At 60.7% G+C, this 49,516-nt stretch carries 41 protein-coding genes and 3 tRNA genes; 18 read left to right on the top strand and 26 right to left on the bottom strand.

The features are described from left to right. Positions 1-115: 115 nt before the first annotated feature. The 4 genes from ACODTO_RS22870 (at position 116) to ACODTO_RS22885 (ending at position 5,076) form a co-directional block, all read left to right on the top strand. Entirely contained in the window at positions 116-1,471 is a 1,356-nt protein-coding gene (locus tag ACODTO_RS22870; RefSeq protein WP_489107088.1) for an FAD/NAD(P)-dependent oxidoreductase, read from the top strand. Then, positions 1,468-2,583 (top strand): NAD(P)/FAD-dependent oxidoreductase, encoded by a 1,116-nt coding sequence (locus ACODTO_RS22875; RefSeq protein WP_489107089.1) that lies wholly within the window; start codon positions 1,468-1,470, stop codon positions 2,581-2,583. Before ACODTO_RS22870 ends, ACODTO_RS22875 begins: the two co-directional genes overlap by 4 nt. Before the next feature lie 17 nt (positions 2,584-2,600). Beyond that, positions 2,601-3,647: an ABC transporter substrate-binding protein gene (locus tag ACODTO_RS22880; protein ID WP_139641727.1), complete on the top strand. Its 1,047-nt coding sequence runs from the start codon at positions 2,601-2,603 to the stop codon at positions 3,645-3,647. Between the two features lie 103 nt (positions 3,648-3,750). Continuing rightward, positions 3,751-5,076 carry a leucine-rich repeat-containing protein kinase family protein gene (locus ACODTO_RS22885; protein ID WP_489107090.1) on the top strand — a complete coding sequence of 442 codons (1,326 nt, stop codon included), beginning with the start codon at positions 3,751-3,753 and terminating at the stop codon, positions 5,074-5,076. Positions 5,077-5,151: 75 nt separating this feature from the next. On the opposite strand, the gene ACODTO_RS22890 is transcribed toward ACODTO_RS22885, so the two are convergent. Next, positions 5,152-5,856 carry a YebC/PmpR family DNA-binding transcriptional regulator gene (locus ACODTO_RS22890; RefSeq protein ID WP_047703746.1) on the bottom strand — a complete coding sequence of 235 codons (705 nt, stop codon included), beginning with the start codon at positions 5,854-5,856 and terminating at the stop codon, positions 5,152-5,154. Between the two features lie 218 nt (positions 5,857-6,074). On the opposite strand from ACODTO_RS22890, the gene ACODTO_RS22895 reads away from it, so the two are divergent. Together ACODTO_RS22895 and ACODTO_RS22900 are read left to right on the top strand one after the other, a co-directional pair. Beyond that, positions 6,075-7,481, top strand: a complete 1,407-nt coding sequence (locus ACODTO_RS22895; RefSeq protein ID WP_175361251.1) for a type VI secretion system Vgr family protein — start codon at positions 6,075-6,077, stop codon at positions 7,479-7,481. A 160-nt stretch (positions 7,482-7,641) separates the two neighbouring features. Continuing rightward, the gene (locus ACODTO_RS22900; RefSeq protein WP_139641721.1) at positions 7,642-8,190 is read left to right on the top strand and encodes a cytochrome b; all 549 of its coding nucleotides are present in this window, start codon (positions 7,642-7,644) and stop codon (positions 8,188-8,190) included. A gap of 6 nt (positions 8,191-8,196) precedes the next feature. On the opposite strand, the gene ACODTO_RS22905 is transcribed toward ACODTO_RS22900, so the two are convergent. Then, complete coding sequence (locus tag ACODTO_RS22905) at positions 8,197-9,105, bottom strand: 1-aminocyclopropane-1-carboxylate deaminase/D-cysteine desulfhydrase (protein WP_489107091.1); 909 nt, start codon at positions 9,103-9,105, stop codon at positions 8,197-8,199. A 188-nt stretch (positions 9,106-9,293) separates the two neighbouring features. After that, positions 9,294-11,333: an oxidoreductase gene (locus ACODTO_RS22910; RefSeq protein ID WP_489107092.1), complete on the bottom strand. Its 2,040-nt coding sequence runs from the start codon at positions 11,331-11,333 to the stop codon at positions 9,294-9,296. Positions 11,334-11,586: 253 nt separating this feature from the next. Between ACODTO_RS22910 and ACODTO_RS22915 the strand changes: the two genes are divergently transcribed. From ACODTO_RS22915 to ACODTO_RS22925, 3 genes are all read left to right on the top strand, one after another. Further along, positions 11,587-12,804, top strand: a complete 1,218-nt coding sequence (locus ACODTO_RS22915) for a DUF3422 domain-containing protein (RefSeq protein ID WP_489107093.1) — start codon at positions 11,587-11,589, stop codon at positions 12,802-12,804. Between the two features lie 194 nt (positions 12,805-12,998). Continuing rightward, positions 12,999-14,129, top strand: coding sequence for a carbon-nitrogen hydrolase family protein (locus ACODTO_RS22920; protein WP_139641713.1), 1,131 nt, complete (start codon positions 12,999-13,001; stop codon positions 14,127-14,129). An 11-nt stretch (positions 14,130-14,140) separates the two neighbouring features. Beyond that, positions 14,141-15,169 (top strand): AraC family transcriptional regulator, encoded by a 1,029-nt coding sequence (locus ACODTO_RS22925; protein ID WP_217505288.1) that lies wholly within the window; start codon positions 14,141-14,143, stop codon positions 15,167-15,169. A gap of 291 nt (positions 15,170-15,460) precedes the next feature. Here ACODTO_RS22925 and ACODTO_RS22930 read toward each other — a convergent pair whose 3' ends face one another. From ACODTO_RS22930 to ACODTO_RS22975, 10 genes are all read right to left on the bottom strand, one after another. Then, positions 15,461-16,294, bottom strand: coding sequence for a DUF2242 domain-containing protein (locus ACODTO_RS22930; RefSeq protein ID WP_139641709.1), 834 nt, complete (start codon positions 16,292-16,294; stop codon positions 15,461-15,463). Positions 16,295-16,519: 225 nt separating this feature from the next. Further along, complete coding sequence (locus ACODTO_RS22935) at positions 16,520-18,391, bottom strand: SurA N-terminal domain-containing protein (protein WP_489107094.1); 1,872 nt, start codon at positions 18,389-18,391, stop codon at positions 16,520-16,522. A 222-nt stretch (positions 18,392-18,613) separates the two neighbouring features. Then, positions 18,614-18,886 (bottom strand): HU family DNA-binding protein, encoded by a 273-nt coding sequence (locus ACODTO_RS22940; protein WP_047703756.1) that lies wholly within the window; start codon positions 18,884-18,886, stop codon positions 18,614-18,616. A gap of 148 nt (positions 18,887-19,034) precedes the next feature. After that, on the bottom strand, positions 19,035-21,431 hold the full coding sequence (lon, locus tag ACODTO_RS22945) for an endopeptidase La (protein ID WP_139641705.1): 2,397 nt from the start codon (positions 21,429-21,431) through the stop codon (positions 19,035-19,037). A gap of 220 nt (positions 21,432-21,651) precedes the next feature. Continuing rightward, positions 21,652-22,935, bottom strand: a complete 1,284-nt coding sequence (gene clpX, locus ACODTO_RS22950) for an ATP-dependent Clp protease ATP-binding subunit ClpX (RefSeq protein WP_024778305.1) — start codon at positions 22,933-22,935, stop codon at positions 21,652-21,654. A gap of 107 nt (positions 22,936-23,042) precedes the next feature. Further along, on the bottom strand, positions 23,043-23,684 hold the full coding sequence (gene clpP / locus ACODTO_RS22955) for an ATP-dependent Clp endopeptidase proteolytic subunit ClpP (RefSeq protein ID WP_003183177.1): 642 nt from the start codon (positions 23,682-23,684) through the stop codon (positions 23,043-23,045). Positions 23,685-23,776: 92 nt separating this feature from the next. Then, positions 23,777-25,087, bottom strand: coding sequence for a trigger factor (gene tig, locus ACODTO_RS22960; RefSeq protein ID WP_175361248.1), 1,311 nt, complete (start codon positions 25,085-25,087; stop codon positions 23,777-23,779). Positions 25,088-25,510: 423 nt separating this feature from the next. Then, positions 25,511-25,595, bottom strand: a tRNA-Leu gene (locus ACODTO_RS22965). Between the two features lie 58 nt (positions 25,596-25,653). Next, positions 25,654-25,729 (bottom strand) — tRNA-His (locus ACODTO_RS22970). 40 nt (positions 25,730-25,769) lie between these two features. After that, positions 25,770-25,846, bottom strand: a tRNA-Arg gene (locus tag ACODTO_RS22975). Positions 25,847-26,127: 281 nt separating this feature from the next. Between ACODTO_RS22975 and folD the strand changes: the two genes are divergently transcribed. Together folD and pbpG are read left to right on the top strand one after the other, a co-directional pair. Continuing rightward, complete coding sequence (gene folD, locus ACODTO_RS22980) at positions 26,128-26,982, top strand: bifunctional methylenetetrahydrofolate dehydrogenase/methenyltetrahydrofolate cyclohydrolase FolD (RefSeq protein WP_139641702.1); 855 nt, start codon at positions 26,128-26,130, stop codon at positions 26,980-26,982. Positions 26,983-27,245: 263 nt separating this feature from the next. Beyond that, on the top strand, positions 27,246-28,184 hold the full coding sequence (gene pbpG / locus ACODTO_RS22985) for a D-alanyl-D-alanine endopeptidase (protein ID WP_139641700.1): 939 nt from the start codon (positions 27,246-27,248) through the stop codon (positions 28,182-28,184). Between the two features lie 103 nt (positions 28,185-28,287). On the opposite strand, the gene ACODTO_RS22990 is transcribed toward pbpG, so the two are convergent. Together ACODTO_RS22990 and ACODTO_RS22995 are read right to left on the bottom strand one after the other, a co-directional pair. After that, complete coding sequence (locus tag ACODTO_RS22990) at positions 28,288-28,494, bottom strand: DUF6021 family protein (RefSeq protein WP_139641699.1); 207 nt, start codon at positions 28,492-28,494, stop codon at positions 28,288-28,290. 100 nt (positions 28,495-28,594) lie between these two features. Further along, positions 28,595-29,272 (bottom strand): peptidase C39 family protein, encoded by a 678-nt coding sequence (locus ACODTO_RS22995; RefSeq protein ID WP_489107095.1) that lies wholly within the window; start codon positions 29,270-29,272, stop codon positions 28,595-28,597. Positions 29,273-29,494: 222 nt separating this feature from the next. Here ACODTO_RS22995 and ACODTO_RS23000 point away from each other — a divergent pair, with 222 nt between their 5' ends. Continuing rightward, the gene (locus ACODTO_RS23000; RefSeq protein WP_175361247.1) at positions 29,495-29,656 is read left to right on the top strand and encodes a hypothetical protein; all 162 of its coding nucleotides are present in this window, start codon (positions 29,495-29,497) and stop codon (positions 29,654-29,656) included. A 68-nt stretch (positions 29,657-29,724) separates the two neighbouring features. On the opposite strand, the gene ACODTO_RS23005 is transcribed toward ACODTO_RS23000, so the two are convergent. Both ACODTO_RS23005 and ACODTO_RS23010 read right to left on the bottom strand, forming a co-directional pair. Next, complete coding sequence (locus ACODTO_RS23005; protein WP_175385293.1) at positions 29,725-30,474, bottom strand: TerC family protein; 750 nt, start codon at positions 30,472-30,474, stop codon at positions 29,725-29,727. Between the two features lie 28 nt (positions 30,475-30,502). After that, a complete protein-coding gene (locus ACODTO_RS23010) occupies positions 30,503-30,766 on the bottom strand; it encodes a hypothetical protein (RefSeq protein WP_139641694.1) in 264 nt (87 codons plus the stop codon). 135 nt (positions 30,767-30,901) lie between these two features. Here ACODTO_RS23010 and nhaR point away from each other — a divergent pair, with 135 nt between their 5' ends. Continuing rightward, a complete protein-coding gene (gene nhaR / locus ACODTO_RS23015; RefSeq protein WP_041021197.1) occupies positions 30,902-31,795 on the top strand; it encodes a transcriptional activator NhaR in 894 nt (297 codons plus the stop codon). Here nhaR and ACODTO_RS23020 read toward each other — a convergent pair. Next, a complete protein-coding gene (locus tag ACODTO_RS23020; RefSeq protein WP_175361245.1) occupies positions 31,792-32,946 on the bottom strand; it encodes an MFS transporter in 1,155 nt (384 codons plus the stop codon). The genes nhaR and ACODTO_RS23020 overlap by 4 nt on opposite strands. Before the next feature lie 283 nt (positions 32,947-33,229). Between ACODTO_RS23020 and sstT the strand changes: the two genes are divergently transcribed. Continuing rightward, positions 33,230-34,462, top strand: a complete 1,233-nt coding sequence (gene sstT / locus ACODTO_RS23025) for a serine/threonine transporter SstT (RefSeq protein ID WP_139641692.1) — start codon at positions 33,230-33,232, stop codon at positions 34,460-34,462. Positions 34,463-34,646: 184 nt separating this feature from the next. Here sstT and ACODTO_RS23030 read toward each other — a convergent pair whose 3' ends face one another. Further along, the gene (locus ACODTO_RS23030; protein ID WP_139641690.1) at positions 34,647-35,156 is read right to left on the bottom strand and encodes a DUF1993 domain-containing protein; all 510 of its coding nucleotides are present in this window, start codon (positions 35,154-35,156) and stop codon (positions 34,647-34,649) included. 129 nt (positions 35,157-35,285) lie between these two features. Between ACODTO_RS23030 and ACODTO_RS23035 the strand changes: the two genes are divergently transcribed. After that, entirely contained in the window at positions 35,286-35,933 is a 648-nt protein-coding gene (locus tag ACODTO_RS23035; protein ID WP_489107096.1) for a YceH family protein, read from the top strand. A 3-nt stretch (positions 35,934-35,936) separates the two neighbouring features. Here the strand turns inward: ACODTO_RS23035 and ACODTO_RS23040 are convergent, their stop codons facing one another. After that, a complete protein-coding gene (locus ACODTO_RS23040) occupies positions 35,937-36,758 on the bottom strand; it encodes a shikimate 5-dehydrogenase (RefSeq protein ID WP_175361243.1) in 822 nt (273 codons plus the stop codon). 166 nt (positions 36,759-36,924) lie between these two features. On the opposite strand from ACODTO_RS23040, the gene ACODTO_RS23045 reads away from it, so the two are divergent. After that, positions 36,925-37,275, top strand: a complete 351-nt coding sequence (locus ACODTO_RS23045) for a hypothetical protein (RefSeq protein WP_041021191.1) — start codon at positions 36,925-36,927, stop codon at positions 37,273-37,275. A 408-nt stretch (positions 37,276-37,683) separates the two neighbouring features. Here ACODTO_RS23045 and ACODTO_RS23050 read toward each other — a convergent pair whose 3' ends face one another. The 6 genes from ACODTO_RS23050 to ACODTO_RS23075 all read right to left on the bottom strand — a co-directional run bounded on the left by ACODTO_RS23050 (position 37,684) and on the right by ACODTO_RS23075 (position 46,230). Further along, a complete protein-coding gene (locus ACODTO_RS23050; protein WP_139641684.1) occupies positions 37,684-39,204 on the bottom strand; it encodes a nucleobase:cation symporter-2 family protein in 1,521 nt (506 codons plus the stop codon). A 150-nt stretch (positions 39,205-39,354) separates the two neighbouring features. Continuing rightward, positions 39,355-40,179, bottom strand: a complete 825-nt coding sequence (locus ACODTO_RS23055; protein WP_175361241.1) for an arylamine N-acetyltransferase family protein — start codon at positions 40,177-40,179, stop codon at positions 39,355-39,357. A gap of 117 nt (positions 40,180-40,296) precedes the next feature. After that, complete coding sequence (xth, locus tag ACODTO_RS23060) at positions 40,297-41,091, bottom strand: exodeoxyribonuclease III (RefSeq protein WP_175361240.1); 795 nt, start codon at positions 41,089-41,091, stop codon at positions 40,297-40,299. A gap of 35 nt (positions 41,092-41,126) precedes the next feature. After that, a complete protein-coding gene (locus tag ACODTO_RS23065) occupies positions 41,127-43,703 on the bottom strand; it encodes a bifunctional diguanylate cyclase/phosphodiesterase (protein ID WP_489107097.1) in 2,577 nt (858 codons plus the stop codon). 80 nt (positions 43,704-43,783) lie between these two features. Next, the gene (locus tag ACODTO_RS23070) at positions 43,784-45,352 is read right to left on the bottom strand and encodes a sensor domain-containing diguanylate cyclase (RefSeq protein ID WP_139641676.1); all 1,569 of its coding nucleotides are present in this window, start codon (positions 45,350-45,352) and stop codon (positions 43,784-43,786) included. 218 nt (positions 45,353-45,570) lie between these two features. Next, positions 45,571-46,230 (bottom strand): ribonuclease T2 family protein, encoded by a 660-nt coding sequence (locus ACODTO_RS23075; protein ID WP_139641674.1) that lies wholly within the window; start codon positions 46,228-46,230, stop codon positions 45,571-45,573. Between the two features lie 182 nt (positions 46,231-46,412). On the opposite strand from ACODTO_RS23075, the gene chrA reads away from it, so the two are divergent. Then, on the top strand, positions 46,413-47,756 hold the full coding sequence (gene chrA / locus ACODTO_RS23080; RefSeq protein ID WP_464711059.1) for a chromate efflux transporter: 1,344 nt from the start codon (positions 46,413-46,415) through the stop codon (positions 47,754-47,756). A gap of 173 nt (positions 47,757-47,929) precedes the next feature. Continuing rightward, positions 47,930-49,081 carry a mechanosensitive ion channel family protein gene (locus tag ACODTO_RS23085; RefSeq protein WP_139641670.1) on the top strand — a complete coding sequence of 384 codons (1,152 nt, stop codon included), beginning with the start codon at positions 47,930-47,932 and terminating at the stop codon, positions 49,079-49,081. The last annotated feature ends 435 nt before the right edge of the window (positions 49,082-49,516 follow it).

The following is a 49,516-nucleotide window of genomic DNA, read 5'->3' on the forward strand; positions in this document are numbered from 1 at the left end:
TTCTGCGACGGTCACAAAATCGGCGTTCCGCACCGCTCCACTGTGGGAGCGAGCCTGCTCGCGATAGCGCCTTCGACAGCGCCACATGTCCCCCGATCTTGTCGATGAGGCAATCATGAAAACAATCGCCATCATCGGCGCCGGCCCCGCCGGAATCCGTGCTGCCCAGACCCTGGTCGCCCACGGCGCGTACCCTGTCCTGCTGGATGAAGCCTTGCGCGGTGGCGGGCAGATCTATCGGCGGCAACCGGCCAATTTCAAGCGCTCGCCTGTCAAACTGTATGGCTTCGAAGCGCACAAGGCCCGCTCGATCCACCAGACCATCGATGAGTTGCGCGACCAGCTCGACTATCGTCCCGACACCCTGGTGTGGAACGCCGAAGCCGGCCTGCTCGACACCTTGCATGAGAGGCGTGCCGCCCGGCTGGAATACTCGAAGCTGATCGTCGCCACCGGCGCCACCGACCGGATCCTGCCCGTACCGGGCTGGACGTTGCCGGGGGTGTACAGCCTCGGCGCCGCGCAGATCGCCCTGAAATTCCAGGGCTGCGCCATCGGTGAGCGCGTGGTGTTCGCCGGCAGCGGCCCGTTGCTTTATCTGGTGGCCTATCAATACGCCAAGGCCGGCGCCAATGTGGTCGCCGTGCTCGACAGCTCCCCCTTGGGCGCCCAGGCCCGCGCCCTGCCCGGCCTGCTGGCGCAACCGACCACGCTCGCCAAGGGCCTCTACTACCGGGGCTGGCTGACCGCCCATGGCATCGCCGTTCATCAAGGCGCGAGTCTGTCGCGCATTGACGGTGAACGCCGGGTGCAGTCGTTGAAATGGCACAATGCAAAAGGCGAGCAAACCCTCGACTGCGACGCGGTGGCCTTCGCCCACGGCTTACGTAGCGAAACCCAACTGGCCGACCTGTTGGGCTGCGAATTCACCTGGAATGCCCTCAACCGCGCCTGGCTACCCCAGCGCGACAGCGCCGGCCGCAGCAGCGTGGCCGGTGTCTACCTCGCGGGGGACGGCGCGGGGATCATGGGCGCCGACGCCGCCGAAAAAGCCGGCGAACGCGCCGCCCTGGCCTTGCTCGAGGACAGCGGTTATCGAGTCGATCAGCAGCGTTGCACCCAGCTGGAAAAAGAACTCGAACGCATCGGCCATTTCCGCCAAGGCCTGGAACGTGCCTTTGCCTTCCCGCAAAGCTGGGCCGCCGACGCGGCTGACGAACTGATGATTTGCCGTTGCGAAGAAGTCAGCGCCGGCGACATCCGTCGGGTGATCGGCGAAGGCCATTGGGAGATCAACCGGGTCAAGGCCCATTGCCGCGTCGGCATGGGGCGTTGCCAGGGAAGAATGTGCGCCGTCGCGGCGGCGGAAATCATTGCCAGCGAAAGTGGACGGCCCATTTGCGGCATCGGTCGCTTGCGGGCCCAGGCGCCAGTCAAACCCGTACCGTTTGGCCTGGAGGTCGAGCCATGATCGAAGTCGACGTGGTGATTATCGGCGGTGGCATCGTCGGTTCGTCGGCCGCGCTGTTCCTGAGCAAGGCCGGGCGTCGGGTGGCCCTGCTGGAACGGGACTTCTGCGGCTCGCACTCAAGCGGAGTGAACTATGGCGGTGTACGACGCCAGGGGCGGCCCTTGTCTCAACTGCCCCTGTCGCAACGGGCCCACGAAATCTGGAGCCAGTTGCCCCAGTTGATCGGCATTGATGGTGAATATCAGCGCAGCGGCCACCTGAAACTGGCCCGCAGCGCCGAGGACATGCGTGCGTTGCAAGAATACGCCGCCAGCAGTCAGGGCTTTGGCCTCGATTTGCAGCTGCTGGATCGCCAGGCGCTGCACGCGCGTTTTCCCTGGGTGGGTGCGGTGGCTGTCGGCGCCTCGCTTTGCCCGGACGACGGTCACGCCAATCCACGACTGGTGTCCCCGGCCTTTGCCCAAGCCGCCCGCCGCCATGGCGCCCAGGTTCACGAGCAGTGTCCAGTCAGCCTGGTGGAGCACGACGGCCAGCGCTTTACCGTACAAACCGAAACCGGCCTGACGCTCCGCGCGCCCTGGCTGCTGAACTGCGCCGGCGCCTGGGCCAGCCATTTCGCCACACAGTTCGGCGAAACCGTGCCCATGTATGCCGGACACCCGGCGATGCTGGTCACCGAGCCCTTGCCCTTGGTGATGGATGCCAGTACTGGCGTGGAAGGCGGCGGGATTTACGCGCGCCAGGTTGCGCGCGGCAACTGCGTACTGGGCGGCGGCCAGGGGTTTGCCCTGGACGACGCTCGCGCCCGGCCCGGCCAGAATGCCGTGATCGAGATTTTGCGCCAGGCGGTCGAGCTCTACCCGTTCCTTGAGGGCGCCCAGGCGATTCGCACCTGGAGTGGCACCGAAGGTTACCTGCCCGATCGCCAGCCGGTGATCGGGCACAGCAGCACCCAACCCGGCCTGTTGCATGCGTTCGGCTTTGCCGGAGCGGGCTTCCAGATCGGCCCGGCGGTGGGCCAGGCGCTCACCGAAATCATCTGTTGCGGCGAATCGAAAACGCCGCTGGATGCGTTTTCCATCACCCGGTTTCACTCCATCTCCGTTTCTTGATAGAGGAAGGTCGCGCCATGAATAACGTCAAACGCACTGCACTGCTGGGCTTTTCCTGCTTGAGCACACTGCTCGCTGTCGGCCAGGCACACGCCGAGCCAACGCTTTACCTGGGCATGAACGGCGGCACCATGGAGCGGCTCTATGCCGACAAGGTCTTGCCGGCCTTCGAGAAAGCCAACAACGTCAAAGTGGTGATCGTGCCCGGGACCTCGGCGGACATCCTGGCGAAAGTGCAGGCCAGCAAAGACAACCCACAGATGCACGTCATGTTCCTGGATGACGGCATCATGTACCGCGCCATTTCCATGGGGCTCTGCGACAAACTCGAAGACAGCCCGACCCTGGCGCAAATCCCCGCCAAGGGCCGTATCAAGGATCAAGCCGTGGCCGTCAGCCTGGGTGTGACAGGGCTCGCCTACAACACCCGCCTGTTCAAGGAAAAAGGTTGGAGCGCACCGACCTCCTGGATGGACATGGCCGACCCGCGCTTCAAGGACAAACTGGTGTTCCAGTCCGTGGCCTCGTCCACCTTCGGCCTGCACGGTTTCCTGATGTTCAACCGGATCCAGGGTGGTAACGAGACCAACGTCGAACCGGGCTTCAAGGCCTGGCCGAACACCGTGGGACGCAACGTGCTGGAATACATTCCCAGCTCGGCGAAGATCTCCGAAATGCTGCAGACCGACGAAGCGGCGCTGTTCCCGCTGACGCCAACCCAAGTGACTGCGCTGAAACTCAAAGGCATGCCCGTGGAATACGCGCAGCCGAAGGAAGGCGCGGTGGTGCTCAACGTCGCCGAATGCGCCATCGCCCACAACACCCAACCCGAGCTGGCGCAAAAACTCGCCGCCTTCCTGCTCGCGCCCGAAGCCCAGGCCATTGCCCTGGAAGAAGGCGACCAGATCCCGTCCAACCCCAACACCCCCACCACCGACAAGACCCGCGGCCAGGTGGAAGCCATGAAGCAATACCTGGAAACAGCGATTGCAGTGGACTGGGACCAGGTCAATGAACAGCGTCCGGCGTGGAACGCGCGTTGGAGCCGCAGTATCGAGCGCTAGCCGAACTGGCATTTGTGGTGAGGGGGATTTATCCCCTCGCCACAAGGGTTTTGTAACAAACTAGGTGGCATCGGACTTCTCTTGATCAATGGTGCCCCCTCCCATGACCACCCTCGCCCAACTCCGCGCCGGCCAACTGTCAGGCATTACCCGGTTGGACCTGGCCTGCGGCCTGACGCAGTTTCCACAGGAAATCTTCGACCTGGCGGACTCCCTGGAGATCCTCAATCTCAGCGGCAACCAATTGGAGAGCCTGCCCGACGACTTGCATCGGCTGACCCGACTGCGGGTACTGTTCTGCTCGGACAATCGCTTCACTGAGCAGCCCGAATGCCTGGGCCGTTGTGCTGCGTTGACCATGGTCGGTTTCAAGGCCAACCGCATCGAACGTGTACCCGCCGCGGCCCTCCCGCCGCTGCTGCGCTGGCTGATCCTCACGGACAATCGCATCAGCCAATTGCCGGATGAACTGGGACAGCGCCCACACCTGCAAAAACTGATGCTGGCCGGCAACCGTTTGCAGCAATTGCCCGCCAGCCTGGCCCAGTGTCACCGACTTGAGCTGCTGCGTATTGCCGCCAATCAATTGGTCGATCTGCCGCAATGGTTATTGGAACTGCCCCGCCTCAGTTGGCTCGCCTACGCCGGTAACCCACTGGAAACCCAAGCCGACGACGCCGCGCTGCACAGCACGACACCCATCGACTGGACGCAACTGAGCCTGCAAAAACAGTTGGGCGAAGGCGCCTCGGGGGTGATCCGTCAGGCGCTATGGCAACCAGCCGGCCAACCGGCGCGAAACGTCGCGGTGAAGATGTACAAGGGCGAGATGACCAGCGACGGCTCTCCCCTGCATGAGATGCATGCCTGCATCACCGCGGGCCGGCACCCTAACCTGATTGAAGTGTTGGGCCAGGTCGCCGGACATCCCGAAGAACAGGCCGGGCTGGTCATGACGCTGATCGAGCCCAGCTATCGAAACCTGGCCGGGCTGCCGAGCCTGGCCTCCTGCACCCGCGATGTGTATGCCGACACGTTGCGCTTGAGCGCCACCGCAGCCTTGCGTATCGCCCGGGGCATCGCCTCGGTGGCGGCACACCTGCACTGCCAGGGCATCACCCACGGGGATTTGTACGGGCACAACATCCTTTACAACGACCAGGGCGAATGCCTGCTGGGGGATTTTGGCGCAGCGTCTTTCCACGCCACCGCAGACACCCCGCAGACCCGCGCATTGCAACGCATCGAAGTGCGGGCCTTCGGGATTCTGCTCGGTGAATTGCTGGCGCGGATCGAGCCGGGGAGCGATGACGTGCAGCTTGCAACGCTACAGGCGTTGAAGGCACATTGCTGCCAGCCAGACGTGCTGGCGCGGCCGGGGTTCGAGGAGATCGAGCGGGTATTGGCCGGCTGCTTGACCACCGGCTGATCGAACGCAGCTTGTCTTTGTGGGGAGGGGCTTTTTGCCCTCGCCACAAAGACATTCGCCCTTCAGGGAATCCCTTTAACCCGCCAACCCGACAAACATATCCTGCACGTCATCGTGGTTGTCGAGGCCTTCAAGGAACGCTTCGACCTCGGCCATCTGCTCGTCGGTCAGGCCGCTGACCGGGTTCTTCGGCTGGTAGCCCAGCTTGGCGGACAACACCGTAAAGCCCTGGGCCGGCAGCGCTTTCTGCACGGCATCGAGGTCGGCGGCATCGGTGATGAACAGCGTGGCACCCTCTTCGCCCGGTTCGAAATCCTGGGCACCGGCCTCGATGGCGGCCATTTCCGGATCGGCGTCAGGGCTGTCCGGGGCGGCCTCGATCATGCCGACATGGTTGAAGTCCCAGGCCACCGAACCCGAAGCGCCCAACTGGCCCTTGCGGAACGCGACGCGGATTTCAGCCACGGTACGATTGATGTTGTCGGTCACGCACTCCACGATCAGCGGCACCTGGTGTGGCGCAAACCCTTCGTAGGTCACACGGTGGTACTGCACCGTTTCGCCGAGTTGGCCCGAACCTTTCTTGATCGCACGCTCCAGGGTCTCGCGGGGCATCGAGGCCTTCTTCGCCTGCTCGACCACCAGCCGCAGGTGTGCATTGGTCGCCACATCGGCACCGTTGCGCGCGGCAATGGTGATTTCCTTCACCAGCTTGCCGAAGATCTTGCCCTTGGCGTTGGCAGCCGCCTCTTTGTGTTTAACCTTCCACTGTGCGCCCATCACTCACTCTCTTGTCTGACGCGCCAAGACATCTGCCGGCCGGCGCTGTGGCGCAAGTTTATACGGCCTAAACCGGCTGATCGACCAAAAAATGCGCCCCGACGAATCGACATTTTCACAACGTGCTGTAGGCCGTTTCCGAAATAGCGATTCGGGAGCACCCTTTCGCCCCGCGGTTTCGTACCCTCGCGGCTTCTTCTCTTCAAGTAAGCACCGCGATGCGCAACGACACGGAAAGCCCCTTCAGCCTGACACTCACGCAAAGCGACTTGCGCCTGCAAGTGCTGCGGTTCAGCGGTAGAGAGGCCCTCAACCAGCCGTACCGCTTCGACCTCGAACTGATCGGCCTCGCGCCGCCCATCAATCCCGACACGCTGCTGGGGCAAGCGGCGTTCCTGCGCCTGGACGGCGAATCCGGTGTACATGGCATCGTCCACAGCGTCAGCCTGAGCGCCCATGCACCGCACCGTATCGGCTATCGCCTGACGCTGGTTCCCCATCTCCAGCGCCTGGAACATGGCCCGAGGCGACGGGTTTTCCATCAGCTCAGCGTCGTACAAGTGCTGCAACGGCTGCTGGACGACAACGCGCTGCCCGCTCACAGCTACCGTTTCGAACTGCCCCACGGCCAGTACCCATCCCGTCCGTTCTGTATCCAGTACGAGGAAAGCGACCTGGAGCTGCTGCAACGGCTATGTGAGCAAGAAGGCATTCACTACCACTTCGAACACTCCCCATCCGGCCATGTCCTGGTGTTTGCCGAAGATCCCAAGAGCTTCCCGACACCGGCGGTCGAGCTGACACTGCGTACGCAAGCCGATGAACAACCGGCACTCGAGCGGCTGTATCAGCGTCATCACCCGACGACGCCTGCCCTGCCCGCCCGCTTCGCCGAGCGGGCAATGACACCCGCCGAAACCAGCGCAGCGAATCATGGGTTCAACGGCACCGATCACGAGGCGATGCGGAGCAACCCCGCGTTGGCTCATGCTTATCAGATCGGGCGCCGGAACCTGGAGCGCCTGCGCTGCCGGCAACGGGAAATCCACGGCCACAGCACTCAACCGGCCCTGCGCAGCGGCCATATCGTGCAGATCGGCGAGCACCCGGTATCGACGTTCAACGATCAATGGCTGGTCATCGAGGTCCAGCATCGCGGGCGCCAGTTTTCGATCCTGGAAGCGAGTCAGCCGTCCGTGTCGTCGGCCAGGGACTATCGCAACAAATTCTCGGCCATCCCCTGGTCCACCGTGTTCAGGCCCGCCCTCAAGCACCCCAGGCCGAGCATTCCCGGCTACCACGTGGCGCACGTGCTCGGCCCCGCCGGGCAGCCGGCGGTAGCCGATGAGCGCGGTCAGGTCCGTGTCAGCTTGTGGAGCCCGGATGACGAAGGCATTCCCTTGCCCATGTCGCGGTTGAGCCGCCATGACAGCCCGCGCCTGATGGCCGGCAGTGAAGTGCTGGTCAGTTTTCTCGACGGCGACCCCGACCGGCCGGTGCTGTGCCCGGGCGGTATCGATAGCGGTGGCGGGCGCGTCATGGCGCCGTCAAAACCGGCGCCGGGCAATACCGACGTCAGGCTGCTGTTCGACTGGCTTCTGAACCCTCCCGACACAACGCCCTGACGTCGCACCGAATACCGTGATGGGCGGCCCGGCGGCCGGAAACCGGGGCCGTACGGACAAAACCTGATCTGACTCATGCAAACCCAGCGAAACGGGCTTAAAGTAACACCACAACGCCGCTCGAGACGGCGCTTTACCCTGATGTCTGGAGAGACCCCGCATGCCCTGGAAGAATTCCGAAAACCGCTACAGTACCGTCACGGTGACCTTGCACTGGTTGATGCTGGTGCTGCTGGCTGTGGTTTATGCCTGCATTGAGTTTCGCGGGATCTTCCCCAAGGGCAGCGGCGGTCGAACCTTGATCAAGGAAGCGCATTTCATGCTCGGCCTGACGGTGTTCCTGCTGGTCTGGCTGCGCCTGTTCGCCCGCAGCGTGGGCAAGGCACCGGCCATCTTTCCGGCTTCACCTGTCTGGCAGACCGTCCTTGCGCGCCTGATGCACTGGGCGCTGTACCTGTTCATGATTGCCATGCCGCTGCTGGGCTGGCTGATCACCAGCGCGGAAGGGCATCAAGTGATGTTCTACGGTTTCGATCTGCCGCTGTTGATCGATCAGGACAAGGACTTCGCCAAACGGCTGGAAGGCTGGCACGTACTGGGCGGCACCATCGGCTACTGGTTGATCGGCCTGCACGCCCTGGCGGGGCTCTATCACCACTACATCGTGCGCGACAACACGCTGCTGCGAATGATGCCAAAGCGCGGCTGACAGCGCTCACTCCCACCCCCGGCGGCCTTGCAAGCCGCCGGTGTGGACGAAGATCAAGCGCGTGCCTTGGGCAAACCGGCCTGCTTCCACTTGCGACTTGAGCATCATCAGCGCCTTGCCGGTATAGAGCGGCTCCAGTTCGATTGCGTCAGTGGCATCGATGAACGCGCTCAGTGATGCATCGACCCGGGCGAAGCCGCCACGGCTGCCGTCGAGCAGCTCATAACGTGGATCGACAATGCCCGCCTCGCGCACGATGCTTTCGACCTGCTGCGCCACGCCGTGGTCCTCGGGCACCGCGAGCACACCATGGACCGGATGCGCGCCCGCTTCGGCCAATACCAGCCCCGCCAGCGATGTGCCGGTGCCGCACGCCAGCCACCAGCCGTGATAGCCCGTCCACCCCAATGCCGCCAGTTGTTCACGGGCGCTGCTCACCCAGGCCACACAGCCCTGCGCGCCCGGCAAGCCTGAGCCGCCCTCGGGCACCGGGTGCAGATGGGGGTAACGCGCCTGCCAAGGTTCCCAGAAATCCGCGGCATGCCGTTCCCGATAACCGCCGTACCCCAACCAGTGCAGATCCATGCCGAATGCTTGCAGATCGAGCACCGTCGGCGTTTCCCGGGGCTGACCACGCAGCAGGCCGACCGTTGGAAAACCAAAGCGTTTGCCAGCGGCAGCCAGCGCGTGCAGGTGGTTGGAATAGGCACCGCCCAGGCTCATGATCCCCTCGGCGCCGGCCTCGTGTGCGGCGCGCACATGGTGAACCAGCTTGAACCACTTGTTGCCGCTGATCAGGGGATCGATCCGGTCCAGGCGCAACGCCGCCACTTCGACACCGGCGCGGGTGAGCCAATCCAGATGCAGGAGTTCGAGTTTAGGGTTGGGGTGCCAATCAAGGGCAGGAAGAAGCATTGCGAGCAGGCCCGACGCGAAGAGGCCCGCATTCTAACAGGCGGTCACGGATGGCCGCAGATTCAGCCTCACCACATCCCCCTGTGGGAGCGAGCCTGCTCGCGATAGCGGTGGTCCAGTCGACAGAAATGTCGGATGTGCCGCCGTCATCGCGAGCAGGCTCGCTCCCACAGGGGATCTGCGCCCCCTTACAACTGCGCCGCCAACCGCGAACCCTGGTTGATGGCCCGCTTGGCGTCCAGCTCCGCCGCTACGTCGGCTCCGCCGATGAGGTGGACGCTCTGCCCTGCCGCTTCCAGACCTTCCTGCAGTTCACGCAGCGGATCCTGGCCGGCGCAGATCACGACGTTGTCCACGGCCAGCACCTGCGGCTCGCCGCTGTCACCGATACGGATGTGCAGACCTTCGTCGTCGATCTTCAGGTACTCGACACCGTTGAGCATCTGCACCTGCTTGTTCTTCAGCCCGGTGCGGTGAATCCAGCCGGTGGTCTTGCCCAGGCCGTCGCCGACCTTGGAGGTCTTGCGCTGCAACAGGAACACCTGCCGCGCCGGCGCATGGGGCTCGGCCTTGATCCCGGCCACACCGCCGCGTGCCTGGAGCCGGGTGTCGATTCCCCATTCCTTCCAGAACGCCTCGCGGTCCTGGCTGGTGGCGACGCCCTGGTGCACCAGGAACTCCGACACATCAAAACCGATTCCCCCGGCCCCGACCACCGCCACGCTGCGGCCCACCGGCTTGCGCTGCAGCAGCACGTCCAGGTAGCTGAGCACCTTGGCATGTTCCACACCGGGAATTGCCGGCAGCCGCGGCGCGATCCCCGTGGCAAGGATGATCTCGTCGTAACCGCCCGCCACCAATTGTTCCACATCCACGCGGGTGTTCAGGCACAGCTCGACATGGGTGGTCTGCAGTTTGCGATTGAAGTAACGCAGGGTCTCGAAGAACTCTTCCTTGCCCGGCACGCGCTTGGCGACGTTGAACTGCCCGCCGATCTCGCTGGCCGAATCGAACAGCGTCACCTGATGACCGCGCTCGGCCGCCACCGTGGCCGCGGACAAACCCGCCGGCCCGGCACCGACTACGGCAATTTTCTTCACCTGGGTGACCGGCAGATAGTTGAGCTCGGTTTCATGGCAGGCCCGCGGGTTCACCAGGCAACTGGTGAGTTTGCCGCCGAAGGTGTGGTCGAGGCACGCCTGGTTGCAGCCGATGCAGGTATTGATTTCATCCGCCCGGCCAGCGGCAGCCTTGTTGACGAAATCCGGATCCGCCAGGAACGGCCGTGCCATGGAGACCATGTCGGCATCACCTTCAGCGAGGATCTGCTCGGCCACTTCCGGCGTATTGATGCGGTTGGTGGTGATCAGCGGAATACTCACCGAACCGCGCAGCTTGGCCGTGACCTTGCTGAATGCCGCCCGGGGAACCTTGGTGGCGATGGTGGGAATGCGTGCCTCATGCCAGCCGATACCGGTGTTGATAATCGTCGCGCCAACCTGTTCGACGGCCTTGGCCAACTGGACGATTTCCTCCCAGGTGCTGCCGCCTTCCACCAGGTCGAGCATCGACAGGCGAAAAATGATGATGAAGTTCGGCCCTACCGCCTCGCGTACCCGACGTACGATTTCCACCGGCAGGCGCATGCGGTTTTCGTAGCTGCCGCCCCAGCGGTCGGTCCGGTGGTTGGTGTGGGCCGCCAGGAACTGGTTAATGAAATAACCTTCCGAGCCCATGATCTCCACGCCATCGTATTCAGCCTGTTGGGCCAGCATCGAGCAGGTGACGAAGTCGCTGATCTGTTTCTCGATCCCTTTCTCGTCCAGTTCCTTGGGCTTGAACGGATTGATCGGCGCCTGGATCGCGCTCGGCGCCACTTGCTTCGGGCTGTAGGCGTAGCGTCCGGCGTGGAGAATCTGCATGCAGATCTTGCCACCGGCCTCGTGAACGGCCTGGGTGACGATCCGGTGCTTGAGCGCTTCTTCCTCGGTGGTCAGCTTGGCGGCGCCGGAGTACACGCCGCCCTCGTCGTTCGGCGCGATCCCGCCGGTCACCATCAGGCCCACGCCACCACGGGCACGTTCGGCAAAATACGCCGCCATGCGCTCGAAACCACCGGGTTTTTCCTCAAGACCCGTGTGCATCGACCCCATCAGGGCACGGTTGCGCAACGTGGTAAAACCCAGGTCCAACGGGGCCAGCAGATGCGGGTAATGAAGGGCGGTCATTGGGTAACTCCACAACGGGCGATCACGGAAAATGCGGAAGCTCTGCGGCCTCCCTCAGTCATGCCCCACAGCCTAAAAGCCGGGACCACCGCGCTCAATGACCGAAACTGACAACTTATTGATCTAAATGTGCAGCGATCCAGTACCAATGGAGGAGCAAACCCCGGTGACTCCCGGTGGGATGGGCCAGTCCTATGCTCAGTGGCCCACGCGGCTGAACAGAAAAACAATTCAAACCACACAGGCCGCTAGCATGCATCCCCAGCGAAAGATCCTGCACAACGAACTGCACGCTCGTCCGTCGCTGTACTTCGACGAACCGGCCCATGTCTTCCATCTGGCGTTCCTGGGCGATAACGCCCAATGCACGGCCCTGCTCGAGCGGCTATGTCCCGACAGCATGGTGGATCAAGCCGCCCAGGGCATCACTCGGATCGACGGCCACCCGCTCAAGTGGGAACGTCATGCCGAGTTCTTCACCCTGACCCTGGTGGTGCCCGCCGCCAGTCACGAATTGCAGTGGACCACGCTGCCAGAATGCCTGGCGCAAGGTATCGAAGGTCACGCTCCACAGATCATCAATTCGGTCCAGGTGGTGGTGCGTTCGGAAGACGGCCTCGACCTGTCCGGCTACGGTTTCAAGGATCCCTGCGGCTCGAGCGTGGGGGGTGGCGACGCCGTGGTCTGGAGCGATTTTCGCCTCACCGAGGACGGCACCAACCGCTTCCTGTTTATCAATCGGCGACTCAACGCCTATCGACAGGGACGCATGATCCGGCGCCTGCTCGAAATCGAAACCTATCGCATGATGGCGTCCTTGTCCCTCAGCATCGCCAAGACGCTGGACCCGCAGTTGAACGAGTTCGACCGCAGCCTGGTGACACTCTCCGAACGCAACGCCAACGCCAGCGGCGTGCATGCCAAAGCCTTGCTGGAGGACATCGCGCAACTGTCTCGCCAGATCGTCGGCAGTTCGGTGAAAAATCGCCACCGTTTCAGCGCGACCCGGGCCTACGCCCAACTGGTGTTCGAGCGCCTGGGTGAGTTGCGTGAGAGCCATCTGGGCGACTGCCAGAGACTGGGTGTGTTTATCGAACGACGTTTCAAGCCGACGGTGCGCTACTGCTCGGCGACCGAGCAACGCCTGGAACAACTGGCCATGAGCGTTGCCAACCTGGGTGACCTGCTCCAGGCTCGGGTACAAGTGGAAATGGAAGACCAGAACGCGGAGATTCTGCGCAGCCTCAATGCACGGGCCGATGCACAGGTGAAGATCCAGCGTGCGGTGGAAGGGTTGTCGATCATTGCCATCACCTACTACCTGATCAACCTGTTCAAACTGGTCTATAGCGGGTTGCATACGCTGGGTGCGGATCTGTCGGCGCGCGAAGCATTGCTCGGCATGGCACCACCGGTGCTGTTGATCATGTTGGTGATCATGCTGCGGATCAGAAAGGCCAAGAGTCACTGAATGTGAAAGCCTGACCATTGCCCAATGTGGGAGCGAGCCTGCTCGCGATAGCGCCGGACCAGCGAGCTCAATGCAGGCTGACACACCGCCATCGCGAGCAGGCTCGCTCCCACACAGGGACTTCTCTTTTGCTAATTTCAGGTTTTACCGTACCCTGCCCCGTAAGAACTGCACACGGCCGCTGACTGCTCTCCATGCGTAAACTTCTGTACCTGCTGTTTTCACTGGCCCTGATTGCCGCCCTGATGAGCTATGCACTGTGGACGGCGGATCGCCCGACAGGGCACTACCTCTCGGACCTGCGCATCGACCTGGCGGTCGACCAGGGTGTTCCCGCCGATCGAGGCAACTTGCTGGGCATCCAGCCCGAGCTGTTCCCCACCGACTACCAGAACCCCGGGCATTTACGCCGCAAACTGGCGGCCTACCTGCAAACCGCTCGCGACCTGGGGTTGCTCAGCGACAAAACCGTCGTGGTCCTGCCCGAACACATCGGCACCTGGTTGATGATCAGCGGAGAAAAAGACGAGCTGTATCAGGCTGGCACCTTGAAGGAAGCCATGAACTGGCTGGCAATCAGCAACCCGCTGGCGTTCATCCGGGGATTGTTCGGTGCCCAAGGCGACAACCGCCTGGACGATGCGTACCTGCGGATGAAAGCCGACACCATGGCCCGCGACTACCAGGCCATGTTTGGCGGGCTGGCCCGGGAGTTCGGCGTAACCCTGGTGGCCGGCTCCATCGTATTGCCCGACCCCAGCGTCAGCGAAGGTGAACTGAAGATCGGCCGCGGCGCGCTGTACAACAGCAGCCTGGTGTTTGGCAGCGACGGTCGACCGCTCGGGCAGCCCCAGCGTCAACAGCATCCGGTGTTCGAACAACGGGATGTGCTGGAGGCCGACCGCCAGGACGCCCTCCGCGTCGTCGATACCCCCGCCGGGCGCCTGGGCGTGCTGATCGGCAGCGACAGTTGGTATCCGCGTTACTACCGACAGCTCAACGATCAGGGCGCACAACTGATCGCGGTCCCCGCCTTCATCAGCGGGCGCGACACCTGGAACAAACCCTGGAACGGCTATAAAGGCCTGTCCACACCGAGCGAGGTGAGCCTCAAGCCCGGTGAAATGAGCGAAGGCCAGGCCTGGCACCGCCTGACGCTGACCAGTCAACTGCCCATCAGCCAGGCCAAGGGCGGTGTCAGCGTGTTTCTACGCGGCCAGTTCTGGGACAACGGCAGCGCCGGCCAGAGTTTCATCAGCCACAACGGCCAGCATTTCCCCGACGGCGAAGCCCGTGGCGCCCGCCTGCTGAACCTGTGGTTGTGAGCATGAAGCCGATGCGCCTGGGCGACTTGTCCGTGGGCTTCGTCCATAGCCTGGCCGATGCGGTAGCCAGCCATGGCCAGGATCCCCAGCCCCTGCTCGAACAGTACGGTCTCGACACCGCACGCCTGGCCGAGCCCGGGGCCCGATTATCGATTCCACGCTATATGCGCCTCGGTTACGCTGCGATCCAGCTGACCCAGGATGCTGCCTTGGGCCTGCGCATGGGTCAGCTCAGCCGCTTGAGCCAGGCCGGCCTCGCTGGCGTCACCGCGGCCCAGGCTCCGACGGTACGCGAAGCGGCACGTTGCTTGATCCGCTTCGAGCCGTTGTATGGCTCCAACTATCGTGGCCAATCGAGTTTTCACGAGGACGCCCGGGGCGCCTGGCTGCGGTTCTATTCCATCAGCCCCTATAACGCCTATAACCGTTTCGTCGTGGATTCGATCGTTGCTGGCTGGCTCCAGCAGTTGTCCAGCGTAGGCGGCACCCCGTTACGGGCCGAGCGCATCGAGATCGAATTCGAGGCACCGGCTTACCTGGAAGCCTACCGTACGCTCGGCGATTGCCCGATCCTGTTCGGTGCCGACCAGAACCAGCTGCGCCTGGGCCTGGATGACCTTGCCCGACGCAACCCGCAGCATTGCCCGAGCACTTGGCGGCACTTGGTTCAACTGTGTGAACGGGAACTGGAACAACTCACCCGCACCCGCAGCCTGCGCGAACGCATCACTCAACTGCTTGGGCCGTTGCTCAACGGTGGCCGGGAACCCGATCTGGAAGAAGTGGCGGCGCGCCTGAAGCTGCCGACCTGGACACTGCGCCGCAAACTGGCAGAGGAAGGCACGCAATTTCGCGCGATCCTCAATGATACGCGCCGCGACCTGGCCATGACCTATATTCGAGACACCGAACTGGCGTTCGGAGAAATCGCCTACTTGCTGGGCTTCGCTTCAGCCGAGGCATTCCAGCGCGCTTTCAAACGCTGGAATGGCCAGACACCGGGAGAGTTTCGTCGCAGCCAAAAGGCCAATAGAGCTTAAAGGGCTCGGCTTGACGCTATAACCTGCAGCGGGTGTTACAACTCCGTCGCATCCTCGGCGGGCTCCAACGGATCCAGCTCGTAGGCCTGATATTCCAGCAGCTCTTCCTGATAATCATCCATTTTGAATCCTTCCCATATCGTTGAACCGACGCCTGATGGCCTTGGTGTCAGAATAAAGCTGCTTTATGAACAAAACATGAAGCAAAGGCTTCATGTTTTAAACGTAGCACAACGATGGGAAATCAACCTATGGAGGTGTGACAAGGCATGACATCCTTGCCACGGATTCTCAGGATGAAGGCAGCGGCTGGATTGCCTCGGTCGGCGGGGGCAAATCACTGGGCGGCGGTGGCTTGATCTCTTCCAGCGTCGATTCCGGGCCTACGTATGGCGCGGGCTCGCTGGGTGCAATCGGCGCAGGCTCCGCGGGCGGTACGACGGGCTCCGATGCTGCCGGCGCCGCTTCGGCGGGGGCTGGGGCAGCTACCGGCGCAGCTGGCGTCGGAGTGGGTGTCAAGGCAGCCGGTTCGGCCTTGGGTTCCGGAACGCCCAGCTCAGTGTTGGGCTTCTCGGCAGCCGGTGCGCCCTTCTTCGCTTCCGCAGGCAGGAACATCTCCACCAGGGTAAAGAAACGCTCGTAGAACTTGGTCGCCGATACGGTTTCGCTGGCCACCTTGACCATCGAATCATCCGACGAGCCGATCGGCATCGACACCGAACCCAACACACCCACGCCTAAGCTGGCGGAGTTGTTGACTTTCTTCAGCGCATACTGGTCCTGCAACGCGTTGGCAAACATGGTCGCACGATGTCCGGCACCACCGTCTTCGGCACAGACCAGGTTGAAGCTGATCTCCATGTGGGTATCGCCGGTCTGCTGGAAACTCTTGTGACCGCTGACCAGTTTCGGGTCGCTGCTGGTAATGATGTAGCCCTGGCTGAGCAAGGCCCGGCGCCCGGCTTCGCAGGTCACCGTGTCGCTCACCGGATAAGTGCGGGAGAACGTACCGGAATCATCGAAGTTTTCATGCTCATAAATAGCGGCTTTCTTCGACGAGCAACCGGCTGCGGCGACCAGCATCAGTGCCAGTCCGACGGTGCGCATGTGAAATGATCTGAACATTGAACATCCTGAGGAAAACGGTCCGGGGGCGTATTGTGCAACAGAACGCCCACCGGCAGCGTGGGTATTCGTGTCTCAAAGGGGTTACAAGTCTACTGGGGGTTGTTTGCGGGAAAAAGACGTAAATCCAGTGGGCCGATGAACATCCTGTCATTTAGCAATAAGCAGACACAAAAAGACCCCGGTTTTTCGGCCGGGGTCTTTTTTTGGCAAGCCATCAGGACATCAGAAACGCTTGATGTCCGCCTCGCTTTCCAGCTGCTTGCGATAAGCCGCAAAGTCCTGCTGGCCAACACGGGACGCGAGATAGCGGCGATATTCGGCCTTCTCCGCGTCGGTCGGTGCCGCGGCTTCATTCACGCCACGCAGTTGCACCAGCATCAGGTTGCCGTCGGGCAAGGTCACGCTGGTAAACGTCGGCTTGTCCTTGGACTCGGGTTTTGGCATGCGGAACAATGCCTGCAGCACCGTAGGTTCGATACCTTCCTGGTTGCGAGTCGCCGCCTCGACGACCTTCCAGCTTTGACCGTCGACAGCCTTGGCCAGCGGCGTCTTACCTTCGCGCAGGCTGGCGATCAGCTCGTCGGCCCGGGTCTTGGCGGCCTCGATGGCGTGCTCCTTGGCCAACTGGGTACGGATGGCCGCAGCCACGCTTTCCAGCGGCAGTTGCTCGGGCTTGCGATGTTCCTTGGCACGCAGCACCACCACGGTTTCCGGATCCAGCTCGATGGCGGTGCTGTTGGCACCTTCATCCAGCACTTCCGGGCTGAACGCGGCCGCGACGACAGCGCGATTCGCCGCGATCCCATCCCCACCTTCGCGACCGAACGGCGCCGACGTGTGAACGGTGAGTTTCAGGTCCTGGGCCGGCTGCGCCAGATCGGAAGCTTCGAACGAAGCATCTTCCAGCTGCTTGGTCGCCTCGACGAAACGCTGCTCCACCTGCTGGGCTTTCAGCTCGCGGGTCAACTTGTCCTTGAGGCTGGCGAAGGTTGGCACTTCAGATGCTTCGACACCCAGCAGCTTGATCAGGTGCAAACCGAAATCGGTGCGCACCGGTGCCGAAACCTGATCCTTGCTCAACGCATACAGCGCCTTTTCGAACGCCGGATCGTAGACACCTGGACCGGCATAGCCAAGGTCACCGCCATTGTTGGCCGAACCCGGATCCTGGGAGAACTCCTTCGCCAGGGCTTCAAACGATTCACCCTTGGCCAGGCGAGCCTGGATTTCCTCGATCTTCGCCTTGGCCTGGGCTTCGGTGACCTTGTCGTTCACTTCGATCAGGATGTGGGCGGCCCGACGCTGTTCGGACAGGTTGGCGATTTCTTTCTGATACGCCGCTTGCAGGTCTTCATCCTTGACGCTGACCTGATCGAAGAAAGCGGCTTTCTTCAGCTCCAGGTAATCGATCACCACCTGATCGGGGGTCATGAATTCCTTGGCGTGCTTGTCGTAATAGGCCTTGACCTCGTCATCGGTCAGCTTCACTGCCGAAGGATCAGCCTTGAGGGTCAGGGTGGCGAAATCGCGGGTCTGTTTTTCCAGACGGGCAAACGCCAACACCTGGGCATCGGTCACGAAACCGCTTCCGGCCAAGCCGGCGCGCAGTTGGCCGATCAGCATTTCCTGGGCCAGCATCTGGCGGAATTGCAGGCGGCTGTAACCCAGCTGGCGAATCACCTGGTCGAAACGTTCCGGGCTGAACTTGCCCTCCACCTGGAACTCAGGCGTCTGCAGGATCACCTGGTCCAGCGCGGCTTCGGAAAAAGCGAACTTCGCATCGTGGGCGCCTTGCAGCAGCAACTTGCGATCGATCAGGCCCTTGAGCGCTGAATCGCGAAGCATCTTTTCATCCAGCAGGGAGGCGTCGAAGTCCTTGCCCAACTGTTGCATGAGCTGGCGGCGTTGCATGTCGACCGCCTGACTCAGCTCGTTCTGGCTGATGTTCTCGCCGTTGACCTTGGCCGCGTCATTGCTGTGGGTGGTGGCTTTGAAAATGGCATCGAAACCGGTCAACGCCATCAATGCGACGATGACCCCGATGATGGTCTTGGCAATCCAGCCTTGTGAATTGTCCCTGATATTCTGCAGCATGCGTCCCCCAGAAACGGTTGAACTTCAAATTAGGCAACCGTGGAGCGTGGGTAGAATCCGGATAGAAGAAAGGCGCATCCGAGGATGCGCCTTCTCGTAACTGGCGGAGCGGACCGGGCTCGAACCCGCGAGCCCTGGTACGACAGATCGGTTGAAACCGATCCCACTACCGCTCCGCTGCCAAGCCAGGCATGACCCCGACCCGGATAAACTCAATGAAACTTAGTTAACGGCGTCTTTCAGTGCTTTACCGGCCTTGAAGCCAGGCTTCTTGGCAGCAGCGATCTGCAGTGCTTGACCGGTCTGTGGGTTGCGACCGGTACGAGCTGGACGATCGGTAACGGCGAAGGTACCGAAACCAACCAGAACAACGGAGTCGCCAGCCTTGAGAGCACCAGTGATGGATTCGATTACAGCGTCCAGCGCGCGGCCAGCAGCAGCTTTCGGGATATCAGCGGATGCAGCGACAGCATCAATCAGTTCCGACTTGTTCACTCTAAGTCCCCTTATATCTATTTGAGATGATTCTAAGTTTTTTTGGTGAAAGCAAAAACGAGTGCTGAATGGCCTACAGACACTTAAGAGCCGCTTTATAACAAGGGCTCTAAAAAACTGTCAAGGAAGCCCCCCAGGCAAATGCGTATTAATGCGTGCTAATTCTTTCCTTAGAGTCAGACTCTCGCTTCTCATCTTTCGCGACAATCTCCGGAGCCACATCCGGCAAGGGCTCCGGCGCGTATTGCAGCGCAATTTGCAGGACTTCGTCAATCCATTTAACCGGTTTGATCTGAAGATCCTGCTTGATATTGTCAGGAATTTCTTTCAGATCGCGCACATTCTCCTCTGGAATGATCACGATCTTGATTCCGCCACGGTGTGCCGCCAGCAGTTTTTCCTTCAACCCGCCAATCGCCAGTACCTGCCCACGCAGGGTGATTTCACCGGTCATGGCAACGTCGGCGCGGACCGGAATGCCGGTCAATGCCGACACCAGGGCCGTGCACATGCCTACGCCGGCGCTAGGACCGTCTTTAGGCGTCGCCCCCTCAGGCATGTGGATATGCGTGTCGCGCTTCTCATGGAAGTCCAGGGGAATGCCCAGGCTCCGGGCACGGCTGCGAACGACCGTCTGCGCCGCAGTGATCGACTCGACCATCACATCGCCCAGGGAACCGGTCTTGATCAGTTGCCCTTTGCCCGGTACCACGGCGGCTTCGATGGTCAACAACTCGCCACCCACCTGAGTCCACGCCAGGCCGGTCACCTGACCGATCTGATCCTGCTGCTCGGCCAGGCCGTAGCGGAATTTGCGTACGCCCAGGAAGTGCTCCAGCAGGTCGGAAGTGACCTTGACCGCAAAGCGTTTTTCCAGCGCATGTTCCTTGACCGCCTTGCGGCAGACCTTGGCAATCTGACGCTCCAGGCCCCGCACACCAGCTTCGCGGGTGTAGTAACGGATGATGTCGCGAATCGCTTCCTCATCGAATTCCAGTTCGCCTTTTTTCAGACCATTGGCCTGGATCTGCTTCGGCGAAAGGTATTTGACGGCGATGTTGATCTTCTCGTCCTCGGTGTAGCCCGGCAGACGAATCACCTCCATACGGTCCAGCAACGCTGGCGGGATGTTCATGGAGTTGGAGGTACACAGGAACATCACATCCGACAAGTCGTAGTCGACTTCCAGATAATGGTCGTTGAAGTTGTGGTTCTGCTCCGGATCGAGCACTTCGAGCAATGCGGAAGCAGGATCGCCACGCATATCGCTGCCCATCTTGTCGATTTCGTCCAGAAGGAACAGCGGATTGCGCACGCCGACCTTTGTCATCTTTTGAATCAATCTTCCTGGCATCGAACCGATGTAGGTACGGCGATGACCACGGATTTCCGCTTCGTCACGCACGCCGCCAAGGGCCATTCGCACGAACTTGCGATTGGTCGCATGGGCAATCGACTCCGCCAGGGAGGTTTTACCGACCCCGGGAGGACCAACCAGGCACAGCACAGGACCACGAATTTTCTTCACGCGCTTTTGTACGGCGAGGTATTCGAGGATGCGTTCCTTGACCTCCTCCAGGCCGTAATGGTCGGCGTCGAGGATGTCTTCGGCACGGGCCAGGTCCAGACGCACCTTGCTCTGGGCTTTCCACGGCACCTGTACCAGCCAGTCGATGTAGGAGCGCACCACGGTGGCTTCCGCGGACATCGGCGACATCTGCTTGAGCTTGTTCAGCTCGGCCTGGGCCTTGGCGAGAGCATCCTTGGGCAAACCAGCGGCATCGATGCGTTTTTTAAGCTCTTCGATTTCATTATGGCCTTCGTCGCCATCGCCCAGCTCTTTCTGAATGGCCTTCATCTGCTCATTCAGGTAGTACTCGCGCTGGCTACGCTCCATTTGTTTCTTGACGCGACCACGAATGCGCTTTTCAACCTGCAGCAGATCGATCTCGCCATCGAGCAATGCCAGCACGTGTTCGACGCGGGCGGACAGATCGATGATCTCGAGGATTTCCTGTTTCTGCTCGATCTTGAGCGCCATGTGAGCAGCCATCGTATCGACCAGCCGGCCGGGCTCATCGATGCTGTTCAGCGACGACAGCACCTCAGCGGGCACTTTCTTGCCCAACTGCACATATTGTTCGAACTGGGACAACAGGCTGCGGACGAACACCTCCGACTCACGCTCGGGTACGTCGGCTTCGTCGATCAGTGACACTTCGGCGCGGCAATGGCCGTTCACTTCGCTGAAACGCTCGACCGCCCCGCGCTGCTCGCCTTCGACCAGGACCTTGACGGTGCCGTCGGGCAGCTTGAGCAATTGCAGAACCGTTGCAATGGTACCTACGCGATAAAGCGCGTCTTCACCGGGGTCATCGTCAGCAGGATTTCTCTGAGCCACCAGCAGAATCTGCTTGTCACCCGTCATCGCGGCCTCGAGGGCTTCGATGGACTTCTCGCGCCCCACGAACAGCGGGATAACCATGTGCGGATATACCACGACATCGCGCAATGGCAAGAGAGGCAATTCGATGGTTGTCTTCATGATTTCGCCTCAACGGCGGCCACAAGGCCGGAAACAGATGGAAGTAAGCTTGAAACCAAGATGGGGGCAGCCTTGAAAAAAAACAAGCGCTAAGGCAAATGCCAGACGGTTAAAAGAAATAAAAGTTATACACAACGCTATGTGGCGAGGGGATAAATCCCCTCGCCACATAAAAGCAAAGGGGCCCGAAGGCCCCTCCTTTGTTCCAGCAGCAGGACGCTTAAGCGTCCGGTGCGGCCTTGGCAGCCGGCTCACTGTTTTCGTAGATATACAGTGGCTTGGACTTGCCTTCTATGACACTTTCGTCGATCACGACTTTACTCACCTCGGACTGCGAGGGGATTTCGTACATCGTGTCGAGCAATACGCCTTCGAGAATCGAGCGCAACCCACGGGCACCGGTCTTACGCTCCAGGGCACGCTTGGCCACCGACTTCAGCGCGTCGGAACGGAACTCCAGGTCTACACCTTCCATTTCGAACAGCTTGGCATACTGCTTGGTCAGAGCATTCTTCGGCTCGGTCAGGATCTGCATCAACGCAGCCTCATCCAGCTCGTCAAGCGTCGCCAGAACCGGCAGACGACCGACGAATTCCGGGATCAGACCAAACTTGACCAGATCGTCAGGCTCGACTTCACGCAGGGATTCACCGACCTTCTTACCTTCCTCCTTGCTGCGCACTTCGGCATTGAAACCGATGCCGCCACGAGTGGAACGGTTCTGAATGACCTTTTCCAGGCCGGAGAACGCACCACCGCAGATGAACAGGATGTTACGGGTGTCGACCTGCAGGAACTCCTGCTGCGGATGCTTGCGACCACCCTGGGGCGGAACGGAAGCGACCGTACCTTCGATCAACTTGAGCAAGGCCTGCTGCACGCCCTCACCGGATACGTCCCGGGTGATGGACGGGTTGTCGGACTTGCGGGAAATCTTGTCGATTTCATCGATGTAGACAATGCCCATCTGGGCCTTTTCGACATCGTAGTCGCACTTCTGCAACAACTTCTGAATAATGTTCTCGACATCCTCCCCCACGTAACCCGCCTCGGTAAGGGTGGTTGCGTCGGCGATGGTGAACGGAACGTTCAGCAAACGGGCCAGGGTTTCGGCAAGCAGGGTCTTACCCGAGCCTGTCGGGCCGATCAGCAGGATGTTGCTCTTGCCGAGTTCGACCTCGTCATTCTTTTTGTCACGCTGGTTGAGGCGCTTGTAGTGGTTGTAAACCGCTACGGCCAATACCTTTTTCGCACGCTCCTGACCAATTACATATTGGTCAAGGATGCCGCTGATTTCTTTAGGCGAAGGCAACTTATGCGCGCTGCTTTCGGCCTGGGCTTCCTGCACCTCCTCGCGGATGATGTCATTGCACAGGTCGACGCACTCGTCGCAAATGAAGACCGAGGGGCCGGCAATCAATTTGCGTACTTCATGTTGGCTTTTGCCACAGAAAGAGCAATAAAGCAGTTTGCCGTTGTCCTCGCCGTTGCGGGTGTCAGTCATTCGATCGATCCAAATCCGATAGGCTTGCAACACAAGATGAAGGCAATTGCGGGCTTTTTCAAGCCCGCAGGCGGCCGGTCATCCCAACCACCTGCATTTTGAGTGGCTCAGGCAGGCATTTGACGCTTGTTGATCACGGAGTCGATCAGGCCATATTCGGCTGCACGCTCGGCGCTCATGAAGTTGTCACGCTCGGTGTCTCGCTCAATGGTTTCGAGGCTTTGACCGGTGTGATGAGCCAACAGCGAGTTCAAACGCGAACGAATGTGGAGGATTTCCTTGGCATGGATGTCGATGTCCGACGCCTGGCCCTGGAAACCGCCCAATGGCTGGTGAATCATCATGCGCGAGTTAGGCAGGCAATGACGCTTGCCCGCAGCGCCGCCGGCGAGCAGGAAAGCGCCCATGCTGCAGGCCTGGCCGATGCAGATGGTGGAAACGTCTGGTTTGATGAATTGCATGGTGTCGTAGATCGACATGCCTGCAGTCACCGAACCGCCGGGTGAGTTGATATAAAGATGGATATCCTTGTCCGGGTTTTCCGCTTCAAGGAACAGCAGTTGCGCCGCAACCAGGTTGGCCATGTAGTCTTCAACGGGCCCGATCAGGAAGATGACGCGTTCCTTGAGCAAGCGCGAGTAGATGTCATAGGCACGTTCGCCGCGGGCGGACTGCTCGATAACCATCGGGACCAGGCCGCCTGCGGCCTGGATGTCAGAGCTCTGCTGATAAAAAGAATTGCGGGACATGTCTCGCAGTCACTCCCAAATAGTTATGTCTTGAATACGCATAAGCCAGCGCGAAGGCTGGCTTATGGTGTGTATTTCTTACCGCAGAACAATCAATCGGCTTGTGGAGCTTCCACCGGCTTGACCGCTTCTTCGTAAGAGACCGCTTTATCGGTCACGCTAGCTTTCTGCAGAACAGTATCCACAACTTGTTCTTCGAGCACAACCGAACGGACTTCGTTCAGTTGCTGGTCATTCTTGTAGTACCAGGACACGACTTGCTCAGGCTCCTGATAAGCCGAAGCCATTTCCTGGATCAGCTCGCGAACGCGGGCTTCGTCAGGCTTGAGTTCGTATTGCTTGACCACTTCAGCAACGATCAGGCCCAGCACGACACGACGCTTGGCTTGCTCTTCGAACAGCTCGGCCGGCAGTTGATCAGGCTTGATGTTGCCGCCGAACTGCTGAACAGCCTGCACGCGCAGACGGTTCACTTCGTTGTCCAGCAGCGCCTTCGGCACTTCGATCGGGTTGGAAGCCAGCAGACCGTCCATGACCTGGTTCTTGACCTTGGACTTGATGGCCTGACGCAGCTCACGCTCCATGTTCTTGCGAACTTCGGCGCGAAAACCTTCCAGACCGGTTTCCTTGATACCGAACTGGGCGAAGAACTCTTCGTTCAGCTCAGGCAGCTTCGGCTCGGAAACACTGTTTACGGTCACGGTGAACTCGGCGGCTTTGCCAGCCAGGTCCAGGTTCTGGTAGTCCTCTGGGAAGGTCACGTTCAGAACGCGCTCTTCACCGGCTTTCGCGCCGACCAGGCCATCTTCGAAGCCTGGGATCATGCGGCCGGAGCCCAGCACCAGCTGGGTGGCCTTGGCGGAACCGCCAGCGAACACTTCACCGTCAACCTTGCCGACGAAGTCGATGTTCAGTTGATCTTCGTTCTGGGCAGCGCGATCGGCCACTTCGAAACGGGTGTTCTGCTTGCGCAGGATGTCCAGCATCTTGTCCAGGTCTGCATCCGACACGTCAGCGCTCAGGCGCTCGACGGCAATGGACTCGAAACCGGCAACGGTGAACTCGGGGAACACTTCGAAAGTGGCGACGAATTCCAGGTCCTTGCCTTTTTCCAGCACTTTAGGCTCGACGGATGGCGCGCCGGCCGGGTTCAGCTTCTGCTCGACCACGGCTTCGTAGAACGAAGACTGGATCACGTCGCCCACGGCTTCCTGGCGCGCATCAGCTTCGTAACGCTGACGGATCACGCTCATTGGCACCTTGCCTGGACGGAAACCTGGGATTTTGGCCTTTTGGGCAGTCTGCTGCAGACGCTTGTTGACCTGAGTCTCGATGCGCTCAGCCGGCACGGTGATGCTCATGCGGCGCTCAAGAGCAGTAGTATTTTCAACAGAAACTTGCATGGATATTCCTCGTTGCACAGACGTTGGCCGGGCGTTTTCCGACCCCAGAATCAAGGGCATGCATTCTAGTAGGTCAAACTCAAGAAGTCACCCTACTGAAAACGGCGGAAAAACAGGCGCCGGCATTAGGAGCGAGGCAAACGGTCATGCCTCGCCCGGATTGCAAATACAACCGACCATTGCGGGGGCTCTGCGCCGACGCTTCTATATATAGAGGCGTGACCTGCACCTCCCCGGCACTCGATCTTCACCAGGAGACCGACGGGCATACCGCGCATCATCGCGAAACACAATCGCAACAACCCATCGCCAAACCTGCCCCAAAACAAGACAGGCAACAAATCATCTGAATGCCGAAAACAAAAACGGCGCAGCCCTCTTCAGGTACTGCGCCGTTCTCTGCTATTCAAATAGCGACTTGTATGGTGCGGACGGAGAGACTCGAACTCTCACACCTTGCGGCGCTGGAACCTAAATCCAGTGTGTCTACCAATTCCACCACATCCGCGTATCAAGCTTTTAAAGCAAAGGCGCCAGATTGTTAGATCTGGCGCCTTTCTAGAATATGGGGTGGACGATGGGGATCGAACCCACGACAACGGGAGTCACAATCCCGTGCTCTACCAACTGAGCTACGCCCACCATATTGCCTTGTTGCGTTACTTGTGCCAAAGCTGCCTAATGGCGCACCCGGCAGGACTCGAACCTGCGACCATCCGCTTAGAAGGCGGATGCTCTATCCAGCTGAGCTACGGGCGCCTTTTTAATCTGTATTCTTTGACGATTACAAACTAAGTGCTTTCAGTTTTGCCGAGTTGAAACATCCAACTCTGCTCCACCTTCTTAACCAGTGCTAGGCTGTGCCCGACAAGTGCGACGAATGTTATAGACGGCCTGATAGGTCGTCAACTCTTTTTTAAAAAAAATTCATTTAATTAAAGGGGTTAGGGGAATTTGCAGACCAAGCGCCTTTGCCCTCACGCCTCGGCATGCGAGAATGCGCTCTCTTTTTTTCCCCTCTCGATGGTTAACCACGCGCAATGACTGCACAACTTATCGACGGCAAATCGATCGCCGCCAGCCTGCGCCAGCAGATCGCCCAACGCGTCACCGAGCGTCGCCAGCAAGGCCTGCGCACGCCCGGTCTTGCGGTGATCCTGGTCGGCAGCGATCCCGCCTCTCAGGTTTATGTCTCGCACAAGCGTAAAGACTGTGAAGAGGTCGGCTTCCTTTCCCAGGCCTACGACCTGCCTTCCGAAACCACCCAGCAAGCGCTGGCCGATCTGATCGATCGCCTGAACGATGACCCTAACATTGACGGCGTTCTGCTCCAGCTGCCCCTGCCTGAACACCTGGACGCCTCCAGATTGTTGGAGCGCATCCGTCCGGACAAAGACGTCGACGGCTTCCACCCTTATAACGTCGGTCGCCTGGCACAGCGCATCCCGTTGCTGCGCCCCTGCACCCCCAAAGGCATCATGACGCTGCTGGAAAGCACTGGCGTGGACCTTTATGGCCTCGATGCCGTCGTCGTGGGTGCATCCAACATCGTTGGCCGGCCGATGGCCATGGAACTGCTGCTGGCCGGCTGCACCGTGACCGTGACCCACCGCTTCACCAAGGACCTGGCCGGCCATGTCGGACGCGCCGACCTGGTGGTCGTGGCCGCCGGCAAACCGGGCCTGGTCAAGGGCGAGTGGATCAAGGAAGGCGCCATCGTCATCGACGTCGGCATCAATCGCCAGGAAGACGGCAAGCTGGTGGGTGACGTGGTCTACGAGACCGCCCTGCCCCGCGCCAGCTGGATCACACCGGTACCTGGCGGCGTGGGCCCGATGACCCGAGCCTGCCTGCTGGAAAACACGCTGTACGCGGCCGAGACGCTGCATAGCTGAGTTTCCCCGGCCAAAGCAAAACCCTGTGGGAGCGAGCCTGCTCGCGAAAGCGGTGTGTCAGTCAGCCATGAAATCGCTGATACGCCGCCTTCGCGAGCAGGCTCGCTCCCACATTGGTTTGCCCCCCTTCATTAAACTTTATTTATTCTCGAGGCCCAGCGGTACAGGCATGTAGCGCCGTTGTCGCCCATACTCATAAAATGCAGCGCTTTTTTCAAAAGCCGTTGCTGAACGGCCTCTTCAACTCTATCGAGTCTATTCGCGTGAAAATCCGTCTTTCGATCCTCAGCCTGTTCATCGCTTTCTCAGGCGCGCTTATCACGCAGAACATCAACGCGCAGGAAACCATCGCAGCCCCTCGAGACACGTCAAAACTGCAAGTCGCTTCGGGCAGCGCGATGTTGCTGGATCTGCAGTCGGATAAAGTCGTGTACTCCAGCAATCCGGATGTGGTGGTCCCCATCGCGTCGGTGACCAAATTGATGACCGGGCTGATCGTGCTGGATGCCAAGCAGGACCTGAACGAATACATCTCCATCACCATTACCAACACCCCGGAAATGAAAGGGGTGTTTTCCCGGGTCAAGCTCAACAGCGAACTGTCGCGCCGCGATGTATTGCTGATTGCCCTGATGTCCTCGGAAAACCGCGCCGCCGCCAGTCTCGCGCATCATTACCCAGGCGGTTACGCAGCGTTCATCGCCGCCATGAACGCCAAGGCGAAGGCACTGGGTATGACCAGCACCCATTATGTCGAGCCGACAGGCCTGTCGATCCATAACGTATCCACCGCCAGGGACCTGACCAAGCTGCTGATCGCTGCTCGCAAATACCCCCTGCTGAGCGAATTGAGCACTACCAAGGAAAAGACCGTCACTTTCCGCAAGCCGGTCTACAGCCTGGGCTTCCGCAACACCGATCACCTGATCCACAAGGACAACTGGGATATCCAATTGACCAAGACCGGCTTCACCAACCAGGCCGGTCACTGCCTGGTACTGGTGACGAAAATGGGCAATCGCCCGATGGCGCTGGTTATCCTCGATGCCTTTGGCAAATACACCCATTTCGCCGACGCCAGCCGGATACGCAGCTGGGTGGAAACGGGCAAGAGCACCAACGTTCCGGCGGTGGCCATGCAGTACAAGGCGGCGAAGAACCTCAAGAGTCGCCAGAGCGGAGTGGTGGAAGCCTCCAAGTAATGACGAACGCGGCGTCATCTGTGGCGAGGGGATTTATCCCCCTCGCCACAGGCTCATAAACCCTGGAGAGCAACACTGCCCGACTCGTCGGGCTTTTTTTCGCTCAATGCTTCAGATCACCAAGCGGATCATAGGTCTTGTCCCGAGGTTCGCCGTGCTTGTCTTGCTCATCACGAGGGGCCTTGGCCGGCCCGATGGGATCGACTTGCGGATCATCGAGATCCGGAGAATCCGGATCGAATCCCAGCTCATCATCCGCGGATGAATGCTCGGAAGAATGGGGCCCCGTGGGCGTTTTCGACTGTGCCATACCTGCCTCCTTGAATCATGGCCCGGACAGTCCGGACCCTGACGATAAGAGTTTCAGGCGTGCCGGGTCGTGCCCGGCAGGTGACGAACGGGGCAAGCCATCAATGCGCTGTACCCAGGGCCCTGGTGGCGCGCGCCGCGGCCTGCTCCTGCCCTGCTCCGGCCAGCTCGTCCGCCGCTCTCAACCAGCGCTGCGGGTTGACGTTGGCCGGAAGCTGCGTGGGTCGCTGGAGCAGTACTGCCCAGCCGCCGGCGTCCTTGAAGGCCGATTCGAACCCACTGAAGCTCATCAACAGCCTCCGGTTCATGCCCGAACGCAGCAAGACCGTGCGCTTCTGCCGGTTATAGCCGGCGAGAATCCCGTATCGAGGCCCGGACCAGAATGCCGTGCCCTCGGTGTAGCGCAGCAACACCGGGTTGCCTGCTGCGACCTGCTCCAACAATGCGGACAATTCATTGTCGAGGGGATACACCACCAACCCATACTCGCGCGCCAGGGTTTGCATATTCTGCTGCAAGCCCGCTTCGCCACCTGGCAGGTGCAATGGCTTCTCCAGCAACCCCGGGGTAATCACCGTACCCTGCGAGGTCAACACGGCGGCCAGGGATTGTGGCGCCCCCTGGTACATATCGCCGCGATAGAACGGCACGCTGTTGAGCTCCACCCGTTCGGGCAGGCGCTGGATTTGAGGCGACACGCTGCCCGCGCAACCCGCCAGGGCCGCAAGGCAGGCCGTCGCGAATACCAGTGATCGAAAAGAGGGAATGACCGGCAACATGATGAGTCTCTAGTTCAGGTACCCGATGAACGGGTCAGGCTTGGGCCGTCGATCATAAAGCGCCCACTGGCTCGGGTATAGCCTTAAACAGCAGTCTCGCCGCCGCGATAGAACGAACCTGTCCGTCGCCTACGACTGCGAACGACTGCCTGCAACACTTGAACGACTAGACTGTCCATTGAACCAAGTGCGTTGCCCTGGACCGGGGCTGAGGGAGGCCGCATGAGCCTGACAACGATAATTCTGATGCTGGTATTCGGCTGGTTGAGCGTAGCGGCGGCCATGCTGTGGGGCGTGCTGCGGATCACCCGTCGCCATCATCCGTCTTCATCGAAAACGGAAAAACCCACGGAACCCACTCGACGCCACGCCGCCGCGCACTGAACGCCTACTTTCATAAAGCAAAAAAAAACCGCCCGGGTCGGACCCGGGCGGCTTCTGCATGCCTGCAATCAGGCTTCGTTGCCCAATGCCTTTTGCCGGGCGCGACGGGCCATCATGTTCAACACCTCAATCGCAGCCGAGAACGCCATGGCAGCGTAGATGTAGCCCTTGGGCACATGGGCGCCGAAGCCTTCGGCGATCAGCGTCATGCCGATCATGATCAGGAAGCCCAGCGCCAGCATGACCACCGTCGGGTTGTTATTGATGAATCGGGCCAGGGGCTCGGCCGCCAGCAACATCACCAGTACCGACACCACCACCGCGATGATCATGATCGGCAAGTGTTCGGTCATGCCCACGGCCGTGATGATGCTGTCGATGGAAAACACCAGGTCTAGCATCAGGATCTGACCGATTGCGGCGGCAAACCCGAGGGTCACGCCAGACGTGGCCGACTTCGGATCGTTTGGCGCGGGGTCCATGCTGTGGTGGATCTCGGTCGTGGCCTTCCACAGCAGGAACAGACCGCCGGCGATCAGGATCATGTCCTTCCAGGAGAACGCCTGGCCGAGGATTTCGATGACCGGCTCCGTCAACTGCACAATGAACGCGATGGTGCTCAACAAGCCCAGGCGCAGGATCAGCGCCATGCCGATACCAATTCGCCGCGCCTTGACGCGATGCTGTTCGGGCAGCTTGTTGGTCAGGATCGAAATGAAGATCAGGTTATCGATGCCCAGCACGATTTCCATGACGACCAGGGTCGCCAGGGCGATCCAGGCAGTGGGGCTGGCAGCGAGTTGTAAAAGATAGTCCATGGGTCAGTCCTGGCTCGATGTGACGGGGTTAAATGGCTTGGGTAGAAGATTCGGCTTTGTCAGCGTCCTGCGCCGGTTCCTTCTTGGGGCTGATCAACCCGCCGGTGGCGTCGTTCAGCGCCTGCTCGGCTGCCTTGTGGGTATCGTCGATGGCTTTCTTGGCCGCATCGACCGCTTGTTCCTTCAACTGCTGGGCCAATTGTTCGGCACTTTTTTCAGCCTGTTCGCAGCCCACGAGCGCCATTGAAGACATCGCTAGCATGGCTGCAAGACCCAGGGATTTGTATGTCATGGTTAGAAGCCTCTGAGGAAACATGGAGCCCGAAGATGGCTCACCAATGGCCAGGCATTCTAGAGACGTCGATACTTCAGGAAAATTCGTATTTTCAGCGGTTATACTTCGGTTTTTACGAAACCAAGTGAACCCATGCTCAACTATCGACAACTGCATTACTTCTGGGTGGTGGCCAAGACGGGCAGCATCGTGCGGGCGTGCGAGCAACTGAACCTGACGCCACAAACCATCAGCGGACAGATCTCCCTGTTCGAGCAGACGTATAACATCAAGTTGTTTCGCCGCGTCGGACGGCAGTTGGAATTGACGGAAGCCGGGCGCCAGACGCTGCCCTACGCCGAGCACATGTTCCAATTGGGAGGCGAACTGGAGCTGATGCTCCGGGCCCAGCCCAACGAACAACAGACGCTGTTCCGGGTCGGGGTGGCGGACGTGGTGCCCAAGTCCATCGTCTATCGATTGCTGGCGCCGACCATGGAACTGAGCGAACCGCTGCGCATCACCTGCCGCGAGGACAAACTCGAACGGCTGCTGGCGGACCTGGCGATCCAGCGCCTGGACCTGGTGATTTCCGACAGTCCGATGCCCAGTCACCTGGACATCAAGGGCTACAGCCAGAAACTGGGGGAATGCGGCATCAGCTTCTTCGCCACCGCCGCACTGGCCGAACGCTACGGGCAGGATTTTCCTCGAGGCCTGCAGGACGCCCCCCTGCTGATTCCCGGCCCGGAAACCGTGGTCCGCAGCCGCCTGCAACGCTGGTTCGCCGAGCAGCAGATCCAGCCGCGCATCGTCGGTGAGTTCGACGACAGCGCGTTGATGCAGGCCTTCGGTCAGTCAGGCAGCGGCATTTTCATCGGCCCGAGCGTGATCGCCGAAGAAGTGAAGCGCCAGTACGGCGTGCAGGAGATCGGCCAGACCGACGCGGTGAGCGAGTCGTTCTATGCCATCTCCGTGGAACGCAAGGTCAGCCACCCGGGCATCGTCGCGATTGCCGAAGGCGCACGTCGCGAGTTGTTCCACTAAGCGTGGACGGGTCGGGGCTTGAAAGTCATCAGCAGCAACGCCAGCAGGATCGATACCAGGATGAAACCGGCCGCCGCAAAACCGACGCTGCCCAGGCCCAGCGTATCGATGACACGCCCGCCGACCATCGCCCCCAGACCAATGCCCAGATTGGCGCCAGCGATGTTCAGCGACGCGGCAAAGGCTGGCGCCTCCGGGGCGGCCTTCATCAGTCGCACGTGACTGACGAGGAACAGAGCGGCCTGGGTCACGCCCCAGATCGCCATCGCCGCGGCCAGCCACAGGGTCGAGTGAATGCTCGGCACCAACGCCACCATGCCACCGATCATGAACAGGCAGAACACCATCGACGCAATCAGCGGATGCCGGTCCACCGCTCGACCACCCAGGGAATTGCCCACCAGCCCCACGGCGCCGAACCCCATCAGACACCAGCCTACCAGCGTGCCATCGAACCCGGCGAGACGCTCGAGGATGTCGGCCAGGTAGGTGTAGGCGGTGAACATGCCGCTGAACACCAGGATCGACAACAGCACATGGCCTTGCATCAGCGGGCTGCGCAGGATCTTGAACTGCGAGCGGAAGCTGACCTGATGCAAGTGCAGGTTGGTTTTCGGCAAGTAGATGAACAGCAATAACGCCTTGGCGAAAGCGATGACGGCCAGGATTGCGAACGCACTGCGCCAGCCGAACGCATCGGATATCAGCGTTCCCACCGGGATCCCGAATACCGTGGCGCAGACGATGCCGAAGCCGATCCGGGCAATGGCCCGCCCCGCGTACTGCGGCCCGACGATGTCCACCGCCGTTTCGCTGGCCAGTGCCCAGAACACCGGCAGGCCGAGGGCCGGGATCAACCGGGCAATGGCCATGACCCAGATATCGGGGGCAACGGCCGCCAATGTGTTGGCCAGGCCGAACATCAGCAGTACGCTGATAAACAGCCTGCGCCGCTCGAAACGGGCAAACCAGGCTGTCAGGAATGGACCGAACGCCGCCACCGTAAACGCGAACAGTGTCACCAGCAATCCGGCCTGGGGAATGCTGACGTGCAGATCGCGAGCGATGGATGGCAGCAGGCCGACAATGATGAATTCCGTGGTCAGCACGGTGAAGCCGGCGGCCGACAACAGGAAAATGGGTAACAACATGCAGAACTCCGGCAAAACGACAACATCAGCGTTGGCTTGAGGCCCGCTGGAAGAAGAGAGAGGTGAGAGGACCAAAGCCTAACAGAATGTGGGCGACAGACAAATGTGCTTAAACACCTGAGTGACGGATCGTCACAGGTCCGTCAGATTCTTTACCGGGCTGTGCTAAAGTCCGCGCCCCGCAAACGTTGAACATTTTTTCCGGTCCCGCTCACGTGGTCTGCCCGCTTGTTGCCCTGAACGCCGACCGTCGCCCACAACAAAAAACACATGGATAGCCGTTATGACTGCTTTATCCCCTTCTCTTTTGCAACGCTTCAAACGCACCGGCCTGGTGACGCAAATCGTCATTGGTCTGATCATTGGTATCGCCCTGGCCTGGCTGGCGCCGGACGTGGCGAAATCCACCGCATTCATCGGCAAGGTCTTCGTGTCCGCCCTCAAGGCCGTGGCTCCTATTCTGGTGTTCGTGCTGGTCATGGCTTCGATCGCCAACCATAAGCAGGGCCAGGAAACCCATATCCGGCCAATCCTGTTCCTGTACCTGCTGGGCACCTTCGCTGCGGCGGTGGTTGCGGTCGTTGCCAGTACCCTGTTTCCCTCCAGCCTGGTGCTGTCCGCCCAGGACGTCGCCGTCACCGCTCCCGGTGGCATTGGCGAAGTGCTGCAGAGCCTGCTGCTCAGCGTGGTGGACAACCCGGTCCGCGCACTGACCAGCGGTAATTTCATCGGCATCCTGGCCTGGGCCATCGGCCTGGGTATTGCACTGCGTCATGCTGGCGAAACCACTCGCACCGTGCTCGATGACCTGTCCAACGGCGTGACCGTGATCGTGCGCCTGGTGATCAGCTTCGCCCCGCTGGGGATTTTCGGGCTGGTCGCCTCGACCCTGGCTACCTCCGGTTTCGGCGCCCTGCTCGGTTACCTGCACCTGTTGACCGTGCTGATCGGCTGCATGCTGTTCGTCGCACTGGTGGTCAACCCGCTCATCGTGTTCTGGAAACTGCGGCGCAACCCCTACCCGCTGGTGTTCACCTGCCTGCGCGAAAGCGGCATCACCGCGTTCTTCACCCGCAGCTCGGCGGCCAACATTCCGGTTAACCTGGAGCTGAGCAACCGCCTGGGCCTGCATGAGGACACTTACTCGGTATCGATCCCGCTGGGTGCGACCATCAACATGGCCGGTGCCGCTATCACCATCACCGTACTGACCCTGGCCGCGGTGCATACCCTGGGGATCGCGGTGGACATTCCGACAGCGGTGCTGTTGAGCGTCGTCGCAGCCATTTGCGCCTGCGGCGCGTCCGGCGTGGCTGGCGGCTCGCTGCTGCTGATCCCTCTGGCGTGCAGCCTGTTCGGTATCCCGAGCGAAATCGCCATGCAGGTGGTGGCCGTTGGGTTCATTATCGGCGTCCTGCAGGACTCGGCGGAGACAGCGCTGAACTCTTCCACCGATGTGCTGTTCACTGCGGCGGCATGCCTGGGTGAGGAAGAGAAACTGGCTCGCACGGCATAACCGTTGCGGTGGATGCATCACCGTCATCGCGAGCAGGCTCGCTCCCACAGGGGCCAGCGGCAACCGCAATGTGGGAGCGAGCCTGCTCGCGATAGCGGAAGTATCTACGCCGAGGACATGACAGACAGCCACAAAAAAGCCCGGAACGGCTCACACCGTCCCGGGCTTTTTCATGCCGGCAGGCTTAGAACGCGCCCATGTAGTCGCGCTTGCCCACTTCTACACCGTTGTGACGCAGCAGCGCATAGGTGGTGGTGACGTGGAAGAAGAACTGCGGCAGGCCGTAGGTCAGCAGGTAGTTCTGACCGGTGAAGCGTTTTTCCTTCGGCGTGCCTGGGCGGGTGATGATCTCGATGCTTTCCTTGCCATCGATCTGCGCGGGGCTGATGCCGTCGATGAAGGCCAATACCTTGGCGATCAGGGCTTGCAGCTCGGCGAAGGTGGTTTCGCTGTCGTCATACTTTGGCACTTCAATCTCGGCCAGGCGAGCGGACACACCCTTGGCGAAATCCACGGCAATCTGCACCTGACGTACCAGCGGGAACATGTCCGGGTACAGGCGGGCTTGCAGGAAAGCGTTCGGCTCGATGTTTTTTGCAGTCGCGTGGGCTTCGGCCTTGTTCAGGACGTCACTCATGGCGTTGAGCATCTGCTTGAAAACCGGGATGGAAGCGGCGTACAGAGAAATAGTCATGGCGATCTCATGCAGGTGAAAGGAAGGAGCACATCAAACGGATGCGATTATAGCCACGGCTTGTTGCACACCTTGTCTTTTATTGCGCAAGGATTAGGCTAGGCGGCTTCACAGCATAGGGGACGCGCGATGAGCATCGAAGAACAAGGCCAGGCCGAAGAACCACGGCTCAACAGCACGGAAATCCGCATCCTCGGTGCACTGGTCGAAAAACAGGCCACCAACCCGGAAACCTACCCATTGACCCTCAACGCCCTGGTACTGGCCTGCAACCAGAAAACCAGCCGTGAACCGGTGATGAACCTCACCCCGGGCCAGGTCGGCCAGAGCCTGCGGGCGCTGGAGGGCCGCGGCTTTACCAAATTGGTCATGGGCAGCCGCGCCGACCGCTGGGAGCATCGGGTCGACAAGGCCCTGGAGCTGGTACCGGCCCAAGTCATCCTGATGGGCCTGCTGTTCCTGCGCGGCCCACAAACGGTCAACGAACTGTTGACCCGCAGTGGCCGCATGCACGATTTCGAAGACACTGACCAGGTGCTGCATCAACTTGAACGCCTGATTGCCCGTGGGCTGGCGCTGCTGGTGCCACGCCAGGTCGGGCAGCGAGAGGATCGCTACGTCCATGCCATGGGCGACCCGGCGGACATCGAAGCGATCCTTACCGCCCGCCAGCACCCGGTGGAACGCGGCGCCGGCAGCGGTGTGTCGCTGGAGCGCATCGAAGAGCTCGAAGCGCGAATCGCGGCACTGGAAGAACGGCTCGCACGGCTGGAATAGGTCCTATGCGGACCGGGCAAACGCCACGGCTTTCTCGAACTGTTCCAGGCTGGGCCGCACGCCGGTATACAGCACGAACTGCTCCAGGGCCTGGATCGCAACCACCTCCAACCCGGTGATGACCCGCTTGCCCTCGGCCCTGGCGCGCACGATCAGCGGCGTTTCCGATGGAATCGCCACCACGTCGAACACGGTCTCTGCCGCCGCGATGGCGTCGGGCTCGAACGCCAGTTGATCGGCTTCCGGTCCCCCGGTCATGCCGATCGGCGTGACATTGATCAGCATCCGAGGCCGCCGCTCACCCAGTTCGGCTTGCCATTCATACCCCAGGGACTCGGCCAGGGCCCGCCCGGCGGTTTCGTTGCGGGCGACGATCAGCCCTTGCTGGTAGCCGCCATCACGCAGGGCGCTGGCCACGGCCTTGGCCATCCCACCACTGCCGCGCAGGGCAAAGGACGAGTCCTTGGGCACCGCATGGGTTTGCAGCAACTGGGCGACGGCGATGTAGTCGGTGTTGTAAGCCTTCAGATGACCATCGGTGTTGACGATGGTGTTGATGGACTGGATCGCGGCGGCGGAGGCGTCCAGTTCATCGACCAAGGCAATGCAAGCCTCCTTGAACGGCATCGACACGCCGCACCCGCGAATGCCCAAGGCGCGGATACCACCGATCGCACCAGGCAAATCCCGGCTGCTGAAAGCCTTGTAATAGAAGTTCAGGCCCAACTGCTCATACAGGTGATTATGAAACCGCAGGCCGAAATTTCCGGGCCGCCCCGACAGCGACATGCACAATTGGGTGTCTTTGTTGGGATTGATTTGCATGTTTGTTCCTTGCATTCACTTTCTGACAAGCGGGGTCACCGCCGGACCGACCTTACACAATATTTACCCAACGGCGCTGAAAATCCTGAGAAAATTGTTGTCAGAGCAAGTATCCCCGTGACCTTTTTATCGGTCTGTTACAAACGGGGCCAAACGAGGAACCACCATGAATCGTAAACTCCCTGTCATCGCCCTGCTCGTGGGGGCACTCGCGGTCACCGGCCAGGCATCCGCCCATGGTCGCGGTGGTTGGGAGGGCCCCGCAGTGTTTGGTGCAATCGTCGGCTCGGCTATTGTCGGTTCGGCGCTCATCAACCGTGACCGGCCGGTGTACGTGCAACAACCGGTCTACGTCCAGCCGCAACCGGTTTATGTACAACAACCCCCACCGGTCTATTACGAGCCACAGCCGGTATACATCGAGCGGCCTGTCTACTATCGCCCGGCACCGGTGTATTACGGGCCACCACGGGGCTACTACTACGGCCCGCCCCATGGCCATTACGGTCGCTGGTAACCGAACCAAAAACAGCCTGTGATCCTCGATCACAGGCTGTTTTTTATTGGTCGGCAGCACAGCTCAACATTGAGGTGAACTGATCCACGGCTATCGCGAGCAGGCTCGCTCCCACAGGGGTAGCGGTCAGAATCTGGTACTGGATTCACCCGATCAACTGTGGGAGCGAGCCTGCTCGCGATTGGGCATGTCAGTCGACAACGTTGTCGCTGATCCACCGCTATCGCGAGCAAGCCCGCTCCCACAGGGGTAGCGGTCAGAATCTGGTACTGGATTCACCCGATCAACTGTGGGAGCGAGCCTGCTCGCGATTGGGCATGTCAGTCGACAACGTTGTCGCTGATCCACCGCTATCGCGAGCAAGCCCGCTCCCACAGGGGATTTGCCGCTGATGCTCAGTTGGCAAAGTCAGACATGCTCGCCGCTTTTCAGCCGTACCGACACATGCTCCGCCGTGGAGTGGGAAGGCTCTGCCACCACCGGAATCTCGTTGCCATCGCAGTCATGCAGCTTGCCGTCGCTGAAGTAATCGCCTTCACGCAGCGCCGCCAGGTCCTGGTAACGCAACACCCGCTCGGTGCCGGCGGCGAAGACTGACTGCTGGTCGGAGTTGCCTGCAGTGAAGTGGTTGAACGCCAGGTTCAGAACTATCGCCATGATCGCCGACGAACTGATACCCGAATGGAAGATCGTCGCGAACCAGCTCGGGAAATGGTCGTAGAAGTTGGGCGCAGCGATGGGGATCATGCCGAAACCGATGGAGGTGGCGACGATGATCAGGTTGACGTTGTTGCGGTAATCCACTTTCGACAGGGTGCGAATGCCGCTGGCGGCCACGGTACCGAACAGCACGATGCCTGCGCCACCCAGCACCGAGGTAGGCACTGCAGCGATCACCCGGCCCATGAACGGCAACAGCCCGAGCACCACCAGGAACACCCCACCGGTGGCCACCACGAAACGGCTCTTGATCCCGGTCACCGCCACCAGGCCGACGTTCTGGGCAAAGGCACTCTGGGTGAAGGAACCGAAGATCGGCGCGATCATGCTCGACAGCATGTCAGCCCGCAGACCGTTGCCCAGGCGCCTTGAGTCGACCTTGGTGTCGATGATCTCGCCTACTGCCAGGATGTCGGCCGAGGTTTCCACCAGGGTCACCATGATCACGATGCACATCGACAGGATCGCAGCGATGTGGAACGTCGGCATGCCGAAGTGGAACGGCGTAGGAAAGCCGAACATCGGGCCTTCACTGACGGATGAGAAATCCGCCATGCCGAGAAACACGGCGATCACCGTACCAACCACCATCGCCAGCAGAATCGACAACCGGGAAATCGTCGCGCTGCCCATCTTGCTAAGCAGCAGCACCAGCACCAACGTGACGGCGGCCAGGCCGATGTTGGCCATGCTGCCGAAATCAGCGGCGTGACTGTTGCCCCCCATGGCCCAACGCGCCGCCACCGGCATCAAGGTCAGGCCAATAGTCGTGATGACGATGCCGGTGACCAGCGGCGGAAAGAAACGGGTGATTCGCGAAAACACCGGGGTGATCAGCAAACCGATCAGAGACGCGGCGACCACGGCCCCCAGGATGGCCTGGAAGCCGCCCTCCCCGCCGGTCCCGACAATCGCCACCATGGTCGCGACGCCGGAAAACGATACGCCTTGCACCAAGGGCAATTGGCAACCGAAGAACGGCAGGCCGAGGGTTTGCAACAAGGTTGCCAGCCCCCCCGCAAACAATGACGCCGCAATCAACAGGCCGATGTCCGCCGAAGACAGCCCGGCCGCCTGGCCGATGATCAAGGGTACGGCGACGATGCCACCGTACATGGTCAACACATGCTGCAGGCCGTAGGCCATATTCGCGCCGACACCGAGGTTTTCGTCCTCGGGTCGAGGGAGTGAAACATGGGGCGTTTTCATGGTTCGGGGGTTCCCTGGTTTTTGTTATGGGCACACTGTATTCAAAACTCAGGACAAATGTCCATAGAGTTGTATACACTTTTCCCATCAGCTAATCGGCGTGATCCATGAGCTTGCTCTGCCTGCGCCCTCAAAAACGGAGAGCGCCACCTATCCCTCGAGAAGCTCCGCCACCGCAGGCCGCAGCAATTCCCGTGGTGGCACCCGCAGGCCGAATTCGTTTTCCAACAGATCGATCAGCTCATCGGCATCGGTGATCACCCGTCGCTCGCTCTCCTGCCCCATCCGGTGCACGGCATAACTGTTGCCGTTGAGGGTCTTGCGCAAACCGTCACCGGTGCGGGCCACCATCAACCGGCCCATGAAGGGCGAGTCGGGATGGTTGCAGACGTACCAGTTGCCCAGTGTGTAGTCGATGTCTTCCTGGCGTTGCAGGTCGAACAGGTACATCGGCCGCCATTCACCCGCGACGTTGGCCCGCAGCAGGTAGCCGTCCGGCTGGTCCTCGATGCGATACGGCTCATGTGGGGTGGCCTGGATGTCGCGACTGTCCAGCAGCAGCGGCCCGGTGGGCACCATGCCGCCGAAGCCGACATCGGTGATGTAGCGCACGCCGTCTATTGTCACCAAGCTGAGGCGATGGGTCCGGGCGGTCCAGGCACCTTCGGGCGCGTTCATCACCACCCGGCCAGTGATACCGCGGGCGTCGAAACCCAATGCCTGCAACAGCACCAGGAACAACTGGTTGAGTTCGTAGCAGTAGCCACCACGCCCCTGCTCGAAAATTTTCCGCTCCACCGATTCCAAATCGATAGGCACCGGCTGGTGCAACAGCGTGGAGAGGGTTTCAAAGGGGAATTCGGCCGTGTGGCGGTTTTGTAGCTGACGCAACGTATCGAGCGTCGGGGCTGGCGGGGTGTCGAAGCCCAAGCGTTGCAGATAGCGACGCGAATCGCTCAGTCGGGGCTGGTTCATTTTAGGGTGTCCTTCTCCTGGTCCGGTGCAGGGCTGACAGGCAGCACGCTGCGGTTGGCGCCAGATATAAGGCATTCCCGTTACATAGACAACAACCGACCGAGACGCGTCGGGCGCTCAGCGCCGCTTGCGTGAAGCCAGCCGGATCCAGGTAGGGGCATGATCGCTGGGGTGCGGCTGGTTCCTGACCCAGGCGTCCACGCCCGCCTCACTCAGATAGGGGCTTGCCGCGGGATTGAGCAACAGGTGATCAATGCGCAGCCCGGAGTTCTTCTGCCAGTGCTGACGGAAATAATCCCAGAAGGTGTAGATCCGCTCGTCCGGGTACAAATGGCGCAGCGAATCCGTCCAGCCCTGGTCCAGCAACCGTTGATAGCACTCGCGGCTTTCGGGTTGCAACAAGGCATCCTTGAGCCAGGAACGCGGGTTGTAGATATCCATGTCAGTGGGCACCACGTTGTAATCGCCAGCCAGCACCACAGGGTGATCGCTGGCCTGCAAGGCCTGGGCGTAATCGATCAGCCGTTCGAACCACGCCAGTTTGTAATCGAACTTGGGCCCTGGCTGCGGGTTGCCGTTGGGCAGGTAAAGGCAGCCGACCAGTACGCCATGCACCGCCGCCTCCAGGTAGCGACTGTGGCTGTCGTCCTCATCGCCGGGCAAGCCGCGCCGACTCTCCAGCGGTTGCGCGTCTCGGGCCAGTATCGCGACGCCGTTCCAGGATGCCTGGCCATGCCAGATCGCCCCATACCCCACCGACTCCAGCTCGGCCGCCGGGAAATCCTTGTCGAGCGCCTTGAGTTCCTGAAGACAAACGATGTCGGGTTTCTCCCGCTCCAGCCATTCCAGCAGGTTGGGCAGCCGGGCGCGAATGCCATTGATATTGAAAGTCGCGATCCGCAGTTTTTTCATGGGCCAGGACCTCGAAGTGCCAAGATGCCAGGGTATCAGGAGCCGGTTTTCGTCAGCGGCCGGGGGTTTTCCAGCAAGTTCGAAAAGGCCTGTTTATCGATCGGACGACTGAGGAAATAGCCCTGTACCTCGTGGCACTGGTCCGAGCCCAGCGAGCCGAGCTGAGCCAGGGTTTCCACCCCCTCGGCCGTGACGGTCAGGCCCATCGCCTTGCCCAGGTTGATAATCGCCTGGACGACCGCGCGGTCGTTGCTGCTGTTGCTCATGGAAGCGATGAAGCGCTTGTCGATCTTGATGCCGTCGAAAGGATAGGTGCGCAAGTACCCCAGTGAGGAGTAGCCGGTCCCGAAATCATCCATGTTCAGACGCACGCCCAATTCCTTCAGGGCATTCATGACCTGAAGGGCGCCGTCCACATCGTTGAGCATCACGTTCTCGGTGATTTCGAGTTCCAGGCGACTCGCGGGGAAACGGGTTTCGATCAACACCTGGCGTACGTCCTCCACCACATCGCTGCGCTCGAACTGCGCCGGCGACAGATTGACCGAAACCATCAGGCTCCCCGGCCACGTCAGCGCGGTTTCGCAGGCCTCGCGCAGCACCCAGCGGGAAAGCGGAACGATGAGATCGGTCTGCTCGGCCAGCGGAATAAAAGCATCGGGACCGAGCAGGCCCTGGGTGGGATGCTGCCAACGCACCAAAGCCTCGACGGCCACGATCTCCCGGCCGTCGACTTTGTAGCGTGGCTGGAAGTGCAAGATGAATTCGTTGTTCTTCAGTGCCTGGCGCAGATCGCTTTCCAGCTGGCGTCGATGCTGGATCTGGTCGTTCATCTGCGAGGCGAAATAACACCAGGTCTTCTTGCCCTCGGACTTGGCCTGGTACATGGCAATGTCGGCACAGCGAATCAACTCGCCGGGCACATACCCCTGGCGACGACTCACGGCAATACCGATGCTGGCGCCGATGTGCAGGGCATGGGTTTCGTAATGGATCGGTTGCTGCAGGCTATCGATCAGCCGTGCGCAGAATCGGTCGATCTCAGTGGTGTTCTCCATCCCGCTGAGCACCACGACGAACTCGTCGCCGCCCAGCCGCGCCACCAGATCCTGCTCACGGGTACTGTCGCGCAAGCGCTGGGCGACTTCCAGCAGTACCGCATCGCCGGCCGGGTGGCCCAGGGAATCGTTGATCGGCTTGAAGTTGTCCAAGTCCACCATCAGCAAGGTCAACGGGGCGGAATGCTCTTTGGCGGCCAGCGCCTCTTCCAGGTGCCGCGCCAGCTTGTTGCGGTTCGGCAGGCCGGTCAGCGCATCGTGCATCGACAGATGCTGGACCTGGGCGTGGGCCGCCACCTCGTCGGTGATATCGCTGGCGGTGCCACGGTAACCCACCACGTCGGACTTGTCGTATATAGGCCGCGCCGAAACTCGGCAGAAGCGCAGTTGCCCAGAATGATCGCGGTAGGAACAGCGCAGGTTGCTCGCACCCTGCTCTTCCGTCAGGTCGCCCAGCCACAGGCCAATCGGGATGGTGTCGCAATACAGCAGTTGCTCGATGTCCTGACCCAACCATTGCTGGGCAGAAAATCCGGTGACTGTATTGAAGCGTCCCGACAAGTAGGTGAGGTGCCGTTGGGCGTCGATTTCCCAGATCCAGTCGGAGGCAGCCTCGGCCACGGCGCGGAAGCGTTCTTCGCTGGCCTCCAGGGCCTGGGTCGAGCGCTCCAGGCTGTCGTAGCTGGCATCCACCTGCCGTGCCGTACGCAGCGCATAGCGGAAAAAATAGGCCGTGAGCAGCGCCAGGATCAACAGCGCCCCACCCAATGGCGGCATCAGTGACCAGAGCAATTGCCGCCCCGGCTGTTCGAGGTGTGACACCAGGCTGTAGCCGGTGCTGTCCAGCGGCACCGCCGGCTGCCCGGACGTAAGTTCGTCGTCCTTCTTGAGGTTCAGGTTGGTGAGGCCATAACGTTTGCCCAGCGCGCGCAGCTTGACGGGAGTCAACTGGTCGACAAACAACAGGACCGATGTACCCTTGGCATCGACCCGGGGACGCTCGTCATTGGGCAGGATCACCGAAGCGGTGACGATGGCCGGCCAGCCTTCGAACAAGGTGTAGCGGATCGCAGGAACGGTCAGGTCGGATTGCCCCTGGAGCTGATCCACCAGCTCCTTCAAGGGCACATCGATGTACGCTGCCGCCTCCGCCTGGACATTCTGCCCCCGCACCACCGCGTATTTGGTGCGCTCACGGTCGACGACGAACACCCCCTCGTACCCGTCGTTGGTGAACAGGGTCTTGCCCATGTTCTGTTCCGCGTAGGCCCAGTGCACATCGACTTCACCGTTGAGGTGCTCATAGGCAGTGGTCCAGTAGGTGTAGCTGGTGATGTAGTTCTTCGAGGCGATAATGCGGTTTTCCACGGCACGCTCGATGTAGAAGTGTGTCTTGCGCACGTCTTCTGCATCCAGTTCCCGGGCTATGTTGAACAATGCCGCAACGGCCACCAGGACGCCCAGGACAAACAACCCGGCGACCGCGACCACCAGGCGTCGGGTAATCGGCGTGTGGCGCGTGACGTTGGAAGGAATATCGGCAGCGGTCTCCATTTACCAGCTCCTGTCCGATCGGCTAACAGCGAGATCCTGAGCAATGGACCCTCGTCAACCACCGATGATTCCAACGGATCTCAACGGTCCGAACGCTCCAGCCTATCGAGGCCACTTTCGTTAGACCACGCCGCCACCCGATTGCGGCCGCTGTGCTTGGCCTGGTAAAGCGCCGCATCGGCCCTCTGGATAAAGACCTCGATGCTGTCCAGGCTGCTGGGCACGAAGGCGTGACACCCCAGGCTCACCGTCAGGTAGCCGGTGGGAGAACCGGAATGGGTGATGTGCTTGTCGACAAGGCTCTGGCGGATCTGCTCAGCCAACGTCATGGCGCCCTGCAGGTCGGTATCGGGCAGCAGCACAGCAAACTCTTCACCCCCATAACGCACTGCCAGGTCGGCCTTGCGATGGCAGCAGCCCTTGAGCACTTTCGCCACTTCTGCCAGGCAATGGTCCCCGGCCACATGCCCGTAGGTATCGTTGTAGCGCTTGAAGTAGTCGATATCGAGCAGGATCAGGCTCAAGGGACTGCGCTGGCGGGCGCCACGGCCAAATTCGATGTCCAGGGCCCGCCCGAACAGCCGACGATTCGCCAGCCCGGTCAGGCTGTCATGGGTGGCAATCAGCCTCAGTGCTTCCTGGGCCTTGCGCAGGTCGGCCTCGATCCGTTCGCTGTTACGCACCTGGCGCACAAACACCCAACCGAACAGACAGATGCCCGTGACCACCAGGGCCACGATGAGGCTGGACTGAAAGGCTTTGCCATACCAGCCGGCGAGGATCGCCTGCTTGGACATCGCAACGGTGACGATCAGGGGATAGGCCTGCAAATGCTGGTGATCATAAAGCCTGACCACACCGTCGACGGAGCGGATCATCGCGGTATCAGGCTCCTTGGTCTGCAGGTCATGCCGGAAGAGACTCTCCTGGGACATGGCCCGGCCGATCTGCGCCTCGTCAAAGGGTCGGCGGGCCAGCAATGTGCCGTCGGACAAGGCCAGGGCCATCTCGTCTTTGTCGTCAAGGCTGAAGCTTTTGAAGAACTTATCGAAGTACGACATCTTGATACCGGCCAGCAGCACGCCCTGGAAATTGCCGTCCTGATCATTCACGCGCCGGGAAATGGGAATGATCCAATCGCCATTTTGCCGACTGCGGATGGCCGGCCCGATATGGGCGATCAACGAGGCATTCTGCTGATGGAAAACGAAATAGTCCCGATCCGCCACCCCATCGCCTTTTTTCAAGTCATCAAAGGAGGTGACGATCCAATGGCCGCTCTTGTCGAACAGAAACAGGCCATGCAATTGCTCCAGTGACTGCACGCGCCGGGCAAAGGTCTTGTGCAGGCGTGGCTGCAGCGCCGGACCGAAACCATCGTTCTGAATCCAATCGGTCAGGCTGGCCAGCACCAGGTCAGCTTGCAGGAACGTATCCTGGGCCTGCTGGGCCATGGCCCGGGTAAGGTTGGCCGAAGCTACACTCGCTGCCTCGAGGTCGTGGCGCCGGGACTGTTCCAGTTGCAGGTAGAGCAAGCCGCACAGGCACAGGCACACCGCCGCGATAAACGCTACCGCTGCCTTGAGCAACGGCAGGCGCTTGAGAGCACCGCCGGGGGGATTGAGCGGATCATGGATGAGGATAGGCAAACGAATTCCCGGGAGGGCAAAACATGAGCGAATCGCTCAAAGCCCCCAATAGGCAGAGCTTAGCCTACCGCTTGTAGGGCGGCAATTTGCCGGTGCAAGGCAGCTGATGGACGGGAAGATGGATCCAAAAATCTAATGCCAGCCAGCACAGCGCTGAACGGTGGCGAGGGATTTATCCCCTCGCCACAAGACCTTCACCATGGGGCACAGAGACTGCCTCACCGCACCGGCGGTACCCGGACATCCCCGTCTCGGCACTGAGTCTTGACACCCCTGCCGCAACTGGCGAACGTCAGGTCCTTGTCCATGCACACCCGGACTTCCGACAATTGCGGCCCGCTGCAGATGACTGCAATACCATCAGCCGGAATGCCAGGATTGCTTTGTCGGAACAGCCGGGCAATTTCCTTGGCTTCAAAATAGTAAGACGAACTGGGAGGTTGCAACTGCGACGGCACCTTCACCTCCGCCAACGCCTTGTCGGACGCCTCCAGGAAACCCATGGCACCAAGACCGGTGCACGTGCCGTGCTTGGACCACTCGTGCTCCAGCAATTTGCGCGTCGGAAACAGCGTCAGGCCCTTTTCCCGCTCGGCCACCGTCAGCGGCACCCTCGGCTCACAGGACTGCGGCCAGCCGCCCTTGACGTATTGCGGCCAGAGACCGTGCAGGACAAAACCGTAGCCCTTGCCGGAGCATTGAGCGTCGTTCGAGTGCGTCAGGCAGAACGTCGGAGACCAGGACAGCGACAGCACGTAGTAATCGAACACTCCCGCGACGGACTCCGCCCGGGCACTGCGTGATTCACGGGCATCGCCCATCCCCATGAAGCCCACTGTGAGCGCGAGCAGCATGACTATCGCAAAACGTTGTTTCATTGACCCGCTCCTTGGGCAGTCCTGTAAACGGTGAGGTCGACTCGGTCGGTGATTGTTCAAGGGTTATGTTTCAAGGCGGTGAAAGGAGGTGTTTTTTACAGGGAAACCCTGGCGGGGGCTATCCAAATTGCGTGACGCCCCCTAACGTAGTTCGCCTTCCACCGCCAAGTATGCCGCCGACCATGGACAATCCCTCCCGAACCCTCGAAGCCCCCTCGGCGGTCAGCCTGCGCGAAGCTTTCTGGTTCTGGCTCAAATTGGGTTTCATCAGTTTTGGCGGGCCGGCAGGACAGATCGCGATCATGCATCAGGAGCTGGTGGAGCGTCGGCGCTGGATTTCCGAACGGCGTTTCCTGCACGCCCTCAACTACTGCATGTTGCTGCCTGGACCCGAGGCCCAGCAGTTGGCGACCTATCTGGGCTGGCTGATGCATCGGGGCCGGGGCGGAGTCATCGCCGGCGCGCTGTTCGTATTACCTTCGTTGTTTATCCTCATCGCCTTGTCCTGGCTGTACGTCGCCTTTGGTGAAGTGCCGGTGGTGGCGGGGATTTTCTATGGCATCAAGCCCGCCGTGACAGCAATCGTCGTCCATGCCGCCCACCGCATAGGCTCTCGTGCACTGCGCAACAGTGGGTTGTGGGCGATAGCCATCGCATCGTTCGCTGCAATATTCGCCTTCAACGTCCCCTTCCCGCTGATCGTGCTCGGGGCCGCCGTCATCGGCTATTTCGGTGGGCGCTGGGCGCCGGAAAAATTCAACCTTGGCGGCCAGGCGCCCGGGCATCGGTCCTTCGGGCCAGCCTTGATCGACGACGACACCCCGACCCCGGAACATGCCCGGTTCAGCACTTTCAGGCTCATCCGGCTGGCGATCATCGGTGCCTTGCTTTGGGTCTTGCCAATGGGCCTGTTGACTCTGACATTCGGCTGGGAAGGCACCTTCACGCAGATGGCCTGGTTTTTCACCAAAGCCGCGCTGCTGACTTTCGGTGGCGCCTATGCAGTGTTGCCTTACGTGTATCAGGGAGCTGTCGCACACTTTGGCTGGCTGACTCCGACACAGATGATCGACGGCCTGGCCCTGGGCGAAACCACCCCAGGCCCCTTGATCATGGTGGTGGCCTTCGTCGGTTTCGTCGGCGGCTATGTGATGCAGGTGTTCGGCCCCGAACAGGCCTTTCTCGCCGGTGCCGTTGCGGCCACGCTGGTGACCTGGTTCACCTTCCTGCCCTCGTTCCTGTTCATCCTCGCCGGTGGCCCGTTGGTCGAGTCGACCCACAACGCGTTGAAGTTCACCGCACCGCTGACGGCGATTACTGCCGCGGTGGTCGGCGTGATCCTCAACCTGGCCTGCTTCTTCGGCTACCACGTGCTCTGGCCCAACGGCTTTGCCGGTGCGCTGGACTGGCCATCGGCAATCATTGCCCTATTGGCGGCCATTGCATTGTTTCGCTACAAGCGTGGCGTGATCCAGGTCCTGGTGGCGTGCGGGCTGGCCGGGCTGGCGGTGCACCTGCTGCGTTAAGTGAGTCGCTTGCTCAGGTCAGTCGCCGCTGCCTCCGATGCCGCAACCACTGGCAGGCAACAAAAATGGAACGGCTCGTACCTCACATCACCTAATGAAGTTCGTGGTCCTGTCCAGACTCCCACGCTAGATAGGGCCTGAACCCGAAAAGCAACGGCGCAGGTGACCGATCCATGGACTCAAGCTCCCTTGAAATCTTTACCGATACCCAGTTGCTGGGCATCTCCATCGCCAACTGGCTGCTTGCTCTCGGCGTGATGACGGTGAGCTTCATCGTCGCCAGGGCGAGCATCGGCTTCCTCCTGAAGAACGTGCGGGCCCGGGCGCAAAAACCCAACGCCTACCTCAGCCACATCGCCGTCGAAGTGCTCTCCAGCACCAGTAATACCCTGTTGTTGCTGGCTTCGATCCTGATCGGCATTGGCGTACTGGACTTGCCGGAGCGTTGGCTCAGCCGAGTCAGCAGCCTCTGGTTCGTGGTGGCCGCCCTGCAGATGGGGCTCTGGGCCAACCGAGCCATCGCCCTCGTACTGCTGCACTATTTCGCCCGTCACAACCACACCGAAATCCACCAGAAAAGTGCCCTGGCGACCCTGAGCCTGTGGGGCGCGAAGGTATTTCTCTGGGCCATGGTGCTGCTGGCGATGCTCTCCAACCTCGGCGTGAACATCACCGCGTTTATCGCCAGCCTCGGCGTCGGCGGCATCGCCGTGGCGCTGGCGGTGCAGAACATCCTTGGCGACCTGTTTGCGTCGCTGTCCATTGCCGTGGACAAACCCTTCGAGGTCGGCGACTTCATCGTCGTCGGTTCCCTGGCCGGGACCGTCGAACACGTCGGCCTGAAGACCACGCGGATCCGCAGCCTGGGTGGCGAACAGATCGTGATGGCCAACGCGGAGATGATCAGCACCACCATCCAGAACTACAAACGGCTCCAGGAGCGGCGCATCGTTTTCGAATTCGCCCTGCCCCTCGACTGCTCCACGGAACAGCTCAAGCAGGTGCCAGTCATTGTCGAACGCATCATCAAGGCACAGGAAAAGACCCGCTTCGACCGCTCGCACTTTCGCGGCATCGGCCAGAGCGCTCTGGAATTCGAAACGGTGTATATCGTGCTGGACCCCAGCTACAACATCTACATGGACATCCAGCAGGCGATCAACCTGGGCATGATGGAAGAATTCGCGAAAATCGGCGTGCGCTTCGCGATTCCTGCGCGAACCGTCCACGTCGCTTCGCTGCCGCACATGCCTGCGCAGCCTACCAGGGAAAGCGACCACGAAATCCCGGCGCGGGCGACGCCGAAATATCAGGTACGGCGCTAATACCAAGCTGAGATCAGGTTCAACCGGAACCCCGTGGGAGCGAGCTTGCTCGCGATAGCGGTGCATCAGCTAGCCCAGGATTGACTGACCCGGCGCCTTCGCGAGCAGGCTCGCTCCCACAGGGGAGTCGTGTTGAACCGAGATATTGTGCTCGTCGCTAAACAACTGTGGGAGCGGGCTTGCTCGCGATAGCGGTGCATCAGCTAGCCCAGGATTGACTGACCCGGCGCCTTCGCGAGCAGGCTCGCTCCCACAGGGGAGTCGTGTTGAACCGAGATATTGTGCTCGTCGCTAAACAACTGTGGGAGCGGGCTTGCTCGCGATAGCGGTGCATCAGCTAGCCCAGGATTGACTGACCCGGCGCCTTCGCGAGCAGGCTCGCTCCCACAGGGGAGTCGTGTTGAACCGAGATATTGTGCTCGTCGCTAAACAACT

The organism is Pseudomonas sp. FG13 (assembly GCF_057809755.1).

Coding starts and splice junctions, on each gene's coding strand:
- ACODTO_RS22890 (WP_047703746.1), bottom strand. CDS start 5,856: ATGGGCGCACAGTGGAAGGTTAAACACAAAGAGGCGGCTGCCAACGCC.
- ACODTO_RS22920 (WP_139641713.1), top strand. CDS start 12,999: ATGCGTAAACTTCTGTACCTGCTGTTTTCACTGGCCCTGATTGCCGCC.
- ACODTO_RS23085 (WP_139641670.1), top strand. CDS start 47,930: ATGGACTCAAGCTCCCTTGAAATCTTTACCGATACCCAGTTGCTGGGC.
- ACODTO_RS22870 (WP_489107088.1), top strand. CDS start 116: ATGAAAACAATCGCCATCATCGGCGCCGGCCCCGCCGGAATCCGTGCT.
- ACODTO_RS22990 (WP_139641699.1), bottom strand. CDS start 28,494: ATGGCACAGTCGAAAACGCCCACGGGGCCCCATTCTTCCGAGCATTCA.
- ACODTO_RS22875 (WP_489107089.1), top strand. CDS start 1,468: ATGATCGAAGTCGACGTGGTGATTATCGGCGGTGGCATCGTCGGTTCG.
- clpP (WP_003183177.1), bottom strand. CDS start 23,684: ATGTCCCGCAATTCTTTTTATCAGCAGAGCTCTGACATCCAGGCCGCA.
- ACODTO_RS23000 (WP_175361247.1), top strand. CDS start 29,495: ATGAGCCTGACAACGATAATTCTGATGCTGGTATTCGGCTGGTTGAGC.
- ACODTO_RS22935 (WP_489107094.1), bottom strand. CDS start 18,391: ATGCTGCAGAATATCAGGGACAATTCACAAGGCTGGATTGCCAAGACC.
- ACODTO_RS22915 (WP_489107093.1), top strand. CDS start 11,587: ATGCATCCCCAGCGAAAGATCCTGCACAACGAACTGCACGCTCGTCCG.
- ACODTO_RS23065 (WP_489107097.1), bottom strand. CDS start 43,703: ATGGAGACCGCTGCCGATATTCCTTCCAACGTCACGCGCCACACGCCG.
- ACODTO_RS23030 (WP_139641690.1), bottom strand. CDS start 35,156: ATGACTATTTCTCTGTACGCCGCTTCCATCCCGGTTTTCAAGCAGATG.
- ACODTO_RS23075 (WP_139641674.1), bottom strand. CDS start 46,230: ATGAAACAACGTTTTGCGATAGTCATGCTGCTCGCGCTCACAGTGGGC.
- ACODTO_RS23035 (WP_489107096.1), top strand. CDS start 35,286: ATGAGCATCGAAGAACAAGGCCAGGCCGAAGAACCACGGCTCAACAGC.
- ACODTO_RS23005 (WP_175385293.1), bottom strand. CDS start 30,474: ATGGACTATCTTTTACAACTCGCTGCCAGCCCCACTGCCTGGATCGCC.
- ACODTO_RS23040 (WP_175361243.1), bottom strand. CDS start 36,758: ATGCAAATCAATCCCAACAAAGACACCCAATTGTGCATGTCGCTGTCG.
- nhaR (WP_041021197.1), top strand. CDS start 30,902: ATGCTCAACTATCGACAACTGCATTACTTCTGGGTGGTGGCCAAGACG.
- ACODTO_RS23045 (WP_041021191.1), top strand. CDS start 36,925: ATGAATCGTAAACTCCCTGTCATCGCCCTGCTCGTGGGGGCACTCGCG.
- sstT (WP_139641692.1), top strand. CDS start 33,230: ATGACTGCTTTATCCCCTTCTCTTTTGCAACGCTTCAAACGCACCGGC.
- xth (WP_175361240.1), bottom strand. CDS start 41,091: ATGAAAAAACTGCGGATCGCGACTTTCAATATCAATGGCATTCGCGCC.
- clpX (WP_024778305.1), bottom strand. CDS start 22,935: ATGACTGACACCCGCAACGGCGAGGACAACGGCAAACTGCTTTATTGC.
- ACODTO_RS22900 (WP_139641721.1), top strand. CDS start 7,642: ATGCCCTGGAAGAATTCCGAAAACCGCTACAGTACCGTCACGGTGACC.
- folD (WP_139641702.1), top strand. CDS start 26,128: ATGACTGCACAACTTATCGACGGCAAATCGATCGCCGCCAGCCTGCGC.
- lon (WP_139641705.1), bottom strand. CDS start 21,431: ATGAAGACAACCATCGAATTGCCTCTCTTGCCATTGCGCGATGTCGTG.
- ACODTO_RS23010 (WP_139641694.1), bottom strand. CDS start 30,766: ATGACATACAAATCCCTGGGTCTTGCAGCCATGCTAGCGATGTCTTCA.
- tig (WP_175361248.1), bottom strand. CDS start 25,087: ATGCAAGTTTCTGTTGAAAATACTACTGCTCTTGAGCGCCGCATGAGC.
- ACODTO_RS22895 (WP_175361251.1), top strand. CDS start 6,075: ATGCGCAACGACACGGAAAGCCCCTTCAGCCTGACACTCACGCAAAGC.
- ACODTO_RS23050 (WP_139641684.1), bottom strand. CDS start 39,204: ATGAAAACGCCCCATGTTTCACTCCCTCGACCCGAGGACGAAAACCTC.
- ACODTO_RS22880 (WP_139641727.1), top strand. CDS start 2,601: ATGAATAACGTCAAACGCACTGCACTGCTGGGCTTTTCCTGCTTGAGC.
- ACODTO_RS22995 (WP_489107095.1), bottom strand. CDS start 29,272: ATGTTGCCGGTCATTCCCTCTTTTCGATCACTGGTATTCGCGACGGCC.
- ACODTO_RS22930 (WP_139641709.1), bottom strand. CDS start 16,294: ATGTTCAGATCATTTCACATGCGCACCGTCGGACTGGCACTGATGCTG.
- ACODTO_RS23055 (WP_175361241.1), bottom strand. CDS start 40,179: ATGAACCAGCCCCGACTGAGCGATTCGCGTCGCTATCTGCAACGCTTG.
- ACODTO_RS23020 (WP_175361245.1), bottom strand. CDS start 32,946: ATGTTGTTACCCATTTTCCTGTTGTCGGCCGCCGGCTTCACCGTGCTG.
- ACODTO_RS22925 (WP_217505288.1), top strand. CDS start 14,141: ATGCGCCTGGGCGACTTGTCCGTGGGCTTCGTCCATAGCCTGGCCGAT.
- chrA (WP_464711059.1), top strand. CDS start 46,413: ATGGACAATCCCTCCCGAACCCTCGAAGCCCCCTCGGCGGTCAGCCTG.
- ACODTO_RS22885 (WP_489107090.1), top strand. CDS start 3,751: ATGACCACCCTCGCCCAACTCCGCGCCGGCCAACTGTCAGGCATTACC.
- ACODTO_RS22905 (WP_489107091.1), bottom strand. CDS start 9,105: ATGCTTCTTCCTGCCCTTGATTGGCACCCCAACCCTAAACTCGAACTC.
- ACODTO_RS22910 (WP_489107092.1), bottom strand. CDS start 11,333: ATGACCGCCCTTCATTACCCGCATCTGCTGGCCCCGTTGGACCTGGGT.